This window comes from Mesorhizobium sp. CA14, assembly GCF_020165195.1.
Classification (GTDB): domain Bacteria; phylum Pseudomonadota; class Alphaproteobacteria; order Rhizobiales; family Rhizobiaceae; genus Mesorhizobium.
Window position 1 is genome coordinate 1 of record NZ_JAIUHR010000034.1, and the last position, 52,894, is coordinate 52,894.

Consider the following 52,894-nt stretch of genomic DNA (forward strand, 5'->3'; position numbering starts at 1 on the left):
GTAGGGGAGTAGGGGAGTAGGGGGAAGGCATTTCCGAGTGCTGTTCAACACTCCCAAAACATACTCCCTACTCCCCTACTCCCCTACTCCCTTAAACTATCAAATACCCTCGCCTGCCAGCTCTTCCGAGAGCGTCGAGACCTGGTTCTGGGCGCTGCGCATCATCGGGTAGATCGCCAGCACCTTTTGCCACGCTTCCAGCGCCGACTGCTTGTGGCCGGTCTCGGCCATGATCTGGGCGAGGCCCGAAAGCGCGCCGAAATGGCGTGGCTCGAGCGCCAAGGTGCGGTCGATGTCGGCCATCGACTTCCCGTAATTCTTCATCAGGAAATGCACGGTGGCCCGACGGTTCCAGCCTTCGGCATAGTCAGGCTGCAAGGTCACGACCTGGTCGAGGAAATCGAGGGCGACGTCGAATTTCTGGTCTTCCGTCGCCTTTTGCGCCCACTGCATCATCAGGTCGATCGAGGCGCTGCCCGACTGATTCCACTCGTTCCAAATGCGGCCGGCGATGCGCTCGGCCGCCTTTTCATTGCGTTCGCGCTTCAGCTCGGTGAAGAGCTGGTCGAGGCGGCCCTGTTTGGTCGGAGCGGCCGGCGGCGGCGTGGCTGCGGCTGGCGGCGCGGCATCTGGAGGCAGCGCGCCTGGCACCTCTTCTGCTCCTGCAGGCAAAGCCGTGCCGGAAAGCAAAAAGGCGGTGAAAAATGCAAAAAGAATCCGCATCGTCGGAATCTAGTCCCGGACGGCGGATCATCAAAGTGATTTTAGCGTGAGAGCGCCGGCGAACCGGCATTCGACATCAGCGCGGCCTGGTCTCTTTGCATGTCGCTTCCTTTTCGGGCGACATGCATCAGGCCGCGCGCAAGGCTCAGCCCTGGCGCGCCTTGTAGCGCGGAGCGGTCTTGTTGATGATGTAGATGCGTCCCTTGCGGCGAACCAGCCGGTTGTCGCGGTGACGTGCCTTGAGCGCCTTGAGCGAATTCTTGATCTTCATGGTCTTGCCTGTTCGGTCAGGGCCCGTCCCGGGCCGAATTTTAAAGGCGCGCCCGGAAAAAAGCGCGCCTTTGAACTTGCGTGGCTCATAAACGAGGAGGCTTGCCCGTGTCAACCACATGCGCGTGTCCGAATGCCGCAAGTGGCGCGGCATATCAAATATTCGCCATCCCGGCGAAGCTGCATTGCGCGACTCAAGGGCTGCTGGAATGGTGCGATCTGCGCGAATGACCGGAGATTGCCCATGCGCCGCCTGCTTCTGCCTGCTTGTCTGGTCTTGCTTGCGACGGCCCCGGCCGCCCGGGCGCAGGAATGCGACCGCAACGACGACAGCCAGTCGATGCTGAACATCTGCGCCGATGCCGACCGCCAGGCGGCCGACGCCAAGCTCAATGCCGCCTATAAGAATATCATCGGCAGCAACGATCAGGCCTCGAACAAGCTGTTGCAGACGGCGCAACGCGCCTGGATCGCCTTTCGCGATGCCGAATGCGCCTATTCGACCGCCGACAGCGAGGGCGGATCCATCCATCCGATGGAGGTTTCGCAGTGCCTGACGAAGCTCACCAACGAGCGAACAAAGCAGCTCACCTCCGACGCCAGCTGCAAGCTGAGCGATCCGAGCTGCGCCGGCTCGGACGCGGGCGACGACCAGGATATGCAGTAAGCGAGTTTATCGGGCCCCGATAAGGCGCGTGAAATGGCCCATCTTGCGGCCGGGGCGCGATTCGCCCTTGCCGTAGAGATGCAGTATCAGGTCGGGTTCGTTAAGCAGTGCCGGCACCCTCAGCATGTCGTCGCCGATCAGGTTTTCCATCACGCAGTCAAAATGGCGGGCGGGCGAGCCAAGCGGCAGGCCGGCGACGGCGCGGATATGCTGCTCGAACTGCGAGACGACGCAGACGGCTTCCGTCCAATGGCCGGAATTGTGCACGCGCGGCGCCAGCTCGTTGACCAGAAGCGAGCCGTCGGCAAGCACGAAGAACTCGACGCCGATGACCCCGACATAATCGAGCGCGGAGAGGATTTTCGCGGCGGCATCCTTGCCGGTGGCGGCCGTTTCCGGGCGGATGGCTGCGGGCAGGGTCGAGGTCCGCAGGATGCCTTCGCGGTGGACGTTCTCGGCCGGATCGTAAGCCGCGACCGAGCCGTCCAGCCCACGCGCGGCGATCACCGAAATCTCGCGCTCGAAGGCGACCAGCGATTCCAGGATCAGCGGCACATTGCCCATCGCCTCGCAGACCCCGGCAAAGCCGCCGGCCTGCATGTTGCGGAAGACGCGCTGGCCCTTGCCGTCATAGCCCATGCGGCGGGTCTTCAGCACGCCGCTGCCGTCGAACTTCCTCAAGGCCTCGGTCAGCTGGTCGTCATTGTCGACCGGACAGAACTCCGCGGTCGGGATGCCGATGCCGTTGAGAAAGCTTTTCTCGGTGTGGCGATCCTGCGCGACTTCAAGCGCGCGGGCCGGCGGATAGACGGGGACCGTTGCCGCCAGCGTTTGCGCCGCCGCGACCGGGACATTCTCGAATTCATAGGTGATGACGGCGCTGGCGCTGGCCAGATCGGCGAGCGCCGCCGGATCGTCATAGGCGGCGACGATCTGGCGATTGGCGACCTGCGCGGCCGGGCAGTCGGCCTGCGGTTCCAGCACAACGATACGGTAGCCGAGCCGCGCCGCTGCCATCGCCAACATGCGGCCAAGCTGGCCGCCGCCGATGATGCCGATGGTCGATCCGGGCGCCAGGCTCACGGCGCGTCCGTCGGCTCGGCGGCAACCTTGGCGGTCTGCGCCGCGCGCCAGGCGTCAAGCCGGGCGGCGAGCTTGTCATCGTTGAGCGCCAGCACCGCGGCGGCAAGAAGCGCCGCATTGGCCGCCCCCGCTTTGCCGATCGCCAAAGTGCCGACCGGGATGCCGGCCGGCATCTGCACGATGGAGAGAAGCGAATCCTGTCCCGACAGCGCTTTGGATTCCACCGGAACGCCGAAGACGGGCAGCGGCGTCATCGCCGCCGTCATGCCGGGCAGATGCGCCGCCCCGCCGGCGCCGGCGATGATCACCTTGTAGCCGGCCGCCTTGGCGCCCTTGGCGAATTCATAGAGACGGTCGGGGGTGCGATGGGCGGAGACGATCAGTCTCCTGTGCGGGATGCCCAGCGCCTCCAGTGTTTCCGCCGTGTGGCGCATCGTCGCCCAGTCGGACTGGCTGCCCATGATGATGGCGACGTCGGCACGCTGATCGGTCAAGGCTTCGCTCCCCGGCGGCAAAGGCGCGCCTTAGCGGAATTCGCGGCGAGCCGCAAGAACGCACGGTTCCGTGTTAACTCCTCCCGAGAATCTCTACCTCCCCGGGACACGGACCGTCATGCGTAATTGGCCTTGGTCGATGTTGCGTCCGTGGGCCACACGATTTACCCTACCCGAAGAGCTGCTGTAGCACGTTTACAGAGTTCGAGGAGGGAAACTTGAAAGATTTGTTTTTTGATTACTATCCCCCAAACTCTGAACAATATGAAAGGTTATGGAAAGAAGCAATTATAACGCTAGATACCAATGTTATCTTAAACCTTTATAGGCTTCCCACTACTGCTACCGATGAACTTCTAAAGTTGATCGAATTATTGGGTGATAGAATATGGATTCCCCACCAGGTCGCGTTGGAATTTCAACGAAGACGGCTTACAGTGATTTCTTCAGAGAGAAAATCATCAGAGGATGCGCTTTCGACTGCGAAAGAAGTGGTTTTGAAGTTGAAGGAGAGGGTTGATTCCCTCCAGATAGATAAGAGAAGCCTTGGGATAGAGGTAGCTCCCCTTATCGAGAATCTCGACAGCGCCAATAAGAAGCTCATCGAAGCAATTGAAGCAGTTCATAAATCACAATTGGACATCGCCGCTCCGGACCCAATTAGGGAGCGGCTTGATAAGATACTCTCGCAGAAGGTCGGTGACGGTCCATCCACCCAGGAAGAATTGGACAAATTGACGGAAGGTGGCGATCAGCGATTTGAGGAAAAAATTCCTCCTGGATTTGCGGATATAGACAAAGAGAAGAACCCGAACGAGGCTTCGTTTATCTTTAACCAGATGAAATATCAACGAAAGTTTGGGGACCTGATCCTTTGGCGGCAGATAATTAGCCATGTAAAGGAAAAAGGTATAAAGTGCGTTATATTGGTCACGGCAGACAAGAAGGAAGATTGGTGGTGGAGGGAGCAAGGTAAGACGATTGGACCGCACCCTGAGTTAATCAGGGAAATTAGAAGAGAGGGAAACGTCGATATTTTTTGGATGTATTCGTCGGTTCAATTTGTAGAGCACGCAAAGAAATATACTCAGGCAAATGTATCTGAGCAATCTGTTGCTGAACTCCAGGAGGTGGTCTCTAATGCGACCGCGGAGGTCAATTTTAGAAACTACGTGAGCCATACCCCTATCGAGGAATTCGTCAAGCGATACCCGTCACCGCCTCGGGCATATGGAGGTGCTGACCGCCGCGCGATGGAGAAAGCGGTTTATGAATGGCTCAGTCTAAATCGCGGATACGTTCGTTTTTCCGACGGACGGTTTCCAAGTTTCGTCGTCAGAGACGGCGTTGAATTGCATGGGTATGAGGCACGTCTCTTCCCTAATTTCGATAAGATTTACTTCTCTCCAATGACTATTAATAGTCTCTTGCGCGGATACGTAGAGGTTAAGGAGGGTAGAATTTCTAAGTTTACATTGATAGGGGTCGTTAGCGAAGATGATGCCCAGCGAGTTTTTGTTCCGGGTCGAATTAGTGAAATCCAGTTCAGAATCAGAGAAATCCTAAAAAAATATCCCATTACTGGAATTGTTGTAGGTGTTATTGCTGATGGAAAGTTCCGGCCTTTGGTAAGCGAACGGAGTTCGGATTACGACGATTTAGTCGAATACAGCGATGATCCATGAGTAAGGAAGTCAAGAATCCGTCTTCGCGGGCTCAGCGGTCGAATCTAGTCCGGCCAGCGCAACGCCCCAGCCGAATCCTTGCGGGCGATCTTCATCGCGTCAGCCGGCCGATCCTTCGCCGTCAGCACGGCGCGCAGCTGCTCGGCCACGACCTCGGCTTCGCCGGGATGCAGGTTGCACGGGTCGAGGAAAAAATGGCCGCGCTCGACCTCGTGATTGCGGACAATCACCGGCGGCGAACCGGCAGCCAAAGCGGAAGCGAGGCCGGCGGCGGTGAAGCGGCTTTCCGGGCGCACGAAGACCTGCAGGCGGTCGAGCGGATTGTTGGTCGGGTCGGGAATGATCTCAGCACCGATGCCGGGGATGCCTTGAAGTGAATCCTTCCACAGATTGAGCGCTGCCTCCTCGCGCAGGCGGATGCCGGCATGGTCGCGTTTTTCCCAGGCGTCGAGCGCCGCCATCGTGCCGGCGACGCTTTCCTTGCCGACCTTCATGGCGCGCGCAACGCCGCGGTTCTGCAGGTAGGCGGCGCGTACCAGGTCCTTGCGGCCGGTGACGATGCCGCTGGTCGGACCGCTGAGGAATTTGTGGCCGCTATAGACGACGATGTCGGCGCCGCGCGCCAGGAAGCTGCGCAGGTCATATTCGGACGCGGCGTCAACGATCACTGGAATATTCTTGGCATGGCAAATCTCGCAGAATTCCTCCAGCGAGACCATGCCGTACTGCACCGTATGGTGGGCGACGACGTAGAGAGCCGCGGCCGTGCGCTCATTGATTGCCTCGCGCACATGGTAGTCCTGCGTGACGCTGACGGTGCCCGCCGGAATGACCTTGGCGCCGGCGACGCGGATCGACTGGTCGATGGGCGCGCCATAGTTGACGATGTGGCCGAGCTGGATGACGACCTCCGATTTCAGCCCTTCAGTGTCGTCCGGCAGGCGTTCGATCGCCAAAACGTTGGTGCCGGTCATCGCGCCGGCGATGGCCATCGTAATGCCCGAGGCGCAGCAGGCGGTGATGAAGCCGGCCTCGCCGCCGGTGAGGCGTGCGACCACCGCGCTCGCGGCGCGCTGCAGATCGTCCATCTCCACCCATTGCGAGGCCATCTCGGCCATGGCGCTGATCGCTTCGGGAACGATGATCGAGGCGCCCAGCGCCGTCATCGTGCCCGAGACATTGATGATAGGCCTCAAGCCCAGCCGCTCGCGGATGGTGGTGTTGGAGCCGGCGTCGGAATAGGTTTTCATGTGAGTGGACTCCGTTAAGTCAGGCGGCGATCTCGACGACCGCTTCGATTTCGACAGTGATGTTGCGTGGCAGCGAACCGACGCCGATCGCCGAGCGCGCATGGCCGCCGGTCTTGTCGAAGACATCGGCAAAGAGGTCCGAGCAGCCATTGACCACTTTGGGGTGGTCGCTGAAGGTCGGCGTGGCGTTGACGAAGCCGAGCAGCTTTACCACCCGCACGATGCGGCCGAGATCGCCCGCCGCCGCATGCATGACGGCGAGCAGATTGAGGCCGGTGAGGCGGGCATGCTCATAGGCCTGCTCGACGGTCACGTCATCGCCGACTTTGCCGGTGCAAAGCGTGCCGTCGGCACGCAGCGGCCCCTGTCCCGAAAGAAAGATCAGCCGGCCGCTCTCGGCATGGGTGACGAAATTCGCGATGGGCGTGGGCGGCTCGGGCAGCGTAAGGCCGAGTTCGGCGAGCCGTTTGTAAGGCGACATGGAAGGGTACTCCCTGGATGGCCGAAGCCATCCGCTTTCAGAAATGCGAGGCGCGGAAACGCGCCAGAAATGTGCGGAGGCGCTCGTTGGTCGTTTCCACGGCAAGAACTTCCTTCGGCGGTCCGACCGCCGAGACGCCGCCATCGGCCATGAAGACGATGCGGCTGGAGGCATCGCGGGCGAAGGCCATCTCGTGCGTCACCATCACCATGGTCATGCCATCCTCGGCAAGGCTGCGCACCACCGCCAGCACCTCGCCGACGAGCTCCGGGTCGAGCGCCGAGGTGATCTCGTCGAGCAGCAGGATTTTGGGCTCCATGGCGACGGCGCGAGCAATGCCGACGCGCTGCTGCTGGCCACCCGAAAGTTCGGCCGGCAGGCTGTCCGCCTTGTGGGCGAGGCCGACGCGGCCCAGCCAATGCTCGGCAATCGAGCGCGCCTCCGTCTTGGTCTTGCCGCGCACCTTGGTCAGTCCGAGCATGATGTTGCCGGCGGCGGTCAGATGCGGGAAGAGGTTGAAGCTCTGGAACACCATGCCGGTCTCGGCGCGCATGGCTGCCAAATCGCGTTCGCTGCGCCGCTGGCGCGCGCCGCCGTCGCGAAAGCCGACCTCCTTGCCGTCGATGCGGATCGAGCCGCTGTCATAGCTTTCGAGGAAATTCACGCAGCGCAACAGCATGGTCTTGCCGCTGCCCGAAGGGCCGATGATGGTCACCACCTCGCCCTTGGCCACCTGCAAGCTGACCGAGCGCAGCACGCTGACCGAGCCGAAGGATTTCGAGACCTCGGCAATATCGAGAAGCGCTGGGTTGTCGTTCGAACTGGCCATCGCATTAATCCCGGATGAAAGCGAAGCGCCGTTCCAGCCGCCGGCTGGCATAGGAAAGCGCATAGTTGACGGCGAAGTAGATCAGCGCGCCGAGGATATAGAGCGGCATCGCCTCATAGGTGCGGCCGATGATCTGGTTGATCGCCTGCATCAGATCGGTGATGCCGAGCAGCGAAACCAGCGCGCTGCCCTTCACGGCATCGGTGACGCCATTGATCCAGGGCGGCAGGAAGCGGCGGAAAGCCTGCGGGAAAATCACCGAGGTGAGGCGCTGCCGGAAGGTGAGGCCGATCGCCATCGCCGCTTCGGACTGGCCTTTCGGGATCGATGCTACGGCGCCGCGCAGATACTCGACGACCTGCGCCGTCTTGAACAAGGTCAGCGCCAGCACCGCCGCCCAGAAGGACTGAAGGTGCACGCCGACAGCGGGCAGGCCGTAATAGACGAAGAACATCAGCACCAGGATCGGGATGCCGCGGATGGTGTCCGAAAAGATGCGCACCGCCCAACGCAGCGGCGCTGGCCCGTAGACCAGGCCGACGCCCAGCAGGACCCCGGCGATCAAGGACAGGACCACGACCAGCAGCGAGACCCATAAGGTCACGGCGAAGCCTTCGGCAAGGAACGGCAGGGCGTAGAGGATCTGGCTCAGCATCTCAGCGCGCCGCCCTGAACCGGCGTTCGACCAGCCGCAGCGCAAACAGCAAGGTATAGCCGGTCACCAGATACATCGCCGTCGTCACCAGATAGACCTCGACGATGCGGAACGTGTTGAAGTTGATCCACTGAGCGCCGTAGGTGAGCTCAGGCACCGAGATCACCGAGGCGATCGAGGTGTCCTTGAACAGCGAGATGAAGGTGTTGGACAGTGCCGGCAGCGTGATGCGCAGCATCGTCGGCAGGCGGACGTGGATCAGGCGCTGCCATGGGGTAAGGCCGATCGCCTTGCCGGCGTCGAGCTGACCGCGCGGCACCGCTTCCAGGCCTGAGCGGAACACCTCGACCAGGTAGGCGCCGCTATAGACCGACAGGGTCAGGACAAACGAGGTGGGGGCGCTGTAGGCAAGGTCGACGACCGTCGGCAGGCCGTAGAAGACCAAATAGACCAGCAGGATCAGCGGTACGTTGCGGATGAATTCGACATAGGCCGCAATGATGGCGCGCACCACGCGTCCGGCCGAGACATACCAGACGGCCAACACCAGGCCGATGACGATGCCGATGGCGATCGAGATCACGGCAAGCTCGAGGCTGAGCAGCAGGCCGCCCCACAGCTTGTCGAAATGCCGCCAGATCAGGTTGAAATTGAGCGTATAGCCCATGCGTCCGTCTCAATGGCCGCGGTGCGACGGATAGGATTCGCCGCCCTCGCGCCGGTGTCGAGGAAAAACAGGCGGAAGGACCGCTCCTTCCGCCGGCTTGGTCGTGTGGCGCGTCAGATGACCGGGAAGCCCGGATGGCGCGGCGGCGGCTCCTGGCCGAAATATTCCTTGAAGGCGGCATCGTAGAGCGCCGTCTCATGGCCGAACATGGCGATGGTGAAGGTCTGGTTGACGAAGGTCAGCCAATCGAGGTCGCCTTGCCGGACCGCGGCGCCGTAAAGCATCGAATACCAGCTTTTGCCGGCGTCGAAATATTTGTCGGGATTGCGCGAAGCCAGCCAGCGCACGGTCGACAGATCGACGGCGGCGGCATCGGCGCGCTTGGATTCCAGCGCCTGCAGAACGTTCGCCTGGGTGTCGATCTGCAGCACCTGCGCCTGCGGCAAGGCAAAATGCACCGAGCTTTCGGCGTCGACATTCTGCAGGATCGAGACGCGGGTGTTGGCGCCATTCGCCAGGAGTTTGTCGAAGGTCTTGTTTTCGGAGCCAGGCAGCGTCAGCAGCGCGACGCCTTCGACGTAATAGGGCCGCGAGAAGTGGATCAGCTGCGAGCGCTGTGCCGTCATGGTCATGAACTGGATGGTGATGTCGACCTTGTTGGTCGTCACGTTCGGAATACGCTGCGCCGGATCCTGCATGACGAACTCGACCTTGGTCGGGTCGTCGAAGAGGCCCTTGGCAAGGATGCGGCCCATGGTGATGTCCATGCCGACCAGCTCGCCGGCATCGTTCTCGAAATGCCACGGCGCGTTGGTGCTGCCGGTGCCGACGATCAGCTTGCCGCGATCGAGCGCAGTGCGCAGCACGCTGTCGGACGCGGCTTGCGCCGCCGCCTTCTCGGCGCTGATTGCGGTGAGCGCGCCGGCGGTGGCCAGGCCCGCCATTCCCAGTTTCAGAAAATCACGTCTGCCGGATGTGTCGTTCACGGCGACCTCCTTTGATGGTTTGTTCCCCAATGCAGCAGAGATACGCGTCGCAATCAGCGATTGTCTCTTACAAGAGACGTGTGTATCCTGTACAAGACAGATACTAGCATCAGGAATCGACAATGCAAGATGGTGAAACGCTGACCGGCTGGCCGAGCGAGGTCGCGGATGAAGAGCGGCCGGCGGGCTCGCGCGAGAAGGGCCTCAACAGGGCCCTGAACATCCTGGAATTCCTGCACGCCAACCAGCGCGCGATCGGCATCGGCGACCTGGCCAAGGGGCTCAACGCGCCGCGCTCGACGACCTACACGCTGGTGCGCGAGCTGGTCGAAGCCGGGCTGTTGGAAATGGCCGGCGACGGCAACCGCGTCTATTTCGGCAAGAAGCTCTATCTCTATGGAATGGCCTATATGCGCGGCAACGACCTGCTCAGGCGCGGGCGTCAGGAGGTCGATACGCTGTCGCGCGAAACCGGCGAGACGTCCGAGCTCTGCATGCTGCAGAGCGGCCGCTACATGATCGTCCATTCGAGCCCGGGCACCAGGCCGTTCCGCATCAGTTCGGCCACCGGCCTGCAGATCCCGCTGCCTTGGACTGCTTCCGGCCGGCTGCTGCTTGCCGGCCTCGATCGCGCCGGGATCGAGGCAATGGTCACGCAAGACGACCTCGTGCTGCCGGACGGCCGCAAGCTCGAACTCGATGATTTCATCGACGATATCGCGCGGGCGCGCGTCACCGGCTATTGCGTCACGTCAGGCCTGGTCGACGCCTACACCAAATGCCTTGCGGCGCCAGTGTTCTCTGCGCCAGGCAAGGTCGAGGCGACCATGTGCCTTGTGGTGCCGATCGACACGTCCGAGGAACGGACAGGCGAACTTCTTGCGCTGCTGCGCGAGCGCGCGGCACGGCTATCGATCTCTTGACGGTGCGGAGGCGATCCGCTCAGGCGATGATGTCCGGGATGATGCGGTCTTCCAGCGCCGACAGCCGGTCTTTCAGGATCAGCTTCTTTTTCTTCATGCGCTGGATCTGAAGCGGGTCGCAGCCTGTGGCGATCATCGCGTTTATGGCGGCGTCGAAATCGGCGTGTTCTTGTTTGAGCCGGGAATATTCGAGGCGTATTTCAGCCTGTTCCTGTTCGGACATTATCTACCGTCTGCGTATGCATCGCCCAATCGGGCTGTCTGGGCGGGGCCGGTCGGATCTGTCTGTTTGTGACCGGCGCGCCGCTGATATCACATTTCACTTTGTCGTGGAATGCTACCACGTGGCATTCGACATCGAGATCGGTTGGTGGCAAACTGTCATCGTGCCGTCACAGTCGCAACCTGCGGTGGACGTGCCTGCGACGGCTGCAATCGAGGAAACCATGAAAGGGAGAACCAATCATGTCTCTTGCATCCCATCTTGATGAGCTGCAGCGAAAGCACGGCGATATCGAGCGTGAACTTGTCGATGCGATGAACCATCCTTCGGTAGACGACCTCGAGATCGCCACTCTCAAGCGGCGCAAGTTGGCAATCAAGGACGAGATTGAAAAGCTGAAGGCGAAACCGACCGCACACTGAAGCTCCTTTAGGCACCATCACCGCTCCCGCCGCGGTGCGTCTCCCCGGTGGCAAGAATGCCACCGGCCCGGTGCTTTACGCTGAATCTGCCGACTGATGGGCGCGCATCTTGTGGCCCGATGTCCCCTTTGAGCCGCGTAACGGCTGATCGGGAGCAGCGGATTTGCCGGCCTTGCCTGCCGGTTGCCATTGACAAGCCATCTTTGCTCCGCCACCTCATGCCCGGAATTTTCAGATGAAGGCGGCCGGCATGACCGGATATTTTTCCTCACCCTTCCCGCGGCGAATGTCGGTCGGCGTCTCGGTCGGCGGCGTGATCGTCGGCGGCGGCGCTCCGGTCGTCGTGCAGTCGATGACCAACACCGACACGGCCGATGTCGACCAGACGGTCGCCCAAGTCGCTGCGCTGCACCGCGCCGGTTCGGAAATCGTGCGCATCACGGTCGACCGCGACGAGAGCGCGGCCGCGGTTCCGCGCATCCATGAGCGGCTGTTGCGGCTCGGCATCGACGTGCCGCTGGTCGGCGACTTCCATTATATCGGCCACAAGCTGCTCGCCGATCATCCGGCCTGCGCCGAGGTGCTGGCGAAGTACCGCATCAACCCCGGCAATGTCGGCTTCAAGGAAAAGAAGGACCGCCAGTTCGCCGCGATCGTCGAAATGGCTATCAGACATGACAAGCCGGTGCGCATCGGCGTCAACTGGGGCTCGCTCGACCAGGAATTGCTGACCCGGCTGATGGACGACAACCAGGCCCAGGGCTCGCCGCTCACCGCGCAGGAGGTGACGCGCGAGGCGATCGTGCAGTCGGCGATCCTGTCGGCCGAGATGGCGGAAGAGATCGGGCTTGGCCGCGACAAGATCATCCTGTCGGCCAAGGTCAGCGGCGTGCAGGACCTGATCGCCGTCTACACCGAGCTTGCCACCCGCTCCGACCATGCGCTGCATCTGGGTCTCACCGAAGCCGGCATGGGCAGCAAGGGCATCGTCGCCTCTTCGGCGGCGATGGGCATTCTCTTGCAGCAGGGCATCGGCGACACGATCCGCATCTCCCTGACGCCGGAGCCGAATGGCGACCGCACCCGCGAGGTGCAGGTGTCGCAGGAACTTCTGCAGACCATGGGCTTCCGGCAGTTCGTGCCGATCGTCGCGGCCTGCCCCGGTTGCGGGCGCACCACGTCAACCGTGTTCCAGGAACTTGCCCAGAGCATCCAGGCCGACATCCGCAAGAACATGCCGGTGTGGCGCGAGAAATATCCGGGCGTCGAGAGCCTCAAGGTCGCGGTGATGGGCTGCATCGTCAACGGTCCGGGCGAATCCAAGCATGCCGATATCGGCATATCGCTGCCCGGCACCGGCGAGACGCCGACGGCGCCCGTGTTCATCGACGGCAAGAAGGCGGCGACGCTGCGCGGCCCTTCGATCGCGCAGGATTTCGAAAAGATGGTCGCCGATTACATCGAGCAGCGTTACGGACACGGCAAAGCCGCCGCGGAATGAGCGGGATGCAGCGTTTCGTGAAGACGACGCTGCTTCTCGCTTGCGCGCTGATCGCTGCCGGTCCGGCATTGGCCGATCCGCCCCAGTCGAAGTCGGCCGCGAAACGGCTGATCAACCGCGTCTGCGACCTGATCGAAACCCAGGCCCAACAGAACGGCCTGCCCAAGGATTTCTTCGCCCGGCTGATCTGGAAGGAGAGCCGCTTCGATCCGAACGCGGTGAGCCCGGTCGGCGCCGAAGGCATCGCCCAATTCATGCCGGGCACCGCCAAGATGCGCGGGCTCGCCAATTCCTTCGACGTCGAGCAGGCTATTCCCGCCTCGGCGAAGTATCTCGCCGAGATGAAGGTAAGCTACGGCAATCTCGGCCTCGCGGCGGCGGCCTATAATGCCGGCGAGAACCGCGTGTCGCGCTGGCTCGCTGCGGGCGGCTTCCTGCCGATGGAGACGGAAAGCTATGTCTTCGACATCATGGGCGAGCCCGTCGACAAGTTTGCGGACAAATCCTATGCCGGCGCCGTCCAGCCGCTCGATCCAAAGATGAGCTTCGCGGTCGCCTGCCGCCGGCTGCCGGTGATCATGTCGCGGACCGTCGCCATGGCCTCGATCAACGTCAAGCCGTGGGGCGTGCAGGTGGCGGGCAACTTCCGCCGCTCGGCGGCGATCGGCCAATGGCTGAGGGTCAAAAGCCGGTTCCCGGCTTTGCTCGCCAGCCGTGATCCGGTGGTGAGCCGGGTGCGCACGCCGATCGGCCGCCGCGGCATCTACGCGGTCAGGATCGGCGCCGACTCGCGCGGCGAGGCCAACGGCATCTGCACCAAGCTGCAAAGCGTCGGCGGCGCCTGCGTGGTGCTGCGCAACCGGTGACGCCAACGCCAAGACAGGGGGCGGCGAGAGGCGCTCGAAACGCGCGAAAGCGGGCGTGCGGGCCGACTGCCCGGACTTGCACGCGCTGGCAATTCGAACGCGTGCACAGGGGTGTCGCCTACAACCTTGAGCTCGACACCAGCCGGCTGATGCCGGCATGCGCCCGCCTGATCCAGCAGCGATTTAAATTGTAGCGACTTGCATTCCTCGCATGGACTCGAGCTTCCCGGTCGTCAACAACGCCGATAGCCAATTGCTAATGTTGCGAGGAGAATCCGCTTGTCAGGGCGGTGGCGATTAAATCTTAATGCGCTTTGCCATAGTAAGAGCGGGTTCAGTATTTCCAGGGCGCATTTTTATTCGGATCACATGGGGGGAGCATCATGCCGGAGGGGAATTTCCTTAAAAGGGTTATCGGTGAGCTCGAAACACCGCGCACCAAGCGGCCGTTCGGGTCCGGCTGGCTGTCCGGTTCGATCGCATTGCTTGCGGGCATCACCGCCCTCTTGATGGTCATCGTGTTGCGCTATCCATCGCTGACCTCGATGCCGGACCTTGCTCCGATCCACCAGATGCTGTTCTTCAAGCCGGTCCTCTATTTCGTGCTGATCTCGGGCTATGTCCTGGCCATCCTGAGCATGATGCTGCGCAGGGAAAAGACGCTCGGCGTGGCGGCTATGGTCACGGTGCTGTTGGCCTCGCTCATCGGCATGCTCCCGGTGCGTCACGAGTTGCATGTCGACGGCGTGTTCTTCGGCCTTGATTTCTTCATTCTCAATGTCCTGTTCATGGGCGTGCTGTTCGTCCCGCTCGAACGCATTTTTGCCCGCAACATGAGCCAGACCGTGTTCCGCGACGAATGGCGCGAGGACCTTTTCTATTACCTGGTCTCGTCGCTGCTGGTGCAGATATTGACCTACCTGACGCTTGCGCCGTCCAATTTCGTCAATGCGCAAGCCGGCCTCGGTTCGGTGCGCGCCTGGGTCCACGATCTGCCCTGGATCGTGCAACTGCTGGCGGTGATGTTCCTGACCGATCTTGCCCAATATTGGGTACACCGGGCCTTCCATCGCATCCCGTTCCTGTGGAATTTTCATGCCGTGCATCATTCGGCCAAGTCGATGGACTGGATTGCCGGCGCACGGATGCATTTCCTGGAAATCATCGTTCTTCGCAGCCTGACGGCGACGCCGATGTTCGTGCTCGGCTTCGATGAATCGGCGATCCAGACCTATATCCTGATCGTCTACGTCTATTCGTCCTTCATCCATTCCAACATCGGAACCAGTTTCGGTCCGGTCGAAAAAGTACTCGTGTCGCCGCGCTTCCATCATTGGCATCACGGCCTCGAGAAAGAGGCGATCGACGTCAATTTCGCCATCCATTTCCCGCTGCTCGACCGGCTGTTCGGCACCTATCATCTGCCCGAGGGACGCTGGCCGAAGGGCTACGGCATTCACGGCCATCCGGTGCCGAAAGGATATTGGCGGCAATTCCTCTATCCGTTCCGGCGGGGCTGAAAGCTCGAAAAGAGCTGGTTCAGAGTCGGCGGAACAGAGGGGGTTGGCGGGAACTCGGCAGTCGATCTTTATCGAGAGCCGTCCTCGTTCGGCAAAACGCTTAAGCCGTCTTCGCCGCCACCGTCTCGCTGAGCCAAGTGCCGATCTTGGCGCCAAGGCGGTCGGGCGAGACCGGTTTCGGCAGGTAGTCGTCCATGCCGGCCTCGATGCATTTTTCCCGGTCGCCCTTCAGCGCATGCGCGGTGACGCCGATGATCGGCGTGTGATCGCCGGTCTGCGCTTCGATGGCGCGGATGGCGCGGGTCGCCTCATAACCGTTCATCTCCGGCATCGAGACGTCCATCAGCACCAAGCGGGGGCGCAGCGAGCGGTACATCTCGACAGCCGTGCGGCCATTGCCGGCTATGCGGTAGCTGAGACCGAAGCCGTTGAGGATCTGGCCGAAGACCAGCTGGTTCACGTCATTGTCCTCGGCGATCAGGATATCGATCGGGCCGCTCGGCGCGGCCGTCGATTCCGGCGCCGCCGGCACGGGCACCGACGGGCCGCGGATGACGGTCAAGGTCGGCGGGGCCGCCTGCGCCGCGACCGGCTCGCGCACGAAATGCGCCTTGGCGCCTTGCGTGCGCGCCTTCTGGATGGCGGAGATCACGGTGCCCAGCAGCACCGCCGAACGCGCCGGCTTGGTGAGATGGGCGACGATGCCGAAATCGATGACCATCCTGCCGAAATCGACCTGGTCGACCGAGGTGAGCAGCACGACCGGAATGGAGCAAAGCCGGCTGTCGGCGGCGATGGCTCTCGCGACATCGGCGCCGTTCATGCCGGGCATCTGGTAATCGAGGATGATGCAGTCGACCGAGGCGCCGAGCTGGCAGGCGCGGTCGAGGAAGGCGAGGCCGACGGCGCCGCTTTCTGCGGCCGCGCAGTCGAAGCTCCAGCTCCTGAGCTGCTCCAGCAGGATCTCGCGGTTGACCGGATTGTCGTCGATGACCAGCACCCGGGCGCCGGTGACGTCGACCGGCACGAGCTTGTCGCGCGACTGCTGGTCATGCGCCGGCAGCGGCACGGCGAACCAGAACACGGAACCGCGGCCGATCTCGCTCTCGATGCCGATCTTGCCGCCCATCAGATCGACGAGACGAGCCGCGATCGCCAGGCCAAGCCCGGTGCCCTCATGGCGGCGGGTCGAGGAGCCGTCGACCTGGGCAAATTTCTCGAACACGTTTTGCAGTTTTTCGGCCGGGATGCCGATGCCGGTATCCTCGACACGGACCTTGAGCTGGACCACGCCATCGACGGCATCGCCGCCGACATCGACCAGAACATGGCCCTTCTCGGTGAACTTCACGGCGTTGCCGAGCAGGTTGGTGACGATCTGACGGAAGCGCCCGGCGTCGCCGACGACGAAGGCCGGCAGGCGCGGGTCGACGCGTACGATGAGTTCGAGGTTCTTTTCGGCAACGCGCGCCGACACCAACGTCGCCACGTCCTCGACCGCTTCCGCCAGGCGGAAGGGAGCGGGGTCGAGCGTCAGCTGGCCGGCATTGATCTTGGAGAAATCGAGGATGTCGTTGATGATGGTGAGCAGCGCGTTGCCGGATTTGACGATGACGTCGGTGAAGGTCTTCTGGCGCGGCGTCAGCTCCGTCTTCGCGAGCAGCTCGGCCATGCCGAGCACACCGTTCATCGGCGTGCGGATCTCATGGCTCATATTGGCGAGGAATTCGGACTTGGCGCGGTCGGCGGCCTCGGCCTTGAACAAAGATGCAGCGGTCTCGGCGAAGGCGCGCCGGATCGCATTCTCCATCGGCCGGAAGATCAGAAACGCCGCGATGGCGAGCACGGCGAATAAAAGGCCGCTCGCCCACAGGAGCAGCCGGTCGCTGGAAGCATCGGCGAGGCGGCGCTCCTCGTCGAGCGCGGTGCGCACCTTCACCAGCATCGGCTGGGCGAAAAGATCGTTCTGGTTGCGGATCTCGCGGTAGCTCCACTCGTCGGCCTTCTGGGCGACCGCCATCAGGTTGAAGTTGCGCACCATGTCACGCGCCGACCAGAACAGGTCGCCGTTGACCGAAGCGGTGTCCAGCGCGTTGACCGTGTTCTTCGACAGGCGCGGCCTGATCGCGGCAAGCTGGGCGTTCAGGATCCCGATCTCGCCCATCAGGCGTTCGGAATGGCCGCGCGCGGCGGTCGCCAACGCATCGCGCGTCTCGCTGCGCCATGCGGTGCCGGTGGTCTCGGCGAAATTGGTGGCGTTGCGCAGGTCGCGGGCGAAGATGACGAAATTGCCGCTGAGGGCATCAACCTCGTGACGGTATGAATTCACACGATTGAGCGCGAACATGACGGCGGCCGAAGCCAGCGCGAAGACAAGCAATCCCGAAATGTAGCGGATCCGGATCGACCGGAGGAAGGAAGAATATTCCGGCATGCGCAACCCCAACACATACGCACAATTTTAATGGCCGGGATTACGCTCGATTTACATTAAGATTTCGTTGGAGGGAGGCTGGCCTTGTCGCAGCTTTTGATACAGAGGCGACGTATCGCTGTCCGCGACAGACAGGCTAAGCGCACTGGACTTCCGGGCAGCGCTTTGAAACCGGGCGGCAGATCGTCAATCCGTCGTATCGGAGAGGATACGGTTTCCCTTGCGCAGCGTGATCCGCCGTTGAGGATGCTCGTCTCTTGCGGCTTGAAAAATGGCGCGGGCAAGCTGGGCCGTAACGGCGCGTGCGAGAACCCGTTCGATGATCTCATGGCTGTCGGCCCGCCAGAGTTCGATGCGGTAGGGCAGCGCTTCGGCCGAACGGAAAGAGTTGGCGCTCCGTGTCATAGACCGGCCTCTGCCTAATTCGTCGGGCCGTTCCATCTCGAAACAAAATTGTTCTTATGCCGCAAGGTGACGTAGCGGTCCGGATGCTCACGCGTCGCCGCATAATAGGCAGCGTAGCCGATGCTGGCATTTGCCGTGACAGCGAGGACTTGTTCGACGGCATTCTTGGCGGCGTTCCACAACTCGACCCTATATGGGAGTTCGTCATGCTCGGCAGAGCCGAGTTCGTGAGAGACGGGATTTTCCTCGTCGTCTCCAGGCTCGTTTTCCGGAGCAAAGCTGTACAGATGGCCCGGGTTTCTGAGATTGGCTGCGAGAGCGGATGAATATATCGCCATTGGTCCAAGCTCGTTGCTATGCAGGATAGACACGCTTATGTTGCAGAAGTGTCACCGGACGAACTGCTTAAAGCGAGCGTAGCGTAGGTTCGACAATGCCACTGACCACAGCCGACGCGCAACATCTTTCCGACAGCCGCCGCCTCGAACTCTTCATCGACGCTGTTGCCGACTACGCGATCTACACCCTCGACGCAGATGGCTTCATCACCAGCTGGAATGCCGGCGCCGAGAAGATAGAGGGCTACGCGGCTTCGGAAGTCCTGGGGCAGCATTTTTCCCGATTTTTCACAGCCGAAGATCAGGCGAAGGGCGTCCCGAGCAGGATGCTTGCCGCGGCAAAGGCGGAGGGGAGATACGAGGCCGAAGGCTGGCGGATGCGCAAGGACGGAACCAGGTTCTGGTCGAGCAGCCTTGTCCAACGGGTACTGGACCGCAACGGCGTTCTTTTGGGTTACGCGAAGATCACGCGGGACATCACGGAGCGCGTCGCCGCGCATGAGTCGCTGCTGCAGAGCGAGCGGCGCTTCCGCATCCTTGTCGACGGCGTGACCGACTATGCCATCTACATGCTCGATCCAAGCGGCATGGTCACCAATTGGAACGCTGGCGCCGAGCGGCTGAAAGGCTATGCTGCCGAGGAAATCGTGGGCCAACATTTCTCCAAATTCTACACTCGCGAAGAACGCGCAAAAGGCACGCCGCTCCGCGTCCTTGAAGCAGCCGTGCAGAACGGGCGATATGAAGGCGAGGGTTGGCGCGTACGCAAGGATGGCAGCCGTTTCTGGGCATCGGTTGTCGTTACCCCGATCCATAACGACGCAGGCCAGCTCGAAGGATTCGCCAAGGTCACGCGCGACATCACCGAACGCCGTGCAGCGCATGAAGCCTTGCGTCAAAGCGAGCGCCAGTTCCGCCTTCTGGTGAGCGGCGTGACCGACTATGCACTTTTCATGTTGGATCCGAACGGGCTGGTGACCAGCTGGAATGCCGGCGCGGAGCGCATCAAGGGCTATGCGGCCGAAGAAATCATCGGCCAGCACTTCTCACGTTTTTATACCGAGCATGACCGCGCCGCCGGTTTACCTGGCCGCGCGCTCTATACGGCAACACGGGATGGACGCTTCGAAACCGAAGGCCATCGCGTCCGTAAGGATGGAACGCTGTTCTGGGCGAATGTCGTGATCGATCCGATCCGCGACGAGCAAGGAGAGCTGATCGGTTTCGCCAAGATTACGCGCGACATCACCGATCGACGCGATGCGGAGATCGCACTGCGGCAGGCGCAAGCGCAACGCGTTCATGCCCAGAAAATGGATGCGCTCGGTCAACTGACCGGCAGCATCGTGCATGATTTCAACAACCTCCTGACGGTGGTCGAAAGCTTTGTTCGACTGGGAAAGAAAGTCGGCGCCGATCCTGAAATGAAGCGGGCGACCGAATCCGTGGAACTTGCACTCCAGCGCGGCGCCGCATTGACACGCCAGTTGCTGGCCTTCTCGCGCAAGCAGGCGGCCCGCGCCGAGGTCGTCTCGCTGGCGGAGCGCGTGGAAGCCGTTCGCGCAATGATAGCAGGCTCCATGCGCAAATCGGTGAAATTGGTCGCCGCCGTCGGACCCGAAACCTGGCCAGTGAAGGTCGACCCCGGCGAACTGGAACTTGGTCTCGTCAACATTGCCTTCAACGCACGGGACGCCATGCCTGACGGTGGCCTGGTAACGATCACGGCGGAGAACATGCTGTTGTCGGGCGGCGATAACGCAGCCGGCCTGCAAGGTGAATTCGTCGCGTTACGGGTGGCCGATACAGGCATCGGCATTGCGCCGGACGTGGTTCCACAGGTTTTCGAACCGTTCTTCACGACCAAAGGGCCCGAGAAGGGTACAGGCCTCGGCCTCGCACAGGTCTACGGTTTCGCGCAGCAGTCCGGCGGCGCGGTCACGGTTGACAGCGAAGTCGGCAAGGGCACGACGGTGACGATCTATCTGCCGCGGGCCGATATGGCAGCCGCCGCGCAGGGCGCGGAGCCGGAACAGCCGGCCAGCGCAAAAGTGGTGCCGTTGAGGACAAAGGGCCGTCTTGCCGGGGATCAAGACTGATGACGTCGCCGCAGATGCTATGAGGTGACGACGACAGAGCGGTATCGAACAGTCACCACCGCAATGATCGCCAGGTGAAGCAGGATCGCCAGAGCTGCACCGATCAATTGCGGGACAAGACCTCCCGTCCGGCCGATCATCCAGATCGTGACGACGCCCAGTGGCAAAAACAAAATGACGCTGGTGACGAGGCCGGGATTGTATTTGCCAAGCCGCGCCGATGTGACGAGGTGCGCGAGCGCGTTCACGATCATGAGATAAGGGGCAATCAGGCCCCAAGCGGGTCCCCACAGGAATGCCGCATAAAGAGCCAGCAGGTTGATGCCCCAGACAAACGGCAGGTTGATGACGAGAACCGAGGCGACGGTAAGGGCGTCACGGCCGCCGAAGACATTTTCGTTCGCGAATTTGCGGAATCGGTCGCCGGTGTGCTCTTCGACCTGATGGGCCATGTAAAACGGGCTGTGCAGGAAGATCAGGAATACCGGCAGCGGAAGCGATACGACCGGCGCGGCCGCTATAAGCGATGCCGCCATGAATCCTGCACCAATGACCCAATAATCGGCCAGCCAGGCTTGCAGCTTGAGCATCGGTTCCCGGCATCCTCCGGCATTTGTCAGTTGGCGATCTTGCACGAATGGATGGGCATCACCAGAACTATTCGAGCGCGTGAAGGAACTGCTCACGCCCCCGGCGCGCCGTTTGGCAAGCCGCCTGCCTGTTCAAATCAGGCATCGTTGGCCCGGTAAGCGTCGGGAAGAATGAAAACCTCGTCGGCACGGCCATAGCCTCCGTCGGGAACTTCTTCGATCAGCACCATGGTGTAGGGGCGTACACCTTCGCCGAAATAGTCGACGAACATCTGCGTCGTCTTGTGGACGAGGTCTTCCTTCTGCGCTTTCGTGAGGGCGGCCTCGGGCATCTTGAAGTTGGCAAAGGGCATTTCCAGGTTCCTTTCGGGTTGGATTTCACGACTCCGGGTGCAGACCGCCCGCGAGGCGTCGTCGACCGGACCGATCTCCGTTCGTTGTCCTGGAGCGGATATAGACTGCCGCGGATGCGGGATAATCACCCGGCCATCGACAGCAGTATTCGGATAGAGCGAACAATCCGAGCCTTTGTCGGCCCCCACGCGCAGAGCCGGCGGCTCGCTTCGCGGCCACGCTTCCTGGAACGCGCATCACGCATTTTCACTGAGGCGGTGAGGATCAGTGCCGGGCCGGCATTGGCCGCCCGCCTGCGCCACCGTTCAGTTGCTGCGCGTCGCCACGAAGGTCGCCGCTTGCTTGAGCAGCTCAGCCGCTTCGCCATAGGGGCCGAGCAGCGCATGCGCCTGTTCGATCAGGCCGTGGAGCTGGCCGCGCGCCCAGTCGGGGCCGTGCAGCGAAGCAAGCGTTGCCTTGCCGGCGGCGGCATCCTTGTTGGTGGCCTTGCCCATCTGAACAGCGTCGGCCGTCAGATCGAGCAGGTCGTCGGCGAGCTGGAAGGCAAGGCCGATTGCCGAGCCGAACTCCGCCAGCCTCTCGCGGTCGGCGGGCGGCGCTCCGGCAAGGATCGCGCCGGCCTCGCAGGCGAAGCGTATCAGTGCGCCGGTCTTCATCGCCTGCAAGGTGATGATGCCGGCTTCGTCCGGCCGTTTGCGTTCGGCCTCGAGATCGAGCGTCTGACCGCCGACCATGCCCCCGGCGCCGGCAGCGCGGGCAAGTGCGAGGACCAAGGCGGCGCGGCGCTCCGCCGGCAGCAACGTCGCCTCGTCGGCGATGATGTCGAAGGCCAAAGTCAAAAGCGCATCGCCGGCGAGGATCGCGGTCGCCTCGTCGAAGGCCTTGTGCACCGTCGGCTGTCCGCGGCGCAGATCATCGTCGTCCATGGAAGGCAGATCGTCATGGATCAGCGAATAGCAATGCACGCATTCGAGCGCCGCCGCGACGCGGAGCGCCGCCTCGCCATCGGCGGAGAAAAGAGCTGCACTTTCCACGACCAGAAAAGGCCGCAGCCGCTTGCCGCCGTTGAGCACGCCGTGACGCATCGCCGCCATCAGGCGCTCCGGCCGCGCGATCTCGCCCGAAAGCGGACGCGCGTCGAGGATCCGGCGCAGCTCGGTCTCGACGGTCGCGGCGCGCTTAAAAAGCGCGGTTTCGAAGGCGATCTGGTCGTCTTTGCTCATGGCCGGGAGCGGTAGCCGACACTCAGACATTGCGCAAGCAGGCGCGCGCCTTTATGCCGATGGGGGCGAGGCACGGGTGGGACGGCTTGACGGAACCGATCGTCGAACATGGAAGCGAAGGGCTGGGCATGGCGCGGCGTCGGCGCCTGAACCGCGCCGGTGTGAAGCGCATCGCCCGGCGCTGCCTGGTCGTCGCGCTCGTGCTGGCGGCGATCCCGGTCGTGCTCACCTTCCTCTACCTGCCGTCCTTCGTGCATCCGGTCTCGACGCTGATGCTGAAGGATCTCGTGACTTTTTCCGGCTACGACCGGCGCTGGGTGTCGATCGACGACGTGGCGCCGGTGCTGGCGCATTCGGTGATCATGTCGGAGGACGGGCAGTTCTGTTTCCATCGCGGCGTCGATCTCGGCGAATTGCGCGGCGTGGTCGACGACGCGCTGGCCGGCGAGGCGACGCGCGGCGCCTCCACCATCACCATGCAGACGGTGAAGAACCTTTTTCTGTGGTCGCGGCCGCTGGGCAGCGTGCGCAAGATGGTCGAGCTGCCGCTGGCCGTCTATTTCGACGCGGTGATGTCGAAGCGGCGGATCATGGAGATCTATCTCAACATCGCCGAATGGGGGCCGGGCATCTACGGCATCGAGGCCGCCGCCCAGCACCATTTCGGCGTCTCGGCCAAGCAATTGTCGCGAAGGCAGGCGGCGCTGCTTGCCGTCAGCCTGCCCAATCCGATCGCGCGCAATCCGGCCAGGCCGGGTCCGGGATTGCGACGGCTGGCCTCGCTGATCGAGCGGCGCGCGAGCAGGTCAGGCGCTTATGTCGGGTGCCTGGATTAGGACGAAGCGTCGCCGGCTCAAAAAAATTCGCGGCCAGCGCTGGCCAAAACGGCGCAAGGCGTGTATAGGCACCCGACTTTCTCAGATTATGGCCTCGATGCGGCCCTTTCGCGAGGGTTGCCGGGGCATTTTGACCATGTAGTGGAGCATATCCATGGCCGTTCCAAAAAGAAAAACCTCTCCGTCGAAGCGCGGCATGCGCCGCTCGGCCGACGCCCTCAAGGCCCCGACCTATGTCGAGGACAAGAATTCCGGCGAAATGCGCCGCCCGCACCACATCGACCTGAAGACCGGCATGTATCGTGGCCGCCAGGTTCTGGAGCCGAAGGAAAGCTGAGAAGCTTCCAAGGGTTCCTGACGTCTTCAAAAGACCGGCCTTTGGCCGGTCTTTTTGCGTCTGGCCCTGATCGATGGAGGCCTTGAGTCGCGCAGCCTGCAGAAAAGCCGGGCAACCGGCTGACATCGTTATTTCATTAGGTCTTACAGCGTGTTCGCCAGCGCCTGCGAAAAGCCTTGACGGCGCGCTTGCCGCGGATTTTACAAAAGGGTGCCCCATTGGAGTCGCCCAGATGTTCGGTGCTGTTCCGCTGCTGATCGTGCCCTTCGTCCTTTACAATCTCGGCCTGCTGGGATTGTTCGGCGGCGGCGACGATCCGTGGATGACCGAGATGTTCTCCTTCCGCATGATGTCGGGCGGCGTGTTCTCGATGACGCTGGGCGGCCTGATGGTGCTGATCGGCCTGATTTTCCTGTTCGTCGAGATCTCGAAATCGGTGCGCACGACCAATGCCTCGATCCTGGATCATCTTTTGTCGACGCTGGTCTTCGTCGCCTTCCTGGTGGAATTCCTGCTGGTGAAGGGCGCGGCGCATTCGGTGTTCTTCACGCTGATGATCATCGCGCTGTTCGACGTGCTGGCCGGCTTCTCGGTGTCGATGCGGTCGGCCAGCCGGGATATCAACCTAAACTGAGGGGTGTGCCGATATTCAGGTGAGGCCGGCCTGCGAACGACGGCTTCCTGCGCTTCCGGTGCTCACGTGCGTAAAGCACGCTCCGCTCCGGTTCTCGGAAGCCATCGTTCTCGACTCGCCCTGACCTGAATCTCGGCACATCCCACAGCGCTGTGGCTATAGGCGGTGTTCACGCCGTGACGGCCTCAGCCTTTCGTGCGACCACTTCCTCGTAGGCAGCCCGCAGTTGCTGGCGCACGGTTGGCGTGCCTGGCGCCGTCTTCGACGGCGCACCGAGATGCTCATGGCGCAGTTCGTCCATGAATTGCTCCCATAGCGGCGGGCCGCCCTTTTCGAGCAGCTCGGCGCGGATCGACAATTCTTCGGTGACCGGCAGCCAGACGCGTCCCCAGGCGCCGAGCTGCGCCATGATGGGGACCAGCGTAATCGCCATCTCGGTGAGGCTATAGATCGCCTTCTGCTTGTGGCTGGGGTCGTCGGCCTTGGTCAGCAGGCCGAGCTCCATCAGCCGTTTCAGCCGGTCAGCCAGGATGTTGGAGGCGATGCCTTCCAGCGAGCCGTTGAGCAACTCGCGGAAATGGCGCCGGCCGCCGAAGATCATGTCGCGCAGGATGATCAGGCTCCAGCGGTCGCCAAAGACTTCGAGCGACAGATTGATCGGGCAGCCGGACCGACGGTCGATGCTCATGGTACTCTCCAGAAAAACCAGTTGCATTATGATATCGGTTTGATTATCGTGCAACTGATTGCAAAATGCAATCGGATAGGAGGAGCAGATGACCAACGCAGCGCAGCGCCCCGACATCGTTTCGGAAAGCTTCGGCAGTCCGAAAGATCCGCCGATCCTTTTGATCATGGGCGCCATGGCCTCGATGCTGTGGTGGCCGGAAGCCTTCTGCCGGCAACTTGCCGAGCGTGGCCGCTTCGTCATCCGCTACGACAACCGCGACACCGGCCTGTCGACGAAATATCCGCCCGGCGCGCCGCCGTATACGTTCGAGGACATGGTGGACGACGCCATGCGCGTGCTTGACGACCGTGGCATCGCCAGGGCGCATGTCGCCGGCATGTCGATGGGCGGCATGCTCGCGCAAAGCGTGGCGCTGAAATATCCCGAACGCGTCAGCGCGCTCACCGTGATCTCCTGTTCGCCGCTCGGCGTCGATACGTCCGCCCTGCCCGGAACGACCGAGGCTTACAAAGTGCACTCGGCCGAAGGCGGCAATGTCGACTGGTCGAAACGGGAGCAGGTGCTCGACTTCATGGTCAAGGACGCCCGCGCGATTGCCAGCACACGCCATCCGTTCGACGAGAAGCGGACGCGCAAGATGATCGAGGAGGATTACGACCGCTCCGGCGGTCTCGCCAGCGCGACCAACCATTTCCTGCTCAAAGGCGGCGGCCCGCAGCGCACGGTGCGGGATCTGCGCGTCCCGTTGCTCGTCATCCACGGTACCGCCGATCCGCTCTTCCCGATCGAACATGGCGAAGCGCTCGCCAAGGCTGTTCCCGGCGCAAGGCTGGTCAAGGTCGAAGGCGGCGGCCACGAACTGCACCGCAACGACTGGTCGCAGATCATCGAGGCCATCGCCACACACGGCTAGCGCCGACAAGACGCCGGCTTGACTCGAACCGTCCGCAACAATAGTGAAGTAGTTACTTCAGTATCGATCCGATTACCCGAATGCGAAAGAGAGCCGGAATGTCCCTGACGCTGCATTTCCACCCGCTGGCCTCGTTCTGCTGGAAGCCGCTGATCGCGCTTTACGAGAACGACACGCCGTTCGAGCCGGTCATTGTCGACCTCGGCGACGAGGCTTCCCGCGCCGCCTTCCTGAAGGTGTCGCCGACCGGCAAGATGCCGGCGCTGCGGGACGATGCGCGGGACCGCACGGTGCTGGAATCGACTATCGTCGTCGAATATCTCGCCGCGCATTACCCCGGGCCGGTCGAGCTCATTCCCGCCGATATCGATCTCGCCCTGCAGGTCCGCCAGGCCGACCGCTTCTACGATTTCTACGTGCAGCATCCGATGCAGAAGATCGTCGGCGACAGGCTGCGGCCGACGGACAAGACCGATCCGTTCGGGGTCGAGGAGGCCCGCGCGCAACTGCGTAACTCCTACGCCATTGTCGAAGAGGAGATGGCGGCAAGAACGTGGGCCGTAGGCGAAAGCTTCACCATGGCCGACTGCGCCGCCTCGCCGGCGCTGTTCTACGCCAACAAGGTCGAGCCGTTCGGCGAAAAATTCCCGGCCTTGAAACGCTACCACGACCGGCTGCTCGCGCGCCCGTCCTTCGCCCGGGTGATCGAGGAAGCGGGACCTTACTTCAAGCTCTTTCCGTACAATAACGGCTAGAGCGAGATGCTCCATGATCCCGCCCAGCTCGACCTGATGTTCCAGGCGCTCGCCGATCCGGCGCGGCGGCAGATGGTGGACCGTCTGTCGCGCGGGCCGGCGTCGGTCAGCCAGCTGGCTGAACCGCTGGCGATGTCGTTGTCGGCCGTCGTCCAGCATCTCAACGTGCTCGAGGCAAGCGGCCTGGTGCGGACCGAAAAGCTTGGCCGGGTGCGGACCTGCCGGATCGAGCCGCAGGCGCTTCGGGCGGCCGAGCACTGGATCAACGAACGGCGGCTCGCCTGGGAGCGTCGGCTCGACCGCCTCGGCGATTTCCTCGCTGAAACGAAAGATGAAACCTGAAGGGCCCTGCCATGAGCGAACGATCCGTCGTCCATTCCACCTTCGTCATCGAGCGCATCTATCCGTCGGCGCCGGAGAAGGTCTATTTCGCGCTGAGCGATCCGACGGCGAAGAAGCGCTGGTTCTTCGACCCCGACAACCCCATGCCCAGCCGGCATGAGATGGATTTTCGGGTCGGCGGCAAGGAGGTGAATGCCGGCTGTCCCAGCGACGGACAGATGCATTTCTACAACGCGGTCTATCACGATATCGTGCCCAACCGGCGCATCGTCTACACCTACGAGCTCTTGTTCGGCGAAACTCGCGTCTCCGTGTCGCTTGCGACGATCGAGCTCATCGCCGAAGGCAAGGGAACGCGGCTGATCCTGACAGAGCAGGGCGCCTTTTTCGACGGCATCGACTCACCGGCCACCCGCGAGCATGGCACCGGCGAATTGCTCGATGCGCTCGGGACGGCACTGGAAGCTGAGGTCTCCCAAAGCGCATCGCGCTTTAGGTCTTGATGCATGTCGTTGTCTCAGAACCGCTGCACGCTTCTGAGCGACATGCATCAACCGCCAGAGACTATTCCCCCGGCGCCATTTCCCAGAATTGGTCGAGCCAGATGTTGAGCCTGAGGAAGCCGGCGCTGCTGACAGTATAGACGCGCCTTGTGCCTTCGGCCTTGGCGTTGACCAGGCCGGCATCGAGCAGGACCTTCAAATGCTGGGAGACCGCCGGGCGTGAGACAGGCAACCCAGCCGCCAATTCGTTCACCGTCTTCGGGCCGCGCCGGAGTTCTTCCAAGAGATAGCGCCGATTGGGGTCGGCTATCGCCACGAAGGCGTCAGAAAACATCATGCCTTTATTTGTGAGGCAAAGTCTTGCGAATCTCAACTATTGGTTTCAACCTTTCTGCGCGGATCGAGCCGCGTTGCCTCGGGCGTGACCGCGCGGTCCGCGGGTTGCGTCTTGAAGGCATCGCGGTTTTCGATCGGCACCGGCGCGCGGGCGCGGATACGCAGCAGCGTGTAGCCGGCGAGGCTGAGATGGGCGAGCGCGGTTGCAAGAAAAAGCCCCTCCGGACGCACCGAACCCATCAAGGCCGCGGCCAGGAGCGGGCCGATCATCGTGCCGAAACCGTAGAGCAGCAACAGGCCGCCGGAAACCTTGACGAAGTCCTCGGCGCGGGCGTGGTCGTTGGCATGCGCGACGGCGATCGAATAGAGCGTATAGGCGAAGGCGCCATAGGCGGCGGTCAGCACGATGACGAAGACACCCGAACGCGGCGCGACCAGGAAGATCAGCACCGCGACCAGCGCCGCGCCGAAGGCCGCGCCGGCCAGCACGAAGCGGCGGTCGGTCGTGTCCGACAGGCGCCCGGCCGGAAGCTGCATGGCGGCGCCGGCGATGACCACAAGGCTCATCATCAGCGCGATCTCGGCGGTGGAGATGCCGATGCGGGCGCCATAGACGGCGCCGAGCGTGCCCCAGGCGCCGTTGGCAATGCCGATCAGGAGGCAGGCCACGGCCGACACCGGCGAATTGGCGTAGAGGCCTTTGACGTCGAGCTTGACGTCCTGCAGGGGCTTGGGATGCGACTGCGTCGACACGGCGGTCGGAATGAGCGACAGGCAAAACAGGATGCCGGTGATCATGAACAGCGAGGCCGACCGCACATCGTCGCCGGCGACGATCATCTGACCGCCCATGATGGAGGCATAGGTGACCATCATGTAGAGACCGAAGACGGTGCCGCGGTTTTCGTTGGTGGCCTTCTCGTTGAGCCAGCTCTCGATCACCATGAAGGCGCCGGCCATGGTGAAACCTGTGAAGGCGCGCAAAAGGATCCAGACATATTCGTCGATGATGAGGCCGGTGAGCAGCGCGATGATCGCGCCGGACGCGGCGAAGGCGCCGAAAGCCCTGACATGGCCGGCACGGCGAACAAGGCGCGGCGCGAAGAAACAGCCGGTGACGAAACCGCCCGCCCAGGCCGTGCCCATCAGGCCGAGCGATGCGGTCGAAAAGCCTTCCACCTGGCCGCGCAGCGGCAGGAGCAGCCCGTGCAGGCCGGATGCGGCGAGCAGGAACGCCGTGCCGCGAAGCAGCGAGAGGATCGGTCTGTAGGTTGCAAACATGGGCTGATCCGGCTGGAATTTCGGGGCGCGGGTGTTTCAGAGGAAGGTCTCGCAGTCGCAATCAGGCTTTTCCGGGGCGGGCTGGCACGCCGGCGGAACTATCCTCTGCGAAACAGCGCCTCGGCCGCGGATTTGGTGGCTCCCTTGGCGGCCCGTGCCTCTTCCAGCCGGGCGATCTCGTCGCGCAGCATCGCAATGCGCTCGGACAATTCGTCGACAGAAAGCAGCGACAAGTCCTGGCCGATCTCGTGCTGGCGCGGCTTCTTCCTGGGTTCGTCGTCGAAGATCGCCATCCGTCGCTCCTCCCTTGCTTGGCCATTTGCCTGATTTGGCAATCAGCATACATAGGGCAGGGGCGCCGATGCAAACCACTGCGACAAGGCAGGATTCGAGGAGACGGGACAGCCATGGCGAACAATCACGAGATTCCGGCGAAGATGACGGCCATCGCGATCTCGCAACCCGGTGGGCCGAGGGTGCTCAAGCCGGAAACGCGCGACGTGCCGGTGCCCGGTCCGGGCGAGGTGGTGATCCGCGTGCATGCGGCCGGCGTCAACCGACCGGATGTCCAGCAGCGCAAGGGCGCCTATCCGCCGCCGCCCGGCGCCTCGGACCTGCCCGGCCTCGAGGTGGCGGGCGACATTGCGGCGCTCGGCGACGAGATATCGCGCTGGCGCATCGGTGACCGGGTCTGCGCGCTGACGCCGGGCGGCGGCTATGCCGAGTATGTCAAGGTTCATGCCGGCAGCGTGCTGCCGATCCCAGCCGGTTTCACCTATTCGGAAGCTGCCGCCGTGCCGGAGAACTATTTCACCGTCTGGCACAATGTGTTCGAGCGCGGCGGCCTGAAGAAGGGCGAGACGCTGCTCGTCCATGGCGGCTCGTCCGGCATCGGCACCACCGCCATCCAGCTCGCCTCGACCTTCGGCGCCACCGTGATCACCACCGCCGGCAGCAAGGAGAAATGCGACGCCTGCCTCAAGCTCGGCGCCGACCGGGCAATCAACTATCGCGAGGAGGACTTCGTCGCCGCCGTGAAGGACGCGACCGGCGGCAAGGGCGCCGACGTCATCCTCGACATGGTCGGCGGCGACTATGTCGCGCGCAACTACGAAGCCGCGGCCGTCGAGGGGCGCATCGTCCAGATCGCCGTGCAGGCCGGCGCTGTCGCAAGCACCAATTTCGCAACGCTCATGGTGAAGCGCCTGACCCACACCGGCTCGACGCTCAGGCCGCGTAGCGTCGAGTTCAAAGCGGCGATAGCGGCCGCGCTGGAGGCCCAACTCTGGCCGCTGCTCGGCACGCGCAAGGTGGCCCCCGTCATGGACATGATCTTTCCGCTGACCGAAGCCTGGCGAGCGCATGAGCGGATGGAAGAGGGCGAGCATATAGGCAAGATCGTCCTCGACGTAGAGTAGGGGAGTAGGGGAGTAGGGGAGTAGGGGAGTAGGGCTTGCCCCTCGTTCACCCTACTGCCCTATTCCCTTACTCCCTACTCCCTTCTTTTGTTGCAATGCACAAAACGCATTGCGGCCATGCAAAAGCGTCCGTTCAATTTGTGGGCAGACATGCCTATTTACGCGGCATCAAACGATTTAACCAACGACTGGAGAAATCATCATGAACCCGATCCGTGCTTTCCGTAAGTGGCGCATGTACAACGAGACCGTGCGCGAGCTGAACAAGCTCAACGCCCGCCAGCTGAGCGACCTCGGCATCAATCGTGCCGACATCGAGCGTATCGCCCGCCAGGCGGTGTAATCAGACGCAGCCCGACAGCAAGGCCGGGCTGGGACATGCAAGCCAGAGCCGTCGAGACGCTTGCTTCGTTTCCGGTTCCGAGCCCGCTGGACCTTGTCCAGCGGGTTTTGTCTTTTTAGGGCTGTGAATCGGGCCCTTCCCAAAAACATTGCGAAAATTGGAGGGAGCGTTTATACAGGCCGCGAATTTCCCATTTTGGTGGCTCTAAAACCACCGCCCGCGCGGGAACGCGGGCGAACGAGAAGGATTTTTGATATGGCCAATACGCTGCTGATGCCCAAGGCGACTGCCGTCTGGCTGGTCGACAACACCGCGCTCTCTTTCGAGCAGATCGCGCAGTTCTGCGGGCTGCATCCGCTCGAGGTCAAGGCGATCGCCGACGGCGAGTCGGCGCAGGGCATCAAGGGCATGGACCCGATCATCACCGGGCAGCTGACGCGCGACGAGATCGCGCGCGGCGAGAAGGACGTCAATTACCGGCTGAAGCTGTCGGAACCGAAGGTGCGGGTGCCGGAATCGAAGCGCAAGGGCCCCCGCTACACGCCGCTGTCGAAGCGCCAGGACCGGCCGAACGCCATCCTGTGGCTGGTGCGCAACCACCCCGAGCTCAAGGATGCGCAGATTGCCCGCCTCGTGGGCACCACCAAGTCGACGATCGAGCAGATCCGCGAACGCAAACACTGGAACTCGGCCAATCTGCAGCCGATGGATCCGGTGACGCTCGGCCTCACCTCGCAGATCGATCTCGACCTCGAGGTCAACCGCGCCTCGCGCGGCCGCGAGCAGCCGCAGCCCGTCGGCGACACGCTGCTGCCCGCCGCGCTCACCGAACGGCTGGTGCCTGCCCCCGAGAAGCCGAAGGACGAGGACCAGGAACTCGATGCCAACGCCGTCTTCGCCAAGCTCTCGGCGCTGAAGTCGAAGGACAAGGACGAAGACGACGATCAGGAGTAAGCCTCCCGGCATCCAATAAAAAAGCCCGCTCGAGCGGGCTTTTTTATTGGACAGTGGCTTGGGAGGAAGTCACGTCCGCGCGGCGCGGTCGGGCGCCATGCCGTAATCCTCGCTGCGCTCGACGGCGCGGTAGAAATCGGCGAGCTGCTTGCCGCGCTCCGGCTTGAAGATGCGGCCGGCGATCACGACCGAGGCGATGCGGTCGATGCGGAAGGCGCGGAAATCGTCGCGCATCTCGCACCAGGCGACCAGGGTCCAGACCTTGCCCCAGAACCACAGCCCCAACGGCCTGATATCGCGCGCGGTGCCGCGGCCGGCCTCGTCAGAATAGTCGATGGTCAGTACCTGGCGCTTCTCGATGGCGCGCTCGATCAGGTCGATCGCTTCCCGCGCAGCGTCACTCACCACCCACATCGGCGTGTGGATCTCGGTGCGGGCGATGCGATCTTTCTCCGTGTCGGGCAGCACGGCGCCGATCTTGACCAGCGCCTCGTCGGCGGCCCTTGCCATCGCGGCGCCGCCGAAGGCGCGCACCATGCGGGCGCCGGCAACCAGCGCCACGATCTCGTCACGCGTGAACATCAGCGGCGGAAGATCGAAACCCTCCCGCATCATGTAGCCGACGCCCGCTTCGCCGTCGATCGGCACGCCGGTCGACTGCAGGTCGGCTATATCGCGGTAAATGGTGCGCTCGGAAACCTCGAGCCACGTGCCGAGCTTCTGCGCCGTGACCAGCCGGCCACCCCGCAAATGCTGCACGATCTGGAAAAGCCTGTCGGCGCGGCGCATCGATTTCTCCCCAAGCGTTTATGGCTTCAGCCCTTCGCGCTTGCGCTGCGCGGCAACGAATTTCGTCCCGAAGGACAGTCTGCCCGTGGTCGGCGTCTTAGCGCCCAGCACACGCCAGAACGGTGCGACGTCGCTCAGCGCCATGCCGCGCTCGAGATCCTCATGAGCAGCCTCGGCAACGGTGCGAAGATGATAGCCGATCGTGACCGGGCATGTCACTTCAGCGCCGTGTTCGATCGCCAAGGCGGTGCGCAGCGTACGAACATCCTCTTCCACCCCTTCGGGAATCGCGCGGATGAAGTCGTCGACCTGGCGCGCGGTCGGCACCAGCATCGACTGGCCTTCAACGATATCGCCGACCGTGCGCGGCGACGGCTTGATGCCGTTGATGCCCGGCGTGTTCAGCCTGTCGTTCCAGCTTTTCACCATGCGCGGATTACTCCGGATCGTCGGGATCATGTTCGTTGTTGTCAGGATCGAAGCCGTTTCAATTATCGCAGGCCTCCTGACAACATACTGTCAGGAGGCTATGGCGAAACCATCGGCAAACAAGGCTTCATTCCCTGAACTCGACATCACTGGGCCGCGTTACATCTGGGCGCGGCGGCGCCACAATCCAAGTCGCGGCGGCAAAATTTCAGTTTTCGCGTACGCGGCCGGTGTAAAGGTCCGGCCAGCCGATGTCCTTGCGGATGTCCGCCGGCAAGTTGTTCAGGAAACGCTGGGTGCGGATCTCGTTGCGCACGGTGCGGATCCTGCCGACATAGTGCTGCACGCTACGCAGAATGGTAAAACCGTTCATGACCTCACTCCTCTCTTTTTGATGAGAAGAGTATCTCACACCCCTCCTGACAGCAGTCTGTCAGGAGGTTGGCAGGGTGCCGAAGAAAGCGGTGTGGCGCCTCTCGGAGGGTGCAAATCAACCCGATTTCTGTCAGGAATGTTGCGCCGCGGGGTGCCTAAGAAGAGCTTTGACAGCCGCCGTCGATGCTGGTCAAAGGCGGCATGACGAAACTGCTCGCCCTAGTCATCATCGGCATCATGCTCATCCAGGTCATCAAGCCGCTGGGCTGGCCGGGGCTGAAGCGGCGCGGCGATTTCTGGAAGCTGGCGCTGCTGGCGATGGCCGCGATCTCGCTGGCGGCGGTGCTTGGGCACTGGGCGTAGGCCTGTCCATGTTCGGATGAGGACGGCCCGCGGCGCGTCCTTACCTAGCGCATGTTTGGGCTGGCGTGAACGATGGCATTCACGCGCAGCAGTCCGGCCGGTCCTTGGCCTTGTCCTGGTATTCGTCGTGCAGGCGCACCCAGTCCATCAGGTTGTGATAGGGACCCGTCTCGCCGCGGCCCTTCGGCGTCATGTCGAGATAATGATAGGCGCCGATCAGCGCGTCGCCGCCGCGGGCGCGCGACATGAAGGTGAGGAAGATGTCGCCGCACTCGTTGCGATAGAAGATGCTGGTGCCGGGCAGGTCTTTCGACCGCAACGGGCGCTTCTCGAAATTGTAGGTGGTTTCGCCCGCCGCGATCTGCCTGTCGGTGAAGGAGACCTGCAGGTCGAAGTTGAAATCGGACGCATAGGACGACACCCAGCCGAACTTCCAGCCCATGCGCTGCTTGTAAGGCAGGATTTCGGCCAGCGGCGCACGCGAGATGACGACCAGCGAGACGTCATGATGCTTCAGGTGCCGGTTGGCGCCGTCGATATGGTCGGCGAGGAACGAGCAGCCCTCGCAGCGGTGGTCGGAGCCCGGCGCCATCATGAAATGATAGACGATGAGCTGGCTCTTGCCGGCGAACAGTTCGGCAAGATGCTTCGGCCCCGCTTCGCTCTCGAAAACATAATCTTTGCGCAGCTTGAACCAGGGCAGTTGCCGCCGTTCGGCAGCGATGCGGTCGCGCAGCCGCGTCAGTTCCTTCTCGCGCTCCAGATGCTTGCGATGCGCTTCGAACCAGTCTTCGCGCGAAACCACGGCATTGCGTTGCATGACCATCTCCTGTCCTCTCCTGCCAAGGACGTTCGACATGGGCGCGATCCGACATAAAGCACGTCGCGCTGAAAGGAATTCAGGCGACGCGCTTTATGTTTTCGTTTTTATGCATGTCGTATTCCCAAAACCGGCACACACTTTTGGGCGACATGCATCGGCCGCCGCCGTTTCGCTGCTTCAGTTAGGAATTCTGTCGGCAGAAAACAAAACCCGGGCCGCTGGCCCGGGCTTTGCGTGCAACTGCGAAAGGATGGCGTCAGGCGGCCTTTTCCAGCGCCGGCTGCCATTTCCCGAGCGCTGCCAGATGGTTCATATGGGCGCGGTGGGTAAAGGCGGCCTGGCCGGCGGCGATGTTCGAGGCCTTGCCGCTCCACGCCTTCTGCGGCGCGGCCTGCAGCGCGCGACCATAGGAGAAGGTGAGCTTCCAGGGGTGCGGGCCGATGGCGTTGATGGCGTTGAGATTGGCGGTCGCCTCCTCGTCCTCCTGGCCCCCGGAGAGGAAGGCAATGCCCGGCACCGCCGCCGGCACCACTTCACGGAACAGCTTTATCGTCTTTTCGGCGATTTCCTCAGGCGCGTCGGTCTTGCCCGACTTCTTGCCGGAGATGACCATGTTCGGCTTAAGGATCGACCCTTCGAGCACGACGCGCGCCGCGTAGAGCTCGTCATATAGCTTGACCAGCGTCGCCTTGGAGACGTCGTAGCAGGTGTCGATCGAATGCGCTCCGTCCATCAGCACTTCCGGCTCGACGATCGGCACGATGCCGGCCTCCTGGCAGAGCGCGGCATAGCGGGCCAGCGCGTGGGTGTTCGAGGCGATTGAATTGGCCGAGGGCACGCCCTTGCCGGTGTCGATGTCGATCACCGCGCGCCATTTGGCGAAGCGGGCGCCGAGCTTGTAATAGTCGGCGAGCCGCTCGCGCAGCCCGTCCAGGCCCTCGGTGATGGTGTCGCCGGGAAAGCCCGCGAGAGGCTTGGCGCCGAGATCGACCTTGATGCCGGGAATGGCGCCGGACGCCTTGATGATGTCGACCAGCGGCGTGCCGTCGGCGGCCTTCTGTCGGATGGTCTCGTCATAGAGGATGACGCCGGAGATGTATTTCGTCATCGCCTCCTTGGTGCGGAACATCATCTCGCGATAGTCGCGCCGGTTATCGGCGGTCGACTCGACGCCTATGACGTCGAAACGCTTCTTGATGGTGCCGGAGCTCTCATCGGCGGCCAACAGGCCCTTGCCGCCGCTCACCATCGCGGCGGCAATATCTTCGAGACGTTCGCTCATGGGTGCTCTCCTACGCTGCGTTCATTCCGCGCTAGCAGAACACTACCGCCAAAGGAATGACGCCGGAAAGCTAGAATCGATTGAAAGCCGCGCGGGCTTTGCCTGGTTTCGGACTGTTTACCGCTTCAGCACCTCGACGCCGGGCAGCGGCTTGCCTTCCATCCATTCGAGGAAGGCGCCGCCGGCGGTCGAGACATAGGTGAAGTCGTCGGCGACGCCGGCGTGGTTGAGCGCGGCCACCGTGTCGCCGCCGCCGGCGACTGAGACAAGCTTGCCTGCCTTGGTGCGCGCCGCCGCATGTTTTGCCGCCGCCACCGTCGCGCGGTCGAAGGGCTCGATCTCGAAGGCGCCGAGCGGACCGTTCCAGACCAGCGTCGCGGCCCGGTCGATCCAGTCGTTGACGCTCTGCACGGTCTTTGCGCCGACGTCGAGGATCATGCCGTCGGCCGGCACGTCCGAGATGGCGACGGTCTCGCTGGGCGCGCCAGCCTTGAATTCCTTGGCGACCACGCCGTCGGCAGGCAGGATGATGGCGCAGCCGGCTTCGGCCGCCTCGATCATGATCTGCTTGGCGGTGCCGGCGAGGTTATGCTCGCAGAGCGACTTGCCGACGTCCGTGCCGCGCGCGGCCAGGAAGGTGTTGGCCATGCCGCCGCCGATCACCAGCGCGTCGACCTTCTTCACGAGATTCATCAAAAGATCGATCTTGGTCGAGACCTTGGCGCCGCCGACGATGGCCACAACCGGACGTACCGGATTGCCGAGGCCCTTTTCCAGCGCGTCGAGCTCGGCCTGCATTGTGCGGCCGGCATAGGCCGGCAAGTGGCGCGCCAGGCCTTCGGTCGAGGCATGCGCGCGATGCGCGGCCGAAAAGGCGTCGTTGACATAGATGTCGCCATTGGCGGCGAGCTTTTCGGTGAAGGCCGGTTCGTTCTTCTCCTCTGCTTTGTGGAAGCGGGTGTTCTCGAGCAGTAGCACGTCGCCATCCTTCATGGCGGCGACGGCCTCGGCAGCCTTGTCGCCGACGCAGTCGGCGGCAAAGCCGACAGGACGGCCGAGCACCTCCGCCGTCGCGCGGGCGATCGGCTCCAGCGAGAACTCGGCCGACGGGCCGTCCTTCGGGCGGCCGAAATGCGCCAGCAGGATGACCTTGGCGCCCTTTTTCGAGAGTTCGGCGATGGTCGGCGCGATGCGCTCGATGCGGGTGGCGTCGGTCACCTTGCCGTCAGCGACGGGAACGTTGAGGTCGACGCGCACCAGTACGCGCTTGCCGCCGACGGCGCCGATATCATCGAGTGTCTTGAAGCCGGCCATAGTCGTTCCTTCCTAGTGCCTTGACGCAATTCCGGACGGAAAACCGCCTACACTTTTCCTGGAATTGCTCTAGCGAAAACGCGGCGACCTTACTCGGCGCGAAGGACGATGCAAGGGCCGCGTCAATGGCGCGCGCGCAAAAATGATGTCGCCGTGAGACATCAGCCTTCGCCGGTTGCCTTCTGCCCGTCCGCTGCCGGCGCCACGGTGTCGACCGGCACGTCGTCGGCTGCCTGCTTCTCCGCCGGCCTGCGCCAGCTGCGGATCAGCGCCGCGATGCGGTCGCCGATCTCGCCGGCGCTCATGAACACCGGCACGCGCGCGACCGGCGCGGTCGGCTCGAAGGACAGGCCGAGGCCGGTGATTCTGCCTTTCTCATCGACATCGCGCACGATCAGTTCGATCGGTCCGATCATCACACGGTCGGCATATTCGGCACGGCCGCCAAGCCGCTCGGTAACGAGCGCTGCAACGGTGAGCTTCTGCTCGGCCTCGGACAGGCCGGGGGCATAGGCGGCTTCCAGCTCCGCGGCCGAGCGGGCCGGATCGACGGCAAAGGCGCCGAAGAAGTCGGCATCCTCCGGATCGACCACGGCGCGGCTGGCAAAAAGCTTGTCGAGCAGGCGCGGATAGCGGTCCGGCACGAAGATGTAAACCTGATCGCCGGCCGCCAGCCGGCCCATATCCTGAAAGCGCATCGAGCGGCCGTCGCGCAGCACCAGCGAGGGCCTCGCCCAGCGCGGGATGCGCTCGCCGCGCGCCACCGGGCTGCCGGGTGCTACGCGATAGGCGAGCAGCTCATGATGTGCCGAGCCCGGCAATTCGAGCTCCACCTTGTCCAGCGGCCCAAGACGGGCCGGCACGATCAGCCCGAGGCGGCGCGCCAGCGGACCGACCGTCCAGCCCTGCACCACCAGCGACACCAGCACGATGATGAAGGCGGCGTTGAAGATCAGCCGGCCGTGCTCGAGCCCGCCGAGCAGCGGCGTGATGGCGAGCAGGATCGAGACCGCGCCGCGCAGGCCGACCCAGGAGACGAAGGCGACCTCTGGCCGCGGCAGCCGGAAAGGGATCAGGCAGAGCCAGACGGCGACCGGGCGGGCGACGAAGATCAGGAACAGGCCGAGCAGGATCGCCGGCACAAGGATTTCGGGGAATTGCGAGGGTGTGGCGAACAGGCCGAGGATCAGGAACATGATGATCTGCGCCAGCCACGACATGCCGTCCTGGAAACGCTTCAGGATGGTGACGGCGCGTATGTCGGAATTGCCGGCGATCAGCCCGGCAAGATAGACGGCGAGGAAACCCGAGCCGCCGACGGCGCCGGCTGCCGCGAACACCATCAGCGATAGCGTCAGCACGAAGATGGGCAGCAGGCCGTGATCGAGATTCAGCCGCTCGACCAGACGCACGATGGCAAAGCCGCCGAGCACGCCGATGATGGCGCCGAGCCCCATATTGGCGAGGAAGCCGAGCAAAAGGTTGGTGGCCAGCACGTTGGCTTCCGGGTTGGCATGCGCGGCGATGATCTCGACCAGGGTAATGGTGAGGAAGATGGCGATCGGGTCGTTGGTGCCGGATTCCACTTCGAGCGTTGCGCGCACGCGCTCGCGCAGGTGGATCTCGCCGGCGCGCAGCAGGAAGAAGACGGCGGCCGCGTCAGTGGAGGCGACGGCAGCGCCAAGCAGGGAGGATTCCAGCCAGCTGAGCTTGAGAACATAGGAAGCGGCGGCGCTGAAGATGGCTGTGGTCAGGATAACGCCGATCGTGGCCAGCGACAGCGCCGGCCCGGCTGCTTGCCTGAGCGCGTTGAGCGGCGTGCCGAAACCGGAATCGAACAGGATCACGGCCAAAGCCAGTGAGCCGGCAAAATAAGCCAGCCGCGCATTGTCGAATTCGATGCCGAGGCCGTCGACGCCGGTGGCAAGCCCGATGCAGAGGAAGAGCAGCAGCAACGGAGCGCCGAAGCGGAAGGCGATCAGGCTCGAAAACGCGGCGGCGACAATGAGCGCCGTGCCGACCAGCGTCACGAGATATATCGCATGCTCCATCCGCTATTGCCCCTCCAAGTCCCTCTGTTTGTGGCTTTACGGGAGAGTGGGGCGAAGACATGACCAGTGCAAGGCAACAGGATGTTTTTTGGGTTCAATGCTTCCAAACTTCGTCATTCCAGGGCGAAGCAGGAGCGAAGCTCAGCCGCGGATTCTGGAATGACGACGCGATTGGTGTTCCGGCTGTCACCAGGTGCGCTGATCCGCCGAGACTTAAACGAAAACGCCCGGCCGAAGCCGGGCGTTTTGAACTGTAAATTGACGAGCGATCAGCCGATGGTCTTGCCGAAGGCGACGGCGGTGTCGCCCATGCGGTTCGAGAAGCCCCATTCGTTGTCGTACCAGGACAGCACCGAGACGAAGTTGCCGTCCATCACCTTGGTCTGGTCGAGTGCCACGATCGAGGAATGCGGGTCGTGGTTGAAGTCGATCGACACGTTCGGGTGATGGGTGACCGACAGAACGCCCTTCAGCTTGCCATTGGACGCGGCGATGACCGCTTCGTTGATCTCCTGAGCGGAAGTCGAGCGCTTGGCGATGAACTTGAAGTCGACAACCGAGACGTTCGGGGTCGGCACGCGGATCGAAATGCCGTCGAGCTTGCCCTTGAGCTCGGGCAGGACAAGGCCGATCGCCTTGGCGGCGCCCGTCGAGGTCGGGATCTGCGACAGCGCCGCGGCGCGGGCGCGGTAGAGATCCTTGTGCATGGTGTCCAGCGTCGGCTGGTCGCCGGTGTAGGAGTGGATCGTCGTCATCATGCCCTTCTCGATGCCGACGGTTTCGTGCAGCACGGCCGCCAGCGGCGCCAGGCAGTTGGTGGTGCAGGACGCGTTCGAGATGACGATGTGGTCCTTGGTCAGCTTGTCGTGGTTGATGCCGTAGACGACGGTGAGGTCGGCGCCTTCGGCTGGGGCCGAGACGAGCACGCGCTTGGCGCCGGCGGTCAGGTGCGCGGCCGCCTTGTCGCGGGCGGTGAAGATGCCCGTGCATTCGAGCGCGATGTCGACGCCGAGCTCCTTCCAGGGCAGCTGGGTCGGGTCCTTGATCGCGGTGACCTTGAACTTCTCCTTGCCGACCGAGATCTGGTCGCCGTCCACGGTCACTTCATGCGGGAAGCGGCCATGCACGCTGTCATAGCGCAACAGGTGCGCATTGGTCTCGACCGGGCCGAGGTCGTTGACGGCGACCACGTCGATGTCCTTGCGGCCGGATTCATGGATGGCGCGCAGGATGTTGCGGCCGATGCGGCCAAATCCGTTGATGGCAACTCTGACGGTCATTGTTCTCTCCCTTGGGGCGGATGGGTCCGCAGTGTCATAACGGCGGAAGGCGCAAGAATCCAGCCGCAGAAGGTCGCATTTAAATCGATTAGGTTGGTCCAGCCCGGCAAAGCGTCAACCGACGTTGCCGGGCTGAGCCAATTCTTAGTTGCCGTGCAGCCGGGCTTCGACCGCCTTGGCCGCAGCTTCGGCGGTGATGCCGAAATGCGGATAGAGCTGCTCGATCGAGCCGGAGGCGCCAAAACCGTGCATGCCGACAAAAATGCCGTCGGTGCCGATCAGGTGATCCCAGCCCTGGCGGATGCCGGCTTCGATCGCGACCTTCACCTTGGCGTTGCCGATCGTCTTCTTGCGGTAATCCTCGCTCTGCTGGTCGAACAGCTCGAAGCAGGGCACAGAGACGACGCGGGTCGGATGGCCGTGCTTTTCCAGCAGGTCGCGCGCGCCAAGCGCGATCTCGACCTCGGAGCCGGTGGCGAAGATCGTCACCACGGCCTCGCCGCCGGCGGCGGCCAGCTCATAGGCGCCCTGGCTGGAGAGGTTCGTCGCCGAATGCTCCGTGCGCACGGTCGGCAGGTTCTGGCGGGTCAGCGCCAGCGTCGAGGGCGTCTTTTCGGATTCCAGCGCAATCTGCCAGCATTCGGCGGTTTCAACCGCGTCGGCCGGGCGGAAGACATTGTGGTTGGGGATGGCGCGCAGCGCCGCCAGATGCTCGACCGGCTGATGCGTAGGGCCGTCCTCGCCGAGGCCGATCGAATCATGCGTCATGACGAAGATCGAGCGGATGCCCATCAGCGAGGCAAGGCGCATCGACGGGCGGGCGTAGTCGGAGAAGCACAGGAAGGTGCCGCCATAGGCGATCAGGCCGCCATGCAAGGTCAGGCCGTTGATCGCCGCCGCCATGCCGTGCTCGCGAATGCCGTAATGGACATAGCGCTGGCCGTAATCATCGGGGGTGATGTTCTTGGTCTGGCTGGTCTTGGTGTTGTTGGAGCCGGTGAGGTCGGCCGAGCCGCCGATGGTTTCCGGCACCGCGCCGTTGATGACTTCCAGCGCCATCTCCGACGACTTGCGGGTGGCAACCTTCGGCTTGTCGGCCGACAGCTGCTTCTTGTAGTCGGCGATGACGGCGTCGAAGTTGGAGGGCAGCTTGCCGGCGAGGCGTCGCTCGAACTCGGCCTTGAGCTTCGGCTCGGCCTTCGCCAGGCGGCCTTCCCAATCGGCGCGGGCCTTGGCGCCGCCCGTGCCGACGGCGCGCCATGCGTCGAGGATGTCGGCCGGAATCTCGAAGGGCGGCGAGTCCCAGTTGAAGAATTTGCGCGCGCCGGCGATTTCCTCGGCGCCCAGCGGCGAGCCATGCGCCTTGTTGGTGCCGGCCTTGGTCGGGGCGCCGAAGCCGATGGTGGTCTTGCAGGCGATCATCGTCGGCTTGTCGGAATGGCGCGCCGCCTCGATGGCATACGCGATCGCTTCCGGATCGGTGCCGTCGATGTGGCTGGCGTTCCAACCGCTGGCCTGGAAGCGGGCGACCTGGTCGGTGTTGTCGGCCAGCGACACCGGACCGTCGATCGAGATGTTGTTGTTGTCCCAGAAGACGATCAGCTTGTTGAGCTTCAGATGCCCGGCCAGCGCGATGGCTTCCTGGGATACACCTTCCATCAGACAGCCGTCGCCGGCCAGCACATAGGTGTAGTGGTTGACGAGGTCGTTGCCGAAGGCGGCGTTCATGATGCGCTCGCCGAGCGCAAAGCCGACCGAATTGGCGAGGCCCTGGCCGAGCGGGCCGGTGGTGGTCTCGATGCCGGCGGCATGGCCGTATTCGGGATGGCCGGCGGTCTTGGAGCCGAGCTGGCGGAAATTCTTGATCTGGTCGATCGTCATGTCCTCATAACCGGTGAGGTAGAGGAGCGAATAGAGCAGCATCGAGCCGTGGCCGGCCGACAGAATGAAGCGGTCGCGGTCGGCCCAGTGCGGTGCCTTGGCATCGAATTTCAGGAAACGGCTGAACAGCACCGTGGCAATGTCGGCGCAGCCCATGGGCAGGCCTGGGTGACCGGAGTTCGCCTTCTCGACGGCGTCCATGGAAAGGAAACGGATCGCGTTGGCCATCCGATCATGTTGTTCACGCGAGGTCATGCTTCCTCCGGAAGTGAGTTGGAGCCTGGGGAGAACCCTTGGAAAAGGATGCCGCGACACATAGCAGGCGCGGTCTTTTAGTCAACAAATCGGGATGGATTTTGCCGGGCTTGTGATGGCACCCGGCGCCTACATTAGCGATAGCGGGGGACAGTCGCGAGAGCTTTGTTGACGCGCCCTTCACCCGGCGCCTAATCTTTCCCAGGTAACGCATTCTGAACGCGTGCGATTCGGTGATGGGCAGGGCATAGGACGAAGCCATGACCGGGGAAACGACCCTCAAGGAAGTCATCGCCAGGCTGGGCAAGGCCATGGAAGGGCTGGAAAACGCCGTGGCGGCGAAGCTCGAGCATGAGCGCGATTATTCGGAAGCCGAGGCCGAGGTGCAGCGCATGAACGCCGATCGTTCGCGCCTGGCGCAGGAGCTCGACAATTCGGAAGCGCGCGCCGAACGGCTGGAGGACGCCAACAAGGAAGTGTCGCGGCGGCTGGTGACCGCCATGGAAACCATCCGCGCGGTCCTGGACAGGTAAGGCAATGGCACAGGTCACGGTTTCCATCGACGGCAAACAGTATCGCATGGCCTGCGACGAAGGCCAGGAAGAGCATCTGATCGACCTTGCCGAGCGCTTCGACCGCTATGTCTCGCACCTGAAGGATTCCTTCGGCGAGATCGGCGACCAGCGGCTCACCGTCATGGCCGGCATCATGGTGATGGACGAGCTCTCGGAGCTCACCAAGCGTGTCAAAGGCATGGAGAGCGAAGTGCTGACCTTGCGCAAGACGCGCGACGAGGCGCTGACCAAGGCCGACAAGAGCGACAGCGTGCTCACGACCGCGCTCGGCGCGCTCGCGCAGCGCATGGAAGACCTCACGGCGACGCTCGCGATAAGGAAAGCCTGAGCGGCCCACCCTCTCGCGAAAGCGCAAAATCCTGCCGAAGAGCGCCGTGCTCGCCAAAAAAATATTTGGCTGCAGCGGGCTAGGTTACGGCTCCTGGCGTTTGACCGATGCCGCGATGGTGGTAGCTTAGAATGCTTGCCGGCCGCGCCGGCCATCGTTTCATAAAAAAGGGTAGGGATAGGTCATGAGTCTTCGTATCAACGATGTCGCGCCGGATTTCACGGCCGAGACCACGCAGGGCACCATCAAGTTCCACGACTGGATCGGCGACGGCTGGGCGGTGCTGTTCAGCCATCCGAAGAATTTCACGCCGGTCTGCACCACCGAGCTCGGCACCATGGCCGGCCTGGAAGGCGAGTTCAAAAAGCGCAACGTCAAGATCATCGGCATCTCGGTCGATCCGGTATCGAGCCACGAGAAGTGGCAGGCTGACATCAAGACCGCCACCGGCCAGACGGTGAACTACCCGCTGATCGGCGATAAGGACCTCAAGGTCGCCAAGCTTTATGAAATGTTGCCGGCAGGCGCCGGCGAGACCTCCGAGGGCCGCACGCCGGCCGACAACGCCACTGTGCGCTCGGTCTATGTCATCGGCCCGGACAAGAAGATCAAGTTGGCGCTGACCTATCCGATGACCACGGGCCGCAACTTCGACGAGATCCTGCGCGTCATCGATTCCATCCAGCTGACGGCCAAGCACCAGGTGGCGACGCCGGCCAACTGGAAGCAGGGCGACGACGTCATCATCACCGCCGCCGTCTCCAACGAAGACGCGATCAAGCGTTTCGGCGCGTATGAGACGGTGCTGCCGTACCTCAGGAAGACCAAGCAGCCGACGGCCTGAGCCTTTCCTTCTCCCGTTCCACGAGGAGAAGGTGCCCGAAGGGCGGATGAGGGGCGGCGCCGCGGTCGAGGATCAGCGCGCCGGCCTCGCGAAGACAGTCGCTGGAAAAGACAACCTCGCTGCCTCGGCGCTGCCCCTCATTGCCATGCCGGGCATTTCTCCCCGTATAGTGACGGGGAAAGGGGCGCGCGACCGCTTTCGCCAAACAAAAAAGGCGGCGCCGAAGCGCCGCCTTATTGATTGATTCCTTGAGCTTGTTACGCCGCCGGCTGCGCCTCGATGGTCCGCAGCGCCTGGGTCTGGCGCTTGGCGGCCGCCTTGACCGCGTCCTGCACCTTCTCGAAGGCGCGCACCTCGATCTGGCGCACGCGCTCGCGGCTGATGTCGAACTCGGCCGAGAGTTCTTCCAGCGTCAGCGGCTCTTCGGCCAGGCGACGCGCCTCGAAGATGCGCCGCTCGCGGTCGTTGAGCACCGACAGGGCGCCCGACAGCATGGTGCGCCGGTTTTCCAGCTCGTCCTGCTCGATGAGCATTTCTTCCTGGCTCTCGTGATCGTCGACCAGCCAGTCCTGCCATTCGCCGGACTCGCCTTCGCTCGCCCGGATCGGGGCGTTGAGCGAAGCGTCGCCCGAAAGGCGGCGGTTCATCGACACCACTTCGGCCTCGGAAACGTTGAGGCGAGTGGCGATCTCGGCGATCTGCTCGGGCTTCAAGTCGCCATCGTCGAGCGCTTGGATCTTGCCCTTCACCTTGCGCAGGTTGAAGAACAGACGCTTCTGATTGGCGGTGGTGCCCATCTTGACCAGGCTCCACGAGCGCAGAATGTATTCCTGGATCGAGGCCTTGATCCACCACATGGCATAGGTGGCGAGCCGGAAACCACGCTCCGGTTCGAATTTCTTCACGGCCTGCATGAGCCCGACATTGCCTTCCGAGATCACCTCGCCGATCGGCAGGCCGTAGCCGCGATAGCCCATGGCGATCTTGGCGACGAGCCGCAAATGGCTGGTGACGAGCTTGTGCGCAGCCGTAGTGTCCTGATGCTCGGCATAACGCTTTGCGAGCATGTACTCTTCCTGCGGCTGAAGCATCGGAAAGCGGCGGATTTCTTCCAGGTAACGGGCGAGACCGCCTTCACCGGAAACGATACTGGGTAATGATTGGGCCATGATAGCGCCCCTCTCTCTTTGGAGTGGATGCCCCCGAAACGCGGCGGGCATTCGTCACGGATGCCAAAGGCTCATCCGCGACAACCTGTGTATATAGGAACAAAACCAGAAAAGACAGGCATTTGTTCAACGCTAAACAGTCTGTCACGCTAAAGTGAACAACGCCGGTCAGGTTTTTTGATGGCTGGTTTGCAGCTTGTTCGTGGCGGGTCGGTTCAGAGTTTTCGGAAGTCGCCGACGAGTTCCTCCATATCTCCCGGTATCGGCGCTTCGAACCTCATCGTTAGATGGGTGGTCGGATGCCGGAATTCAAGGAGCCAGGCATGCAGGGCCTGCCGGGGAAAGGCTTTGACCTTGGTTTTCAAGGGCTCGGGCAGCCGGTTGGCCTTGGTGCGGAAGGCCTGCCCGTAATCCGGGTCGCCGATCACGGGGTGCCCGATATGGGCCATGTGGACGCGGATCTGGTGGGTCCGGCCCGTCTCCAGCCGGCATTCGACCAGGCTTGCCGTGGCGAAAGCCTGCTGTCCTTCGCCGAAACGTTCGACGACGCTGAAATGGGTGACGGCATGGCGGGCGTCGTCGCGGCTTTCAGGCACCACCGCGCGGCGGACGCGGTCGGCGGCGCGACCCAAGGCAGCCTCGATGGTGCCGGTCGGCCGTTGCGGGATGCCCCAGACCAGCGCCAGATAGGCGCGCTCGAGGTCGCCGGTGCGGCCATGATCGGCAAAGGCTTCCGACAGCGCCTTGTGGGCGCGGTCGGTCTTGGCCACGACCATGACGCCGCTGGTTTCCTTGTCGAGGCGATGGACGATGCCAGGACGCCTGACGCCGCCAATGCCGGACAGGCTGTCGCCGCAGTGATGGATCAGCGCGTTGACCAGCGTGCCGGTCCAGTTGCCGGCGCCGGGATGGACGACCAGTCCCGCCGGCTTGTTGATGACGATCAGCTCGTCGTCCTCGTAAAGAATGTCGAGGGAAATGTCCTCGCCCTGCGGCTCTGCCGGCTCCGGAGCGGGCACCAGGATCTCGATCGTCTCACCGACCGTCAGCTTGCGCTTGGCTTCCAGCACCTTCCTGCCGGCGATGGAGACCGCGCCTTGCTTGATCAGCGCCTGCACGCGGCTGCGCGAGAGCTCCGGACCGAGCTTGGCGGCAAGCCACTGGTCGAGGCGCTGGCCGGCGGCATCGGCGCCGGCTTCCAGCACGGTGGCTTCGCCTGCGGCCAACTCATCGTCCGTCGGTTCCTCCCCTATCAATGTCGAACTCTCTTCGTTATGAGCGCTCATCGAAACCCGTTGCGGATTGTTTAGCCATGGCCCGGCCGATCGCCGAAGAAGATGAGGAAAAGCCGCTCGACCCCGCGGCCGAGAATGTGCGCCGCAAGCTCGTCCGCTTCATGATCGTCAATCTCGGCCTTCTGTTCCTCGCCCTTATGGTGGTGATCGGGGCGCTTGTCTACAAAGCCCGCAACGCGCCGGTGGCCGGATCGGCGCCCGCCGGCGATGTTCAGGCTCCGGCCGGTGCGCCGCTCTCGGGCGACATCGTGCTGCCCGTCGGCGCCAAGGTGATCAGCCAGTCGCTCTCCGGCAACCGCCTGTCGATCGACGCCGAGCTTGCCGATGGCGGCCGTTCGATCTTCGTCTTCGACATCTCCGAGCGCCGCATCATCGGCCAATTCGCGGTTCGCAACAAATGAGCGGCTTTGCCGAGCAGCGCAGCATTGCGACCGTCGCGCTCGTCGTCGCCAATTACGACGAGGCGATCGCCTGGTATGTCGAGCGGCTCGGCTTCGTGCTGAGCCAGGATGTCGATCTCGGCGGCGGCAAGCGCTGGGTCACCGTCGCGCCGGCGAAGGGCAAGGGGGCGAGGCTGCTCCTGGCGGAAGCATCCTGCGAAGAGCAGGCAAGCCGCATCGGCAACCAGACCGGCGGCCGGGTGTTTCTCTTCCTCGAGACCGACGATTTTTCCCGCGATCACCAGGCGATGCTCGCCAAGGGCGTCGAGTTCCGCGAGGCGCCGCGCTTCGAGGCCTACGGCACGGTGGCAGTCTTTTCCGATCTCTACGGCAATCTCTGGGACCTGATCGAGCCGAAACGCCAGGGCTGACCAGCAGCTTTGGGCAAAGCACGCAAAGTGCCGGAAACCCCAGTTGCTTTTTCCCAGCGGCCAGCCTATGTAGCCGGTTCTTGAGCGCGCCCATCGTCTAGCGGTCAGGACACCGCCCTCTCACGGCGGGAACAGGGGTTCGATTCCCCTTGGGCGTACCAATAAAATCAAGCATTTAGTGATAGCGCAGCCCGTTCTGTGGAACTTTTGGGAAATATACGTGCGTCGACGGTGATTCTGCGCGCCGTCAAATTTGACAGCATCGGTTCGCCTCGACATCGTGTTTGTCAGGAGCTGGCAACGAGGCTGCTCCCGGGGGTCCGTAATCATCCCCCTAAAAACCGGGTGGCGGTAGAAGCCGCTACGGTCGCCGGCGCATTGGAGGTTTTCCCATGGCGACAAAGAAGCAGCTTGAGCGGCAGCCAAGCTATAAGGAACAGGTATATGAGGCCCTAGCTACTAGGGACGCATATCCCGTCGACGAATTGGCTGGTGAACTGGGTGTGTCTCAAGCCACTGTCGAGGTTCGGATCGAAGAGTTGCAGAGGATGAATGTACCTGTCTTCTGCGGGAACATTGAAGGGGAGCGGATGTATGTGATCCCCTGCGGTCCGCCGTCGCTAAAAGAGTTCGTCCTCTCTCTGATGGATTGACTTCGGCCAAGCGGCCTTTAGCGCGAAAAACATGCGTGCCGCCCCCTATATGTAAGGGGCGGCGCCACTGCGGCGGCCACGATCTCAAGCAGATTTTGAGAAGAACATTTCACAAAGCTTTATGAAGATAGGCGGCACACCAAACAACCAGCCGAGAAACTTGAATGTCTTCTGTTCGTACATTCGAGCGAGCAAAAAAGAGGCTACGTGTTTCATGGCATTATGAAAGATTGCCATAGAAAGTATGAATATTGCGCACGCCAAATGGACGACTACTGGCAATACAGCACATAGCATGGAGACTATGGAAACAGAATAAGTCGTGTATTTATTTGCAGTATATAGCTCCACTCTGATCGATTTTATGATAATAGTAGGATCGGAGACGATATGCGCGATCGCCAGAAACGGCTGATATAGCCCAAGCCATCTGTTCGGTTCGGTTTGACCGAGATAAACAGCTTCAAGGTACTCTCTTGTGAATTCAAGGTTTACCGACAGGGCTGCAACCAGTGCGGCCACAACGACGATGTCGACGGCTGTGAGAAAAAAATAGTACAGGCCGTTCTTGAGGCGAGCACCCAGAGACAGTAACGCAACTGCAACAGCCATAGAGATGGTTGCAATTATCATGCTGGGAATAAAGAATCCCATCACCACGAAAATGGGGTAGCCTACGAGAGAAACGGTCAGCGGGTCGCTAAATGGTATGAAAAAATATGGGACTAACGAAATGGCCGTCGCATATCCAGAATAAAACGCGACGTTGACGTAAAATCTCGGACGGCTGACTTTGGCTCCAAACACGAACTCCAACCACGAGAAGGCTACATCGCGTTCGATCCTAGCGAAATTCCAGAAAGTAATCTTGCGAACGCGGTCTGAGAGCGCATTCACTTTTTCGTCTAGATGGTCCTGCGAACTTTTTGGCAGCAGAAAGACGCAGCTAGTTGCAGCCAGTCCTAACACCATCGAAGTCGCTAATAGGTTGTTCAGATCCACGCTATGATCCCGGCATCAATGCGTCGTGGCCAGTGCTACGACGGCGAGGAGGTAAGATACGGCGATCATAATGTAGGCGATCTGGAGAGTAGTCATCTAGCGCGAATCCTTGTTGAGAGATGACTTCTTAAATACTCGGCTTTCGGTCAGGTTTGGGAGAGGGTTCCAAAAAAGTGAACGTTCGCGATTCGCACTGCTATCGCGCGGGGCCTGCGCCGCTGACGTGGAGCGTACCGACGTAGGTCGCTAGGCGAAAGCAGTGGCCTGTAGCGCGAAAGCATGCGGGCCGCCCCAAGTGTGCGGGCAGCGCAATGATAGCCGTGTGGGGCGGCCTAGTGGGAGGAGTACAGGGCCATGACGGCAATGAGGTAGGAGAGGGCAATCAGCAGGTAGGCAATCTGGAGAGAGGTCATCTAGGGCGAATCCCGTGTTGAAGATGACCCCCTATATACACCGCCGTTCCTCGCGAATTTCTACCTTTCTGCAACAGTATCTCCAAACGTGCGTTCATTCACGCTTTTCACAGAAAAGATTGTTTCTTCCACAGGGAGTGACCCTTGACGGCTTTTTCGCTTGTCTCGAACCGGACAACTGCCAGTCGCTCGACCACATAGGAACATCGTCCTATATCTGTCTTCGTCCAAACAAGGACGGATCAGACAGGAGGACAGCAATGTCCAAGTCCAAGAGCAAGACCGAAGCCGCTAAGCCCGCCACCAAGGACGGTTGAGTCGATGCTGCGCGAGGGCGGCGCCAGCGTCCAGCAGATCGCTGAGAAGCTCTCAATCAGCCAGCAGGCCGCTTACTCGTTGATTGGCGACGTGAAGCGCGGCGGTGTCGCCGTTAACGGTGCCCTCAAGGACGGCGCGATGCACTACAGCGTGGGCGAAGCCAAGAAGCCCAAGGCAAAGGCCGCGACTGCGTTCGGTAAAAGCGCTAGCGTCAGTGCCGAGCCTTCGGCAGGCGACCAGTGAAGTAACCAGCAGAGGGGGCGGGACGCTTGTCGCACCACGCCGCTCCCTCTTCGCCTTCCACGAACCGTGCTACGATGGTGTCGACACGGCGGGAACAGGGGTTCGATCCCCCTGGGCGTACCAAGCAACTCTCCTGTAGACCGAAGACCAATCCCTGCTGGGTCCAATCTGGCGTTCGCGCCTTCGTCCGTTCTGGCGCAGCGCTTGCAGTTGCTTTAGCATTCTCTGCACAAAGCCTGCCGCAAGTGCGGGCGGGAGGAGTCCAATGCGGAAGCTGCAGTCGCAAGGCGTTCATCACATCACGCTCGTCGGCGCCGGGCGTCAGACCTCGATCGACTTCTGGGAGGGCGTGCTTGGCATGCCTTTCATCTTCGAGCAGCCCAATCTCGACAAGGCGAGCGAAAGCCATCTCTACTTCGATCCCGGCGACGGGCGGCTGATCACCGTCTTCACCGACGAGAGCCGCACCCCGGTCAAGCGGCGGACACCGACCGATATCGGCTGCGTCCACCACATCGCGTTCTCGGTGTCGCGGGTCACATTCCTGCAAGCGGTCGCGCGGCTCGACGAGCGCGGCATCAAGCACAGCGGCGTCAAGGACCGCGGCTTCATGGACTCGATCTATTTCGAGGATCCGCTGGGACTTTTGATCGAGCTTGCTTCCTACCGCTTCGAGCCGCCGGCCGGCTTCACCCATGCCGACGTGCTGATGGAAGCGCACAAGATCCGTGTGGCGCGCGGCGACTACAATATCGCCGAACTGCATCTGGCCGATGCCATCCAGGCGCTGGTCGAGCGGTCACGCGAAACATTGTCCGAAAGCAGGACGCCGAAAAATCCTTATTAACCAGGTCAGAGGGAGGACCGACATGGCAAAGGCTGCAACGAAGAGCGCGAAGAAACCCGCGGCCAAGGCCGCGGCAAAAACGGCCGCGAAGCTGAATGCGAAAGCCGCGCCGAAAGCGACAGCAAAAGCTGCGCCTAAAGCGACAGCAAAAGCCGCGACGGCAAAGGCTGCGCCTGCGACGGCAAAAGCCGCGCCTAAAGCGACGGCAAAGGCCGCGCCCAAGGCCAAAGCGAAGCCGGCCAGGAAGCCCGGCGTAAAGCTCAGCATGCTGCGGCCAAGCGTCAACAACATGACGGTCCGGGTGTTCGCGCGCGCAGCGGGACTCGATCATGCGGAGACCGATGCCTGGGGCCTTACGCGTTCGCCCGAATTCCTGGCGCGCAATCCGGCGCATCTGACGCCGATGATCGAGGACAAGGGCCTGCCGCGCGGCGTGCTGTGGGAAAGCTGCGCCATCATGCAATATCTCGCCAACAAGCACGGGCTGGATAAGTTCTATCCGAAGGCGCCGGCCAAGCGGGCGATGATCGACAGCGCCATGTTCTACCTTGTCGGCACGCTTTATCCCTATGTCGCGCGCGCGACCTATCCGGCGCTCGGCTTTCCGCAATATGCCGGCGAGGTCGGCCACAGCGACGCCCATCCCGACACGAAATCGGAAGCGCAGAAGGCGGCAATGGCCGCGATCGCCGAGCCGCTCGAGGTGTTTCACTCCTTCTTCCGCGACGGCAAACCGTTCATCGGCGGCAACAACCCGTCGATCGCCGATATAAGGCTGGCGGCAACGCTCGAATTCCTGGCGGTCATCGACTACGCGCTGCCCAGTTGGGCGAAGGAATACATGGCGGCCATGGAGAAGAAGCTCGGCAAGGCCTATTCGGAGCCGGCCGGCGACGTGCGCGGCTACATCGCGCATGTGAGATCGCAGGCCAGGGCCTAACAGCCGGCTCACGTTAAGGTTTCATTTACCCAACGCCTGTCTACTGGTCACAGTCCTCGCCGCGACCACGGATGTACTGGCGCGAAGCGGAGGCGAAGGGAAAGGTCGGCCCAGCGCCGGCCTTTTGCTTTTCCGGCGGTTGTATCGCCTCCCATCGGCAATCACGACATACGACTTATCCGGTGCCAGACCGGTTGAAATCCTATTGTCATCGGCGTGATTGATCCTACCATTACCTTGGTCGACAGGTGCGAGCCGGGCAAAAAGCGATGAGGACTGCGATGAAAAGAATGGTGAAACTTTCCGCGGTCGCGAGCGCGCTCCTGGCGAGCGCCGCCATCACGGCCGAAGCCGCGCCGCTCAACGGTATGAACGAGGTTGGCGCCGCCCTGCTCGCCTGCTGGACGCCGCCGGCCAATTCCGACAATTCCTCAGTCACGCTCAGCTTCAGCTTCAAACGCGACGGCACGCTGATCGGACCGCCGAAAACAACTGCTATCCATGTCAGCGGCGACGACAAGGCGCGTACGGCGTATATCGACGCTGCGACCAAGGCCCTGAACGATTGTCTACCGCTCAGCCT

General features: G+C 62.5%; 64 protein-coding genes and 1 tRNA gene (1 of these 65 cut by a window edge). 32 read left to right on the forward strand and 33 right to left on the reverse strand.

The annotated features are described in order from the left end of the window. Nucleotides 1–99: 99 nt before the first annotated feature. Entirely contained in the window at nucleotides 100–723 is a 624-nt protein-coding gene (locus LB565_RS26175) for a tetratricopeptide repeat protein (protein WP_224589011.1), read from the reverse strand. Between the two features lie 145 nt (nucleotides 724–868). Then, nucleotides 869–994 carry a type B 50S ribosomal protein L36 gene (gene ykgO, locus LB565_RS26180; protein WP_040974291.1) on the reverse strand — a complete coding sequence of 42 codons (126 nt, stop codon included), beginning with the start codon at nucleotides 992–994 and terminating at the stop codon, nucleotides 869–871. 243 nt (nucleotides 995–1,237) lie between these two features. Here ykgO and LB565_RS26185 point away from each other — a divergent pair, with 243 nt between their 5' ends. Continuing rightward, nucleotides 1,238–1,660: a lysozyme inhibitor LprI family protein gene (locus tag LB565_RS26185; RefSeq protein ID WP_224589012.1), complete on the forward strand. Its 423-nt coding sequence runs from the start codon at nucleotides 1,238–1,240 to the stop codon at nucleotides 1,658–1,660. A gap of 6 nt (nucleotides 1,661–1,666) precedes the next feature. On the opposite strand, the gene LB565_RS26190 is transcribed toward LB565_RS26185, so the two are convergent. Together LB565_RS26190 and purE are read right to left on the reverse strand one after the other, a co-directional pair. Next, nucleotides 1,667–2,743 (reverse strand): 5-(carboxyamino)imidazole ribonucleotide synthase, encoded by a 1,077-nt coding sequence (locus LB565_RS26190; RefSeq protein ID WP_224589013.1) that lies wholly within the window; start codon nucleotides 2,741–2,743, stop codon nucleotides 1,667–1,669. Continuing rightward, entirely contained in the window at nucleotides 2,740–3,237 is a 498-nt protein-coding gene (gene purE / locus LB565_RS26195; RefSeq protein WP_224589014.1) for a 5-(carboxyamino)imidazole ribonucleotide mutase, read from the reverse strand. Before purE ends, LB565_RS26190 begins: the two co-directional genes overlap by 4 nt. 218 nt (nucleotides 3,238–3,455) lie before the next feature. Here purE and LB565_RS26200 point away from each other — a divergent pair, with 218 nt between their 5' ends. After that, nucleotides 3,456–4,922: a PIN-like domain-containing protein gene (locus LB565_RS26200; protein ID WP_224589015.1), complete on the forward strand. Its 1,467-nt coding sequence runs from the start codon at nucleotides 3,456–3,458 to the stop codon at nucleotides 4,920–4,922. Between the two features lie 44 nt (nucleotides 4,923–4,966). Here LB565_RS26200 and LB565_RS26205 read toward each other — a convergent pair whose 3' ends face one another. The 6 genes from LB565_RS26205 to LB565_RS26230 all read right to left on the reverse strand — a co-directional run bounded on the left by LB565_RS26205 (nucleotide 4,967) and on the right by LB565_RS26230 (nucleotide 9,790). Next, entirely contained in the window at nucleotides 4,967–6,172 is a 1,206-nt protein-coding gene (locus LB565_RS26205) for an aminotransferase class V-fold PLP-dependent enzyme (protein WP_224589016.1), read from the reverse strand. Nucleotides 6,173–6,191: 19 nt separating this feature from the next. Then, nucleotides 6,192–6,653, reverse strand: a complete 462-nt coding sequence (locus LB565_RS26210) for a RidA family protein (protein WP_224589017.1) — start codon at nucleotides 6,651–6,653, stop codon at nucleotides 6,192–6,194. A 37-nt stretch (nucleotides 6,654–6,690) separates the two neighbouring features. Beyond that, on the reverse strand, nucleotides 6,691–7,482 hold the full coding sequence (locus LB565_RS26215) for an amino acid ABC transporter ATP-binding protein (RefSeq protein WP_224589018.1): 792 nt from the start codon (nucleotides 7,480–7,482) through the stop codon (nucleotides 6,691–6,693). A 4-nt stretch (nucleotides 7,483–7,486) separates the two neighbouring features. Next, nucleotides 7,487–8,137, reverse strand: coding sequence for an amino acid ABC transporter permease (locus LB565_RS26220; RefSeq protein ID WP_224589019.1), 651 nt, complete (start codon nucleotides 8,135–8,137; stop codon nucleotides 7,487–7,489). A 1-nt stretch (nucleotide 8,138) separates the two neighbouring features. Further along, on the reverse strand, nucleotides 8,139–8,804 hold the full coding sequence (locus LB565_RS26225; RefSeq protein WP_140841553.1) for an amino acid ABC transporter permease: 666 nt from the start codon (nucleotides 8,802–8,804) through the stop codon (nucleotides 8,139–8,141). 113 nt (nucleotides 8,805–8,917) lie between these two features. Beyond that, entirely contained in the window at nucleotides 8,918–9,790 is an 873-nt protein-coding gene (locus tag LB565_RS26230) for a transporter substrate-binding domain-containing protein (protein ID WP_411962096.1), read from the reverse strand. A 122-nt stretch (nucleotides 9,791–9,912) separates the two neighbouring features. Here LB565_RS26230 and LB565_RS26235 point away from each other — a divergent pair, with 122 nt between their 5' ends. Then, nucleotides 9,913–10,713: an IclR family transcriptional regulator gene (locus LB565_RS26235; protein ID WP_224589020.1), complete on the forward strand. Its 801-nt coding sequence runs from the start codon at nucleotides 9,913–9,915 to the stop codon at nucleotides 10,711–10,713. Nucleotides 10,714–10,732: 19 nt separating this feature from the next. Here the strand turns inward: LB565_RS26235 and LB565_RS26240 are convergent, their stop codons facing one another. Continuing rightward, on the reverse strand, nucleotides 10,733–10,936 hold the full coding sequence (locus LB565_RS26240; RefSeq protein ID WP_126080812.1) for a YdcH family protein: 204 nt from the start codon (nucleotides 10,934–10,936) through the stop codon (nucleotides 10,733–10,735). A 242-nt stretch (nucleotides 10,937–11,178) separates the two neighbouring features. On the opposite strand from LB565_RS26240, the gene LB565_RS26245 reads away from it, so the two are divergent. The 5 genes from LB565_RS26245 to LB565_RS26265 all read left to right on the forward strand — a co-directional run bounded on the left by LB565_RS26245 (nucleotide 11,179) and on the right by LB565_RS26265 (nucleotide 15,245). Then, nucleotides 11,179–11,358: a YdcH family protein gene (locus tag LB565_RS26245; RefSeq protein ID WP_149791894.1), complete on the forward strand. Its 180-nt coding sequence runs from the start codon at nucleotides 11,179–11,181 to the stop codon at nucleotides 11,356–11,358. A gap of 250 nt (nucleotides 11,359–11,608) precedes the next feature. Then, nucleotides 11,609–12,859: a flavodoxin-dependent (E)-4-hydroxy-3-methylbut-2-enyl-diphosphate synthase gene (ispG, locus tag LB565_RS26250; protein ID WP_224589021.1), complete on the forward strand. Its 1,251-nt coding sequence runs from the start codon at nucleotides 11,609–11,611 to the stop codon at nucleotides 12,857–12,859. Nucleotides 12,860–12,864: 5 nt separating this feature from the next. Further along, nucleotides 12,865–13,725: a lytic transglycosylase domain-containing protein gene (locus LB565_RS26255; RefSeq protein ID WP_224589022.1), complete on the forward strand. Its 861-nt coding sequence runs from the start codon at nucleotides 12,865–12,867 to the stop codon at nucleotides 13,723–13,725. Further along, nucleotides 13,722–13,919, forward strand: a complete 198-nt coding sequence (locus tag LB565_RS29915; protein ID WP_318012192.1) for a phosphotransferase-like protein — start codon at nucleotides 13,722–13,724, stop codon at nucleotides 13,917–13,919. The genes LB565_RS26255 and LB565_RS29915 overlap by 4 nt, the downstream gene beginning before the upstream one ends. A 189-nt stretch (nucleotides 13,920–14,108) precedes the next feature. Beyond that, nucleotides 14,109–15,245: a sterol desaturase family protein gene (locus tag LB565_RS26265; RefSeq protein ID WP_224589024.1), complete on the forward strand. Its 1,137-nt coding sequence runs from the start codon at nucleotides 14,109–14,111 to the stop codon at nucleotides 15,243–15,245. 100 nt (nucleotides 15,246–15,345) lie between these two features. On the opposite strand, the gene LB565_RS26270 is transcribed toward LB565_RS26265, so the two are convergent. From LB565_RS26270 to LB565_RS26280, 3 genes are all read right to left on the reverse strand, one after another. Next, nucleotides 15,346–17,679, reverse strand: a complete 2,334-nt coding sequence (locus tag LB565_RS26270) for a response regulator (protein WP_224589025.1) — start codon at nucleotides 17,677–17,679, stop codon at nucleotides 15,346–15,348. Between the two features lie 186 nt (nucleotides 17,680–17,865). Continuing rightward, nucleotides 17,866–18,084, reverse strand: a complete 219-nt coding sequence (locus tag LB565_RS26275; protein WP_224589026.1) for a hypothetical protein — start codon at nucleotides 18,082–18,084, stop codon at nucleotides 17,866–17,868. Between the two features lie 14 nt (nucleotides 18,085–18,098). Continuing rightward, nucleotides 18,099–18,455, reverse strand: a complete 357-nt coding sequence (locus tag LB565_RS26280) for a hypothetical protein (protein ID WP_224589027.1) — start codon at nucleotides 18,453–18,455, stop codon at nucleotides 18,099–18,101. A 62-nt stretch (nucleotides 18,456–18,517) separates the two neighbouring features. Here LB565_RS26280 and LB565_RS26285 point away from each other — a divergent pair, with 62 nt between their 5' ends. Then, a complete protein-coding gene (locus tag LB565_RS26285) occupies nucleotides 18,518–20,521 on the forward strand; it encodes a PAS domain-containing sensor histidine kinase (RefSeq protein WP_224589028.1) in 2,004 nt (667 codons plus the stop codon). 17 nt (nucleotides 20,522–20,538) lie between these two features. On the opposite strand, the gene LB565_RS26290 is transcribed toward LB565_RS26285, so the two are convergent. The 3 genes from LB565_RS26290 to LB565_RS26300 all read right to left on the reverse strand — a co-directional run bounded on the left by LB565_RS26290 (nucleotide 20,539) and on the right by LB565_RS26300 (nucleotide 22,688). Beyond that, nucleotides 20,539–21,111 (reverse strand): HXXEE domain-containing protein, encoded by a 573-nt coding sequence (locus LB565_RS26290; RefSeq protein WP_224589029.1) that lies wholly within the window; start codon nucleotides 21,109–21,111, stop codon nucleotides 20,539–20,541. Nucleotides 21,112–21,248: 137 nt separating this feature from the next. Then, on the reverse strand, nucleotides 21,249–21,464 hold the full coding sequence (locus LB565_RS26295; protein ID WP_140752813.1) for a tautomerase family protein: 216 nt from the start codon (nucleotides 21,462–21,464) through the stop codon (nucleotides 21,249–21,251). Nucleotides 21,465–21,770: 306 nt separating this feature from the next. Then, nucleotides 21,771–22,688: a polyprenyl synthetase family protein gene (locus LB565_RS26300; RefSeq protein WP_224589030.1), complete on the reverse strand. Its 918-nt coding sequence runs from the start codon at nucleotides 22,686–22,688 to the stop codon at nucleotides 21,771–21,773. 128 nt (nucleotides 22,689–22,816) lie between these two features. Here LB565_RS26300 and LB565_RS26305 point away from each other — a divergent pair, with 128 nt between their 5' ends. The 3 genes from LB565_RS26305 (at nucleotide 22,817) to LB565_RS26315 (ending at nucleotide 24,495) form a co-directional block, all read left to right on the forward strand. Beyond that, nucleotides 22,817–23,524, forward strand: coding sequence for a transglycosylase domain-containing protein (locus LB565_RS26305; protein ID WP_224589064.1), 708 nt, complete (start codon nucleotides 22,817–22,819; stop codon nucleotides 23,522–23,524). 154 nt (nucleotides 23,525–23,678) lie between these two features. Continuing rightward, nucleotides 23,679–23,861, forward strand: coding sequence for a 50S ribosomal protein L32 (rpmF, locus tag LB565_RS26310; RefSeq protein ID WP_006203806.1), 183 nt, complete (start codon nucleotides 23,679–23,681; stop codon nucleotides 23,859–23,861). A 232-nt stretch (nucleotides 23,862–24,093) separates the two neighbouring features. After that, nucleotides 24,094–24,495 carry a hypothetical protein gene (locus LB565_RS26315; RefSeq protein ID WP_224589031.1) on the forward strand — a complete coding sequence of 134 codons (402 nt, stop codon included), beginning with the start codon at nucleotides 24,094–24,096 and terminating at the stop codon, nucleotides 24,493–24,495. A gap of 169 nt (nucleotides 24,496–24,664) precedes the next feature. Here the strand turns inward: LB565_RS26315 and LB565_RS26320 are convergent, their stop codons facing one another. Then, nucleotides 24,665–25,183, reverse strand: a complete 519-nt coding sequence (locus tag LB565_RS26320; RefSeq protein WP_224589032.1) for a winged helix-turn-helix transcriptional regulator — start codon at nucleotides 25,181–25,183, stop codon at nucleotides 24,665–24,667. Between the two features lie 88 nt (nucleotides 25,184–25,271). Between LB565_RS26320 and LB565_RS26325 the strand changes: the two genes are divergently transcribed. The 4 genes from LB565_RS26325 to LB565_RS26340 all read left to right on the forward strand — a co-directional run bounded on the left by LB565_RS26325 (nucleotide 25,272) and on the right by LB565_RS26340 (nucleotide 27,699). Then, nucleotides 25,272–26,099 (forward strand): alpha/beta fold hydrolase, encoded by an 828-nt coding sequence (locus LB565_RS26325; RefSeq protein WP_224589033.1) that lies wholly within the window; start codon nucleotides 25,272–25,274, stop codon nucleotides 26,097–26,099. Between the two features lie 98 nt (nucleotides 26,100–26,197). Then, a complete protein-coding gene (locus LB565_RS26330; protein ID WP_224589034.1) occupies nucleotides 26,198–26,854 on the forward strand; it encodes a glutathione S-transferase family protein in 657 nt (218 codons plus the stop codon). Between the two features lie 6 nt (nucleotides 26,855–26,860). Next, a complete protein-coding gene (locus LB565_RS26335; protein WP_095767344.1) occupies nucleotides 26,861–27,196 on the forward strand; it encodes an ArsR/SmtB family transcription factor in 336 nt (111 codons plus the stop codon). Nucleotides 27,197–27,207: 11 nt separating this feature from the next. Further along, nucleotides 27,208–27,699, forward strand: a complete 492-nt coding sequence (locus LB565_RS26340) for an SRPBCC family protein (RefSeq protein WP_224589035.1) — start codon at nucleotides 27,208–27,210, stop codon at nucleotides 27,697–27,699. 61 nt (nucleotides 27,700–27,760) lie between these two features. On the opposite strand, the gene LB565_RS26345 is transcribed toward LB565_RS26340, so the two are convergent. From LB565_RS26345 to LB565_RS26355, 3 genes are all read right to left on the reverse strand, one after another. Continuing rightward, a complete protein-coding gene (locus LB565_RS26345) occupies nucleotides 27,761–28,036 on the reverse strand; it encodes an ArsR/SmtB family transcription factor (protein ID WP_224589036.1) in 276 nt (91 codons plus the stop codon). Between the two features lie 32 nt (nucleotides 28,037–28,068). After that, on the reverse strand, nucleotides 28,069–29,316 hold the full coding sequence (locus LB565_RS26350) for an MFS transporter (RefSeq protein ID WP_224589037.1): 1,248 nt from the start codon (nucleotides 29,314–29,316) through the stop codon (nucleotides 28,069–28,071). Nucleotides 29,317–29,414: 98 nt separating this feature from the next. Continuing rightward, nucleotides 29,415–29,609: a DUF1192 domain-containing protein gene (locus LB565_RS26355; protein WP_224589038.1), complete on the reverse strand. Its 195-nt coding sequence runs from the start codon at nucleotides 29,607–29,609 to the stop codon at nucleotides 29,415–29,417. 114 nt (nucleotides 29,610–29,723) lie between these two features. Here LB565_RS26355 and LB565_RS26360 point away from each other — a divergent pair, with 114 nt between their 5' ends. The 3 genes from LB565_RS26360 to LB565_RS26370 all read left to right on the forward strand — a co-directional run bounded on the left by LB565_RS26360 (nucleotide 29,724) and on the right by LB565_RS26370 (nucleotide 32,031). Further along, the gene (locus tag LB565_RS26360) at nucleotides 29,724–30,734 is read left to right on the forward strand and encodes an NAD(P)H-quinone oxidoreductase (protein WP_224589039.1); all 1,011 of its coding nucleotides are present in this window, start codon (nucleotides 29,724–29,726) and stop codon (nucleotides 30,732–30,734) included. Nucleotides 30,735–30,936: 202 nt separating this feature from the next. After that, nucleotides 30,937–31,077, forward strand: coding sequence for a DUF1127 domain-containing protein (locus LB565_RS26365; protein ID WP_071074868.1), 141 nt, complete (start codon nucleotides 30,937–30,939; stop codon nucleotides 31,075–31,077). Between the two features lie 255 nt (nucleotides 31,078–31,332). Beyond that, nucleotides 31,333–32,031, forward strand: a complete 699-nt coding sequence (locus LB565_RS26370; RefSeq protein WP_140752840.1) for a DUF1013 domain-containing protein — start codon at nucleotides 31,333–31,335, stop codon at nucleotides 32,029–32,031. Nucleotides 32,032–32,100: 69 nt separating this feature from the next. Here LB565_RS26370 and LB565_RS26375 read toward each other — a convergent pair whose 3' ends face one another. From LB565_RS26375 to LB565_RS26385, 3 genes are all read right to left on the reverse strand, one after another. Continuing rightward, entirely contained in the window at nucleotides 32,101–32,820 is a 720-nt protein-coding gene (locus LB565_RS26375) for a helix-turn-helix transcriptional regulator (RefSeq protein WP_192257602.1), read from the reverse strand. A gap of 18 nt (nucleotides 32,821–32,838) precedes the next feature. Next, nucleotides 32,839–33,249: a hypothetical protein gene (locus LB565_RS26380; RefSeq protein WP_318012193.1), complete on the reverse strand. Its 411-nt coding sequence runs from the start codon at nucleotides 33,247–33,249 to the stop codon at nucleotides 32,839–32,841. 208 nt (nucleotides 33,250–33,457) lie between these two features. Then, on the reverse strand, nucleotides 33,458–33,622 hold the full coding sequence (locus LB565_RS26385; protein ID WP_156913455.1) for a hypothetical protein: 165 nt from the start codon (nucleotides 33,620–33,622) through the stop codon (nucleotides 33,458–33,460). 185 nt (nucleotides 33,623–33,807) lie between these two features. Here LB565_RS26385 and LB565_RS26390 point away from each other — a divergent pair, with 185 nt between their 5' ends. Continuing rightward, a complete protein-coding gene (locus LB565_RS26390) occupies nucleotides 33,808–33,987 on the forward strand; it encodes a hypothetical protein (protein WP_040985195.1) in 180 nt (59 codons plus the stop codon). A gap of 79 nt (nucleotides 33,988–34,066) precedes the next feature. On the opposite strand, the gene LB565_RS26395 is transcribed toward LB565_RS26390, so the two are convergent. The 6 genes from LB565_RS26395 to tkt form a co-directional block, all read right to left on the reverse strand. Next, nucleotides 34,067–34,807, reverse strand: coding sequence for a DUF899 domain-containing protein (locus tag LB565_RS26395; protein ID WP_224589041.1), 741 nt, complete (start codon nucleotides 34,805–34,807; stop codon nucleotides 34,067–34,069). Between the two features lie 259 nt (nucleotides 34,808–35,066). Continuing rightward, a complete protein-coding gene (locus LB565_RS26400) occupies nucleotides 35,067–36,092 on the reverse strand; it encodes a class I fructose-bisphosphate aldolase (protein ID WP_224510676.1) in 1,026 nt (341 codons plus the stop codon). 117 nt (nucleotides 36,093–36,209) lie between these two features. Next, nucleotides 36,210–37,406, reverse strand: coding sequence for a phosphoglycerate kinase (locus LB565_RS26405; protein WP_224589042.1), 1,197 nt, complete (start codon nucleotides 37,404–37,406; stop codon nucleotides 36,210–36,212). A 161-nt stretch (nucleotides 37,407–37,567) separates the two neighbouring features. After that, the gene (locus LB565_RS26410; RefSeq protein ID WP_224589043.1) at nucleotides 37,568–39,457 is read right to left on the reverse strand and encodes a potassium/proton antiporter; all 1,890 of its coding nucleotides are present in this window, start codon (nucleotides 39,455–39,457) and stop codon (nucleotides 37,568–37,570) included. Between the two features lie 269 nt (nucleotides 39,458–39,726). Then, the gene (gene gap, locus LB565_RS26415) at nucleotides 39,727–40,737 is read right to left on the reverse strand and encodes a type I glyceraldehyde-3-phosphate dehydrogenase (RefSeq protein WP_095767356.1); all 1,011 of its coding nucleotides are present in this window, start codon (nucleotides 40,735–40,737) and stop codon (nucleotides 39,727–39,729) included. A 144-nt stretch (nucleotides 40,738–40,881) separates the two neighbouring features. Beyond that, entirely contained in the window at nucleotides 40,882–42,873 is a 1,992-nt protein-coding gene (gene tkt / locus LB565_RS26420; RefSeq protein WP_224589044.1) for a transketolase, read from the reverse strand. 260 nt (nucleotides 42,874–43,133) lie between these two features. Between tkt and LB565_RS26425 the strand changes: the two genes are divergently transcribed. From LB565_RS26425 to LB565_RS26440, 4 genes are all read left to right on the forward strand, one after another. Further along, nucleotides 43,134–43,406 carry a DUF4164 domain-containing protein gene (locus LB565_RS26425; RefSeq protein ID WP_023763725.1) on the forward strand — a complete coding sequence of 91 codons (273 nt, stop codon included), beginning with the start codon at nucleotides 43,134–43,136 and terminating at the stop codon, nucleotides 43,404–43,406. A gap of 4 nt (nucleotides 43,407–43,410) precedes the next feature. Beyond that, nucleotides 43,411–43,776: a cell division protein ZapA gene (locus tag LB565_RS26430; RefSeq protein ID WP_095767358.1), complete on the forward strand. Its 366-nt coding sequence runs from the start codon at nucleotides 43,411–43,413 to the stop codon at nucleotides 43,774–43,776. A gap of 184 nt (nucleotides 43,777–43,960) precedes the next feature. Continuing rightward, nucleotides 43,961–44,620 carry a peroxiredoxin gene (locus LB565_RS26435; protein WP_140847021.1) on the forward strand — a complete coding sequence of 220 codons (660 nt, stop codon included), beginning with the start codon at nucleotides 43,961–43,963 and terminating at the stop codon, nucleotides 44,618–44,620. A gap of 46 nt (nucleotides 44,621–44,666) precedes the next feature. After that, complete coding sequence (locus LB565_RS26440; protein WP_224589045.1) at nucleotides 44,667–44,864, forward strand: hypothetical protein; 198 nt, start codon at nucleotides 44,667–44,669, stop codon at nucleotides 44,862–44,864. Between the two features lie 13 nt (nucleotides 44,865–44,877). Here the strand turns inward: LB565_RS26440 and rpoH are convergent, their stop codons facing one another. Both rpoH and LB565_RS26450 read right to left on the reverse strand, forming a co-directional pair. Next, nucleotides 44,878–45,789: an RNA polymerase sigma factor RpoH gene (gene rpoH / locus LB565_RS26445; RefSeq protein ID WP_095767360.1), complete on the reverse strand. Its 912-nt coding sequence runs from the start codon at nucleotides 45,787–45,789 to the stop codon at nucleotides 44,878–44,880. Between the two features lie 215 nt (nucleotides 45,790–46,004). Beyond that, complete coding sequence (locus tag LB565_RS26450) at nucleotides 46,005–47,075, reverse strand: RluA family pseudouridine synthase (protein ID WP_224589046.1); 1,071 nt, start codon at nucleotides 47,073–47,075, stop codon at nucleotides 46,005–46,007. A 26-nt stretch (nucleotides 47,076–47,101) separates the two neighbouring features. Between LB565_RS26450 and LB565_RS26455 the strand changes: the two genes are divergently transcribed. The 4 genes from LB565_RS26455 to LB565_RS26470 all read left to right on the forward strand — a co-directional run bounded on the left by LB565_RS26455 (nucleotide 47,102) and on the right by LB565_RS26470 (nucleotide 48,548). Beyond that, nucleotides 47,102–47,485 carry a fimbrial protein gene (locus LB565_RS26455; protein ID WP_224589047.1) on the forward strand — a complete coding sequence of 128 codons (384 nt, stop codon included), beginning with the start codon at nucleotides 47,102–47,104 and terminating at the stop codon, nucleotides 47,483–47,485. Then, entirely contained in the window at nucleotides 47,482–47,895 is a 414-nt protein-coding gene (locus LB565_RS26460) for a VOC family protein (protein WP_224589048.1), read from the forward strand. The genes LB565_RS26455 and LB565_RS26460 overlap by 4 nt, the downstream gene beginning before the upstream one ends. Nucleotides 47,896–47,981: 86 nt before the next feature. Further along, nucleotides 47,982–48,056 (forward strand) — tRNA-Glu (locus LB565_RS26465). Nucleotides 48,057–48,287: 231 nt separating this feature from the next. Beyond that, nucleotides 48,288–48,548: an HTH domain-containing protein gene (locus LB565_RS26470; protein ID WP_224589049.1), complete on the forward strand. Its 261-nt coding sequence runs from the start codon at nucleotides 48,288–48,290 to the stop codon at nucleotides 48,546–48,548. 84 nt (nucleotides 48,549–48,632) lie between these two features. Here LB565_RS26470 and LB565_RS26475 read toward each other — a convergent pair whose 3' ends face one another. Then, nucleotides 48,633–49,550 (reverse strand): hypothetical protein, encoded by a 918-nt coding sequence (locus tag LB565_RS26475; RefSeq protein WP_224589050.1) that lies wholly within the window; start codon nucleotides 49,548–49,550, stop codon nucleotides 48,633–48,635. Nucleotides 49,551–50,284: 734 nt separating this feature from the next. Here LB565_RS26475 and LB565_RS26480 point away from each other — a divergent pair. The 4 genes from LB565_RS26480 to LB565_RS26495 form a co-directional block, all read left to right on the forward strand. Next, entirely contained in the window at nucleotides 50,285–50,524 is a 240-nt protein-coding gene (locus LB565_RS26480; RefSeq protein WP_224589051.1) for a hypothetical protein, read from the forward strand. 265 nt (nucleotides 50,525–50,789) lie between these two features. Continuing rightward, nucleotides 50,790–51,371 carry a VOC family protein gene (locus tag LB565_RS26485; protein WP_224589052.1) on the forward strand — a complete coding sequence of 194 codons (582 nt, stop codon included), beginning with the start codon at nucleotides 50,790–50,792 and terminating at the stop codon, nucleotides 51,369–51,371. A gap of 22 nt (nucleotides 51,372–51,393) precedes the next feature. Next, nucleotides 51,394–52,311 carry a glutathione S-transferase family protein gene (locus LB565_RS26490; RefSeq protein ID WP_224589053.1) on the forward strand — a complete coding sequence of 306 codons (918 nt, stop codon included), beginning with the start codon at nucleotides 51,394–51,396 and terminating at the stop codon, nucleotides 52,309–52,311. 290 nt (nucleotides 52,312–52,601) lie between these two features. Beyond that, a protein-coding gene (locus LB565_RS26495) for a hypothetical protein (protein ID WP_411970695.1) crosses the window boundary here: on the forward strand, nucleotides 52,602–52,894 show its 5' portion. The gene runs 70 nt beyond the window's last position; 293 of the gene's 363 nt are visible here — the first part of the coding sequence; it begins with the start codon at nucleotides 52,602–52,604; its stop codon lies off the right edge, out of view.

Bases quoted from the DNA above. Each gene is read 5' to 3' on its own strand.
- LB565_RS26175 (WP_224589011.1), bottom strand. From the start codon at position 723: ATGCGGATTCTTTTTGCATTTTTCACCGCCTTTTTGCTTTCCGGCACG.
- ykgO (WP_040974291.1), bottom strand. From the start codon at position 994: ATGAAGATCAAGAATTCGCTCAAGGCGCTCAAGGCACGTCACCGCGAC.
- LB565_RS26185 (WP_224589012.1), top strand. From the start codon at position 1,238: ATGCGCCGCCTGCTTCTGCCTGCTTGTCTGGTCTTGCTTGCGACGGCC.
- LB565_RS26205 (WP_224589016.1), bottom strand. From the start codon at position 6,172: ATGAAAACCTATTCCGACGCCGGCTCCAACACCACCATCCGCGAGCGG.
- LB565_RS26210 (WP_224589017.1), bottom strand. From the start codon at position 6,653: ATGTCGCCTTACAAACGGCTCGCCGAACTCGGCCTTACGCTGCCCGAG.
- LB565_RS26215 (WP_224589018.1), bottom strand. From the start codon at position 7,482: ATGGCCAGTTCGAACGACAACCCAGCGCTTCTCGATATTGCCGAGGTC.
- LB565_RS26220 (WP_224589019.1), bottom strand. From the start codon at position 8,137: ATGCTGAGCCAGATCCTCTACGCCCTGCCGTTCCTTGCCGAAGGCTTC.
- LB565_RS26225 (WP_140841553.1), bottom strand. From the start codon at position 8,804: ATGGGCTATACGCTCAATTTCAACCTGATCTGGCGGCATTTCGACAAG.
- LB565_RS26235 (WP_224589020.1), top strand. From the start codon at position 9,913: ATGCAAGATGGTGAAACGCTGACCGGCTGGCCGAGCGAGGTCGCGGAT.
- LB565_RS26240 (WP_126080812.1), bottom strand. From the start codon at position 10,936: ATGTCCGAACAGGAACAGGCTGAAATACGCCTCGAATATTCCCGGCTC.
- LB565_RS26245 (WP_149791894.1), top strand. From the start codon at position 11,179: ATGTCTCTTGCATCCCATCTTGATGAGCTGCAGCGAAAGCACGGCGAT.
- ispG (WP_224589021.1), top strand. From the start codon at position 11,609: ATGACCGGATATTTTTCCTCACCCTTCCCGCGGCGAATGTCGGTCGGC.
- LB565_RS26255 (WP_224589022.1), top strand. From the start codon at position 12,865: ATGCAGCGTTTCGTGAAGACGACGCTGCTTCTCGCTTGCGCGCTGATC.
- LB565_RS26265 (WP_224589024.1), top strand. From the start codon at position 14,109: ATGCCGGAGGGGAATTTCCTTAAAAGGGTTATCGGTGAGCTCGAAACA.
- LB565_RS26270 (WP_224589025.1), bottom strand. From the start codon at position 17,679: ATGCCGGAATATTCTTCCTTCCTCCGGTCGATCCGGATCCGCTACATT.
- LB565_RS26275 (WP_224589026.1), bottom strand. From the start codon at position 18,084: ATGACACGGAGCGCCAACTCTTTCCGTTCGGCCGAAGCGCTGCCCTAC.
- LB565_RS26285 (WP_224589028.1), top strand. From the start codon at position 18,518: ATGCCACTGACCACAGCCGACGCGCAACATCTTTCCGACAGCCGCCGC.
- LB565_RS26290 (WP_224589029.1), bottom strand. From the start codon at position 21,111: ATGCTCAAGCTGCAAGCCTGGCTGGCCGATTATTGGGTCATTGGTGCA.
- LB565_RS26295 (WP_140752813.1), bottom strand. From the start codon at position 21,464: ATGCCCTTTGCCAACTTCAAGATGCCCGAGGCCGCCCTCACGAAAGCG.
- LB565_RS26300 (WP_224589030.1), bottom strand. From the start codon at position 22,688: ATGAGCAAAGACGACCAGATCGCCTTCGAAACCGCGCTTTTTAAGCGC.
- LB565_RS26305 (WP_224589064.1), top strand. From the start codon at position 22,817: ATGGCGCGGCGTCGGCGCCTGAACCGCGCCGGTGTGAAGCGCATCGCC.
- rpmF (WP_006203806.1), top strand. From the start codon at position 23,679: ATGGCCGTTCCAAAAAGAAAAACCTCTCCGTCGAAGCGCGGCATGCGC.
- LB565_RS26315 (WP_224589031.1), top strand. From the start codon at position 24,094: ATGTTCGGTGCTGTTCCGCTGCTGATCGTGCCCTTCGTCCTTTACAAT.
- LB565_RS26320 (WP_224589032.1), bottom strand. From the start codon at position 25,183: ATGAGCATCGACCGTCGGTCCGGCTGCCCGATCAATCTGTCGCTCGAA.
- LB565_RS26325 (WP_224589033.1), top strand. From the start codon at position 25,272: ATGACCAACGCAGCGCAGCGCCCCGACATCGTTTCGGAAAGCTTCGGC.
- LB565_RS26330 (WP_224589034.1), top strand. From the start codon at position 26,198: ATGTCCCTGACGCTGCATTTCCACCCGCTGGCCTCGTTCTGCTGGAAG.
- LB565_RS26335 (WP_095767344.1), top strand. From the start codon at position 26,861: ATGCTCCATGATCCCGCCCAGCTCGACCTGATGTTCCAGGCGCTCGCC.
- LB565_RS26340 (WP_224589035.1), top strand. From the start codon at position 27,208: ATGAGCGAACGATCCGTCGTCCATTCCACCTTCGTCATCGAGCGCATC.
- LB565_RS26345 (WP_224589036.1), bottom strand. From the start codon at position 28,036: ATGATGTTTTCTGACGCCTTCGTGGCGATAGCCGACCCCAATCGGCGC.
- LB565_RS26350 (WP_224589037.1), bottom strand. From the start codon at position 29,316: ATGTTTGCAACCTACAGACCGATCCTCTCGCTGCTTCGCGGCACGGCG.
- LB565_RS26355 (WP_224589038.1), bottom strand. From the start codon at position 29,609: ATGGCGATCTTCGACGACGAACCCAGGAAGAAGCCGCGCCAGCACGAG.
- LB565_RS26360 (WP_224589039.1), top strand. From the start codon at position 29,724: ATGGCGAACAATCACGAGATTCCGGCGAAGATGACGGCCATCGCGATC.
- LB565_RS26365 (WP_071074868.1), top strand. From the start codon at position 30,937: ATGAACCCGATCCGTGCTTTCCGTAAGTGGCGCATGTACAACGAGACC.
- LB565_RS26370 (WP_140752840.1), top strand. From the start codon at position 31,333: ATGGCCAATACGCTGCTGATGCCCAAGGCGACTGCCGTCTGGCTGGTC.
- LB565_RS26375 (WP_192257602.1), bottom strand. From the start codon at position 32,820: ATGCGCCGCGCCGACAGGCTTTTCCAGATCGTGCAGCATTTGCGGGGT.
- LB565_RS26380 (WP_318012193.1), bottom strand. From the start codon at position 33,249: ATGGTGAAAAGCTGGAACGACAGGCTGAACACGCCGGGCATCAACGGC.
- LB565_RS26385 (WP_156913455.1), bottom strand. From the start codon at position 33,622: ATGAACGGTTTTACCATTCTGCGTAGCGTGCAGCACTATGTCGGCAGG.
- LB565_RS26390 (WP_040985195.1), top strand. From the start codon at position 33,808: ATGCTGGTCAAAGGCGGCATGACGAAACTGCTCGCCCTAGTCATCATC.
- LB565_RS26395 (WP_224589041.1), bottom strand. From the start codon at position 34,807: ATGCAACGCAATGCCGTGGTTTCGCGCGAAGACTGGTTCGAAGCGCAT.
- LB565_RS26400 (WP_224510676.1), bottom strand. From the start codon at position 36,092: ATGAGCGAACGTCTCGAAGATATTGCCGCCGCGATGGTGAGCGGCGGC.
- LB565_RS26405 (WP_224589042.1), bottom strand. From the start codon at position 37,406: ATGGCCGGCTTCAAGACACTCGATGATATCGGCGCCGTCGGCGGCAAG.
- LB565_RS26410 (WP_224589043.1), bottom strand. From the start codon at position 39,457: ATGGAGCATGCGATATATCTCGTGACGCTGGTCGGCACGGCGCTCATT.
- gap (WP_095767356.1), bottom strand. From the start codon at position 40,737: ATGACCGTCAGAGTTGCCATCAACGGATTTGGCCGCATCGGCCGCAAC.
- tkt (WP_224589044.1), bottom strand. From the start codon at position 42,873: ATGACCTCGCGTGAACAACATGATCGGATGGCCAACGCGATCCGTTTC.
- LB565_RS26425 (WP_023763725.1), top strand. From the start codon at position 43,134: ATGACCGGGGAAACGACCCTCAAGGAAGTCATCGCCAGGCTGGGCAAG.
- LB565_RS26430 (WP_095767358.1), top strand. From the start codon at position 43,411: ATGGCACAGGTCACGGTTTCCATCGACGGCAAACAGTATCGCATGGCC.
- LB565_RS26435 (WP_140847021.1), top strand. From the start codon at position 43,961: ATGAGTCTTCGTATCAACGATGTCGCGCCGGATTTCACGGCCGAGACC.
- LB565_RS26440 (WP_224589045.1), top strand. From the start codon at position 44,667: ATGAGGGGCGGCGCCGCGGTCGAGGATCAGCGCGCCGGCCTCGCGAAG.
- rpoH (WP_095767360.1), bottom strand. From the start codon at position 45,789: ATGGCCCAATCATTACCCAGTATCGTTTCCGGTGAAGGCGGTCTCGCC.
- LB565_RS26450 (WP_224589046.1), bottom strand. From the start codon at position 47,075: ATGAGCGCTCATAACGAAGAGAGTTCGACATTGATAGGGGAGGAACCG.
- LB565_RS26455 (WP_224589047.1), top strand. From the start codon at position 47,102: ATGGCCCGGCCGATCGCCGAAGAAGATGAGGAAAAGCCGCTCGACCCC.
- LB565_RS26460 (WP_224589048.1), top strand. From the start codon at position 47,482: ATGAGCGGCTTTGCCGAGCAGCGCAGCATTGCGACCGTCGCGCTCGTC.
- LB565_RS26470 (WP_224589049.1), top strand. From the start codon at position 48,288: ATGGCGACAAAGAAGCAGCTTGAGCGGCAGCCAAGCTATAAGGAACAG.
- LB565_RS26480 (WP_224589051.1), top strand. From the start codon at position 50,285: ATGCTGCGCGAGGGCGGCGCCAGCGTCCAGCAGATCGCTGAGAAGCTC.
- LB565_RS26485 (WP_224589052.1), top strand. From the start codon at position 50,790: ATGCGGAAGCTGCAGTCGCAAGGCGTTCATCACATCACGCTCGTCGGC.
- LB565_RS26490 (WP_224589053.1), top strand. From the start codon at position 51,394: ATGGCAAAGGCTGCAACGAAGAGCGCGAAGAAACCCGCGGCCAAGGCC.